Source organism: Arthrobacter sp. LAR12-1-1.1 (genome assembly GCF_040676555.1).
In the GTDB taxonomy this organism is placed as follows: domain Bacteria; phylum Actinomycetota; class Actinomycetes; order Actinomycetales; family Micrococcaceae; genus Arthrobacter.
On the sequence record NZ_JBEGIG010000016.1, the window covers coordinates 1 to 42255 of the forward strand.

Annotated in this window: 34 protein-coding genes, 1 tRNA gene and 2 riboswitches; of the genes, 23 read left to right on the plus strand and 12 right to left on the minus strand. The window is 65.8% G+C overall.

Annotation, left to right across the window (positions count from 1 at the left end):
- The first annotated feature begins 195 nt into the window (after positions 1-195).
- Positions 196-702, plus strand: a complete 507-nt coding sequence (locus MRBLAR12_RS11865; RefSeq protein ID WP_364746229.1) for an SRPBCC domain-containing protein — start codon at positions 196-198, stop codon at positions 700-702.
- A gap of 74 nt (positions 703-776) precedes the next feature.
- Here the strand turns inward: MRBLAR12_RS11865 and MRBLAR12_RS11870 are convergent, their stop codons facing one another.
- The gene (locus tag MRBLAR12_RS11870; protein ID WP_229995512.1) at positions 777-1811 is read right to left on the minus strand and encodes a LacI family DNA-binding transcriptional regulator; all 1035 of its coding nucleotides are present in this window, start codon (positions 1809-1811) and stop codon (positions 777-779) included.
- 5 nt (positions 1812-1816) lie between these two features.
- Positions 1817-3595 (minus strand): glycoside hydrolase family 13 protein, encoded by a 1779-nt coding sequence (locus MRBLAR12_RS11875; protein ID WP_364746232.1) that lies wholly within the window; start codon positions 3593-3595, stop codon positions 1817-1819.
- 183 nt (positions 3596-3778) lie between these two features.
- On the opposite strand from MRBLAR12_RS11875, the gene MRBLAR12_RS11880 reads away from it, so the two are divergent.
- The gene (locus tag MRBLAR12_RS11880; protein WP_229995514.1) at positions 3779-5149 is read left to right on the plus strand and encodes an FAD-binding oxidoreductase; all 1371 of its coding nucleotides are present in this window, start codon (positions 3779-3781) and stop codon (positions 5147-5149) included.
- 47 nt (positions 5150-5196) lie between these two features.
- Here the strand turns inward: MRBLAR12_RS11880 and MRBLAR12_RS11885 are convergent, their stop codons facing one another.
- Both MRBLAR12_RS11885 and MRBLAR12_RS11890 read right to left on the minus strand, forming a co-directional pair.
- Positions 5197-6615 carry a DUF4032 domain-containing protein gene (locus MRBLAR12_RS11885; RefSeq protein ID WP_229995515.1) on the minus strand — a complete coding sequence of 473 codons (1419 nt, stop codon included), beginning with the start codon at positions 6613-6615 and terminating at the stop codon, positions 5197-5199.
- 179 nt (positions 6616-6794) lie between these two features.
- Positions 6795-7877 carry an ABC transporter ATP-binding protein gene (locus tag MRBLAR12_RS11890; RefSeq protein ID WP_090582840.1) on the minus strand — a complete coding sequence of 361 codons (1083 nt, stop codon included), beginning with the start codon at positions 7875-7877 and terminating at the stop codon, positions 6795-6797.
- 263 nt (positions 7878-8140) lie between these two features.
- On the opposite strand from MRBLAR12_RS11890, the gene MRBLAR12_RS11895 reads away from it, so the two are divergent.
- Positions 8141-8542 (plus strand): VOC family protein, encoded by a 402-nt coding sequence (locus MRBLAR12_RS11895; RefSeq protein WP_229995516.1) that lies wholly within the window; start codon positions 8141-8143, stop codon positions 8540-8542.
- Positions 8543-8575: 33 nt separating this feature from the next.
- Here MRBLAR12_RS11895 and otsB read toward each other — a convergent pair whose 3' ends face one another.
- Both otsB and MRBLAR12_RS11905 read right to left on the minus strand, forming a co-directional pair.
- A complete protein-coding gene (otsB, locus tag MRBLAR12_RS11900) occupies positions 8576-9406 on the minus strand; it encodes a trehalose-phosphatase (protein ID WP_229995517.1) in 831 nt (276 codons plus the stop codon).
- Positions 9396-10805: an alpha,alpha-trehalose-phosphate synthase (UDP-forming) gene (locus MRBLAR12_RS11905; RefSeq protein WP_229995523.1), complete on the minus strand. Its 1410-nt coding sequence runs from the start codon at positions 10803-10805 to the stop codon at positions 9396-9398. The genes otsB and MRBLAR12_RS11905 overlap by 11 nt, the downstream gene beginning before the upstream one ends.
- 292 nt (positions 10806-11097) lie before the next feature.
- On the opposite strand from MRBLAR12_RS11905, the gene MRBLAR12_RS11910 reads away from it, so the two are divergent.
- From MRBLAR12_RS11910 to MRBLAR12_RS11920, 3 genes are all read left to right on the plus strand, one after another.
- On the plus strand, positions 11098-11988 hold the full coding sequence (locus tag MRBLAR12_RS11910) for a DsbA family protein (RefSeq protein ID WP_229995518.1): 891 nt from the start codon (positions 11098-11100) through the stop codon (positions 11986-11988).
- Positions 11989-12207: 219 nt separating this feature from the next.
- Positions 12208-12284, plus strand: a tRNA-Thr gene (locus tag MRBLAR12_RS11915).
- 289 nt (positions 12285-12573) lie between these two features.
- Positions 12574-13704 carry a hypothetical protein gene (locus MRBLAR12_RS11920; RefSeq protein ID WP_364746237.1) on the plus strand — a complete coding sequence of 377 codons (1131 nt, stop codon included), beginning with the start codon at positions 12574-12576 and terminating at the stop codon, positions 13702-13704.
- 93 nt (positions 13705-13797) lie between these two features.
- Here MRBLAR12_RS11920 and MRBLAR12_RS11925 read toward each other — a convergent pair whose 3' ends face one another.
- Positions 13798-15342 carry a PucR family transcriptional regulator gene (locus tag MRBLAR12_RS11925; protein ID WP_229995520.1) on the minus strand — a complete coding sequence of 515 codons (1545 nt, stop codon included), beginning with the start codon at positions 15340-15342 and terminating at the stop codon, positions 13798-13800.
- Positions 15343-15553: 211 nt separating this feature from the next.
- Here MRBLAR12_RS11925 and speB point away from each other — a divergent pair, with 211 nt between their 5' ends.
- From speB to MRBLAR12_RS11965, 8 genes are all read left to right on the plus strand, one after another.
- Complete coding sequence (gene speB / locus MRBLAR12_RS11930) at positions 15554-16558, plus strand: agmatinase (RefSeq protein ID WP_229995521.1); 1005 nt, start codon at positions 15554-15556, stop codon at positions 16556-16558.
- A 179-nt stretch (positions 16559-16737) separates the two neighbouring features.
- Positions 16738-18210 (plus strand): purine-cytosine permease family protein, encoded by a 1473-nt coding sequence (locus MRBLAR12_RS11935; RefSeq protein WP_229995522.1) that lies wholly within the window; start codon positions 16738-16740, stop codon positions 18208-18210.
- Between the two features lie 133 nt (positions 18211-18343).
- The gene (locus MRBLAR12_RS11940) at positions 18344-19846 is read left to right on the plus strand and encodes an aldehyde dehydrogenase family protein (RefSeq protein WP_364746242.1); all 1503 of its coding nucleotides are present in this window, start codon (positions 18344-18346) and stop codon (positions 19844-19846) included.
- Between the two features lie 28 nt (positions 19847-19874).
- The gene (locus tag MRBLAR12_RS11945; RefSeq protein WP_364746245.1) at positions 19875-21170 is read left to right on the plus strand and encodes a D-arabinono-1,4-lactone oxidase; all 1296 of its coding nucleotides are present in this window, start codon (positions 19875-19877) and stop codon (positions 21168-21170) included.
- Positions 21171-21223: 53 nt separating this feature from the next.
- Positions 21224-21982, plus strand: a complete 759-nt coding sequence (locus MRBLAR12_RS11950; protein WP_229995857.1) for an SDR family NAD(P)-dependent oxidoreductase — start codon at positions 21224-21226, stop codon at positions 21980-21982.
- A 38-nt stretch (positions 21983-22020) separates the two neighbouring features.
- Positions 22021-22944 carry an NAD-dependent epimerase/dehydratase family protein gene (locus MRBLAR12_RS11955; RefSeq protein WP_364746248.1) on the plus strand — a complete coding sequence of 308 codons (924 nt, stop codon included), beginning with the start codon at positions 22021-22023 and terminating at the stop codon, positions 22942-22944.
- The gene (locus MRBLAR12_RS11960) at positions 22934-23818 is read left to right on the plus strand and encodes a polysaccharide deacetylase family protein (protein WP_364746251.1); all 885 of its coding nucleotides are present in this window, start codon (positions 22934-22936) and stop codon (positions 23816-23818) included. Before MRBLAR12_RS11955 ends, MRBLAR12_RS11960 begins: the two co-directional genes overlap by 11 nt.
- Before the next feature lie 269 nt (positions 23819-24087).
- A complete protein-coding gene (locus tag MRBLAR12_RS11965; RefSeq protein WP_364746280.1) occupies positions 24088-25497 on the plus strand; it encodes an APC family permease in 1410 nt (469 codons plus the stop codon).
- A gap of 124 nt (positions 25498-25621) precedes the next feature.
- Here the strand turns inward: MRBLAR12_RS11965 and MRBLAR12_RS11970 are convergent, their stop codons facing one another.
- Genes MRBLAR12_RS11970 through MRBLAR12_RS11980 form a run of 3 tightly spaced genes read right to left on the minus strand, consistent with a single transcriptional unit; the run spans position 25622 to position 29315 of the window.
- Positions 25622-27193, minus strand: a complete 1572-nt coding sequence (locus tag MRBLAR12_RS11970; protein ID WP_364746254.1) for an APC family permease — start codon at positions 27191-27193, stop codon at positions 25622-25624.
- On the minus strand, positions 27190-28233 hold the full coding sequence (locus MRBLAR12_RS11975) for an agmatine deiminase family protein (protein ID WP_364746257.1): 1044 nt from the start codon (positions 28231-28233) through the stop codon (positions 27190-27192). The genes MRBLAR12_RS11970 and MRBLAR12_RS11975 overlap by 4 nt, the downstream gene beginning before the upstream one ends.
- On the minus strand, positions 28230-29315 hold the full coding sequence (locus tag MRBLAR12_RS11980) for a nitrilase-related carbon-nitrogen hydrolase (protein WP_364746260.1): 1086 nt from the start codon (positions 29313-29315) through the stop codon (positions 28230-28232). Before MRBLAR12_RS11980 ends, MRBLAR12_RS11975 begins: the two co-directional genes overlap by 4 nt.
- A gap of 222 nt (positions 29316-29537) precedes the next feature.
- On the opposite strand from MRBLAR12_RS11980, the gene MRBLAR12_RS11985 reads away from it, so the two are divergent.
- The 3 genes from MRBLAR12_RS11985 (at position 29538) to MRBLAR12_RS11995 (ending at position 31369) form a co-directional block, all read left to right on the plus strand.
- Positions 29538-30032, plus strand: coding sequence for a GyrI-like domain-containing protein (locus MRBLAR12_RS11985; RefSeq protein ID WP_364746263.1), 495 nt, complete (start codon positions 29538-29540; stop codon positions 30030-30032).
- Between the two features lie 181 nt (positions 30033-30213).
- Entirely contained in the window at positions 30214-30516 is a 303-nt protein-coding gene (locus MRBLAR12_RS11990; protein WP_018775830.1) for a DUF4193 domain-containing protein, read from the plus strand.
- A gap of 307 nt (positions 30517-30823) precedes the next feature.
- Positions 30824-31369: an AMIN-like domain-containing (lipo)protein gene (locus MRBLAR12_RS11995; protein WP_414645506.1), complete on the plus strand. Its 546-nt coding sequence runs from the start codon at positions 30824-30826 to the stop codon at positions 31367-31369.
- A 378-nt stretch (positions 31370-31747) separates the two neighbouring features.
- On the opposite strand, the gene MRBLAR12_RS12000 is transcribed toward MRBLAR12_RS11995, so the two are convergent.
- On the minus strand, positions 31748-32914 hold the full coding sequence (locus MRBLAR12_RS12000; RefSeq protein ID WP_229996045.1) for a cytochrome P450: 1167 nt from the start codon (positions 32912-32914) through the stop codon (positions 31748-31750).
- 624 nt (positions 32915-33538) lie between these two features.
- On the opposite strand from MRBLAR12_RS12000, the gene MRBLAR12_RS12005 reads away from it, so the two are divergent.
- A complete protein-coding gene (locus tag MRBLAR12_RS12005; RefSeq protein ID WP_229996044.1) occupies positions 33539-34018 on the plus strand; it encodes a Dps family protein in 480 nt (159 codons plus the stop codon).
- An 81-nt stretch (positions 34019-34099) separates the two neighbouring features.
- Here the strand turns inward: MRBLAR12_RS12005 and MRBLAR12_RS12010 are convergent, their stop codons facing one another.
- The gene (locus MRBLAR12_RS12010) at positions 34100-35674 is read right to left on the minus strand and encodes an MFS transporter (RefSeq protein WP_229996043.1); all 1575 of its coding nucleotides are present in this window, start codon (positions 35672-35674) and stop codon (positions 34100-34102) included.
- Between the two features lie 68 nt (positions 35675-35742).
- On the opposite strand from MRBLAR12_RS12010, the gene MRBLAR12_RS12015 reads away from it, so the two are divergent.
- The 5 genes from MRBLAR12_RS12015 to MRBLAR12_RS12035 form a co-directional block, all read left to right on the plus strand.
- Positions 35743-36282 carry a TetR/AcrR family transcriptional regulator gene (locus MRBLAR12_RS12015; protein WP_364746287.1) on the plus strand — a complete coding sequence of 180 codons (540 nt, stop codon included), beginning with the start codon at positions 35743-35745 and terminating at the stop codon, positions 36280-36282.
- Between the two features lie 279 nt (positions 36283-36561).
- Positions 36562-36660, plus strand: a riboswitch (glycine riboswitch).
- A gap of 1 nt (position 36661) precedes the next feature.
- Positions 36662-36777: riboswitch (glycine riboswitch) on the plus strand.
- 39 nt (positions 36778-36816) lie between these two features.
- Entirely contained in the window at positions 36817-39696 is a 2880-nt protein-coding gene (gcvP, locus tag MRBLAR12_RS12020; protein ID WP_364746268.1) for an aminomethyl-transferring glycine dehydrogenase, read from the plus strand.
- A gap of 12 nt (positions 39697-39708) precedes the next feature.
- Positions 39709-40857: a glycine cleavage system aminomethyltransferase GcvT gene (gcvT, locus tag MRBLAR12_RS12025; protein WP_364746271.1), complete on the plus strand. Its 1149-nt coding sequence runs from the start codon at positions 39709-39711 to the stop codon at positions 40855-40857.
- Between the two features lie 252 nt (positions 40858-41109).
- The gene (gene gcvH, locus MRBLAR12_RS12030) at positions 41110-41493 is read left to right on the plus strand and encodes a glycine cleavage system protein GcvH (RefSeq protein WP_364746274.1); all 384 of its coding nucleotides are present in this window, start codon (positions 41110-41112) and stop codon (positions 41491-41493) included.
- Positions 41490-42255, plus strand: a 766-nt coding sequence (locus MRBLAR12_RS12035) for a serine hydroxymethyltransferase (protein ID WP_364746277.1), incomplete at its 3' end; no start/stop codon positions are given. The genes gcvH and MRBLAR12_RS12035, both read left to right, overlap by 4 nt.

Below are 42255 nucleotides of genomic sequence, written 5' to 3' on the forward strand. Positions count from 1 at the left end.
AAGACCCACAGCGCCGATGGTACTGCACCCGGGAGGGTGTGGGAGAGTAGGTCACCGCCGGAACACCATTCACGGTCGAGGACCCCCAACCACACGTTGGGGGTCCTCCCGCATTTAACCCCCACAAACCATGAAATTGCCACCAGCCATTCCGTGAAAGCCGGGGAACGGCCCTCACGGGTAGAGTTGTTGCCCATGGATAACCTCTTCAGCCATGCTCCGGCGGGCGCACCGGAACCTGCCGCAGCGGACGAGCTCGATCCCGTCGTATTCACGGTGGTGGTGCCTGGCGCCGTCGCCAGGGCCTTTGTCGGGTTCACCGAGCACACGCACTTGTGGTGGCCGCTTGAGGACCACAGCGTCTACGGCGCCGGATCATATGTGGAGTTCGAGGAGAACCTGATCATGGAGACCGCAGACGATGGCAGCACGGCCGTTTGGGGTTCGATTGACGACTGGCAGCCGCCGCTGTCCTTCCATGCCAGCTGGCACCCTGGCACCACTGCCATGTGGTCCACCGAACTCCGGGTGGCATTCAGGGCGGTAGGCGAGGGAACAGAGCTCCGCCTGGTTCACAGCGGGTGGGAAGGCGCCGAGGATCCAGCCGCCACCCGCGCGGACTACCTGGCAGGCTGGCCCGGTGTCCTGGACCGCTTCGTTCGGTTCATGGGCGGCACCGGCGCGAGCAGCCCGGACGCCTGAGCAGCCCGGGGATCTGACATCCCCCTATACGCCGGCGCACACAACGGCGGCCGACCGGCGCAGCCCGGGCGTTCCTAGCCCCGCAGACGTCCTTGGTCCACGGGCGGAACAGCGGTGCTGTTGCGGATGACAAAGTGCGTGGGGTATTCGGTGTGCGCGGCCGCCGTGTCGCCGGCGCCGTCGAACCTCTCCAGCAAGCGCCGTACGGCCAGGGCGCCCTGACCCCGCGCGTCCTGATCGAACGTGGTCAGCCCGAAGACCTCACCCAGCTCATGGCCGTCGATGCCGATGACTGAGAGGTCCTGCGGCACCCGCAGTCCGAAGTCCCGGGCAGCGAGGATTACGCCGATCGCCATCTCGTCGGAGGCGGCAAAGACGGCCGTGGGGCGTTCCGGTGAGCTGCCGAGCAGCTTACGGGCATTGGCATAGGCGCCTTGGATCGTGAAATCGGCGGAGACCTGCCACTCCGGCCGGACCGCCAGCCCGGCGTCCCGCATGGCTTTCTTGAAGCCTGCCTGGCGTGTCCCGGGAAGGCGGAAGTCCTGCTCATAGGCGGCATCGCCGGTCATGTGGGCGATTTTGCTGTGGCCAAGCTGGATAAGGTGGCGCGCTGCGGCCTCCGCGATGCCGGAGTCATCGATGCGGATGGTCGACGCTCCGGGCAGCGGGCCGCCGATCCCCACGATCGGACGGTGAATGGCCAGCAGCTGGTCGATCTCCGCCTCGGAGAGCTCCAGGGACACGGCGATCACGGCGTCCACGCGTTTACGCAGCAGGAAGTCGTTCAGCACACTGTGGCGGCGCTCCCGGCCCTCACTGACGTTGTACAGCGTGAGGTCGTAGCCGGCGTCCAGCAGGGTCGCCGAGACACCCTCGACCACCGAGGAAAAAAACCACCGGTGGATCGAAGGGACAACCAGGCCGACATTGTGGTTCCGCCCGGAGGCGAGGCTGGAGGCCTGGTACGAGGCGACGAAGCCGAGTTCGGCGGCGGCGGTCCGGGCACGCTCCCGGCTGCGCGGGGAGACATTGCCCTTGCCACTCAAGGCGCGCGAAACGGTAGCGATGGAGAGGCCGGCCCGTTCCGCGACGTCCTTGATGCCGGGCATGCTTATTAGCCCTCCGTGTCCTCGATATAGATTTCCAGCCAAACAGTTTCACCTGAGCTTAACGGATCGCCGGCGCTGGCCACGTCCCCGGCGTCGTAGCTGGCCCCCGGGGGCGTCGAACTGCGCAGCAGCACCCGCCCGGCGGGCAGTTCCAGGGGCTCGGACCCCACATTCAGCAGCACCAGCGTGGAGCCGTTGAGGAAGGCAAGGCTGGTGTCCGTGCAGAGGTCCTCGTACCAGGACAGTGAGCCGCGGCCAAGGTCCAGCCGGCGGCGCAGCTCCAGCATCCTCTTGTAATGGCTCAGGTGCGATGACGGCGAATCGGCCTGCACATCCCGCGCCAGCCGCGCGAAACTCTCCGGCTGAGGCAGCCATGGGTCCTGCCCGTGGCCGAATCCGGCGTTGAGTTCCCCGGCCCGCCAGGGCAGCGGGATGCGGCAGCCGTCGCGGCCCAGCCGCGCACCCCCGGTGCGGGCGAAAGTGGGATCCTGGCGCCGGGTGTCCGGGATGTCGATTCCGTCCGGGAGGCCGAGCTCTTCACCCTGGTAGAGGTAAGCCCCACCGGGCAGCCCCAGCATGAACATGGACGCCGCAGCCGCCCGGGACCGTCCGAGGTCCTCGTCCGGCTGCGGATCCCAGGTGCCGATTCCGTCACCGTCGCGCGGCGCCTGCCCGTTGTATCCGAAGCGGGTGGCGTGGCGGACGACGTCGTGGTTGGAGAGCACCCAGGTGCTCGGAGCGGCGACGGCGTCCAGCGACGTCAGTGACTCGGTGATGACGTGGCGCATCCGGTGCACGTCCAGGCCAGCGTGGAGGTAGGGGAAGTTGAAGGCCTGGTGCATTTCGTCCGGGCGCACCCAATCCGCGAGCCGGGGGAGCGGGTCAACGTTTGCCTCGGCGCAGAGGATCCGGTCGGGGCCGTAGTCGGCGAGAATCCGCCGCCACTGGCGGTAGATGTCATGGAGGGCAGGCTGGCCAAACATCGGTGCGTCGTGTCCGGGGAAGCCGTCGGAGCTGCTGCCGTCGGCGCGGCCGCCCCACTCCGGCAGGCCGGGGGCCTTCACGAGGGCGTGTGCCACGTCCACCCGGAAGCCGGAGACGCCGCGGTCCAGCCAGAAGCGCAGGACCCGCTCGAATTCTTCATGGACGGCGAGGTTGTCCCAGTTGAAGTCCGGCTGGGAGGAGTCGAAGAGGTGCAGGTACCACTGGCCCGGGGCGCCGTCCGGCTCGGTGATCCGCGTCCAGGCTGAGCCGCCAAAGTGGGACTGCCAGTTGTTCGGCGGGTCCTCGCCGAATGCCCCACGGCCATCGCGGAAGATGAACATGTCCCGCTCCGGACTGCCGGCGGGCGCGGTCAGGGCGGTCTGGAAGGCCGGGCGCTGGTCCGAGCAGTGGTTGGGCACGAGATCCACGATCATCCGCAGCCCCAGCCGGGTGGCCTCGGCCATCATGGCGGCGAAATCGTCCAGCGTGCCGAACAAGGGGTCGACGTCGCAGTAGTCACTGACGTCGTAGCCCGCGTCACGCTGCGGAGAGCGGTAGAACGGGGACAGCCAGACGGCATCGATGTCCAGTTCGGCAAGGCGCGGCAACTCGGCCGTAATACCGGCGAGATCGCCGATGCCGTCACCGTTCAGATCCCGGAACGAGCGCGGGTAAACCTGGTAGATGACGGCAGAGCGCCACCATCCGGGAATGTGGTCTGCGGCGTGCACCGGGGTCAGCGGACCGGTCAGGGGGCCGGCCAGCGCTGCGGGCGAGAAAAGAACTGAATCAACGGACATGACGGCAATCGTAAGGCTCCGTTGCCAAAAAGTGAAAACGCTTCCAGTCATTTTTCTTCCGGTAATTTCGACCGGTTATTGGACTATCCGACGCAGCTTTGGAAGCGCTTGCAACTGTGAGCCGCATCACCGACAATGCACAGCCTTAGACTGGGATTCGAATCCGACCGAACTGGAGACCGCATGCGCAGCATCATCGATGAGCTGACTTCTTCCCTTGGCGCGGCGAAAATTGCCGTGGACGCCGCCACCCTGGCCGCCTACGCCGTGGACCAGGCTCCCGTCTTGGATTATCAGCTGCCGCAGGCCGTGGTCCGGGCCGAATCGGTGGCCGACGTGCAGGCCACAGTGCGTGCCTGCGCCGCCCGCGGCGTCGCGCTCGTGGCGCGGGGGGCCGGCACCGGAGTCTCCGGGGGCGCCCACGCGAGCGAGGGCTGCGTGGTGCTCACGCTCGAGGGGATGAACCGCATCCTGGACCTCAACCCGGATGACGAGACCGCCGTCGTGGAGCCCGGCGTCATCAACGCTGACCTCAACGCCGCCGCGGCCGTGCACGGGCTGATGTTCGCCCCGGATCCTGCGAGCTTCAAGATGTCCACCGTCGGCGGCAATGTGGCCACAAATGCGGGCGGGCTGCGCTGCGCGAAGTACGGGGTGACCCGGGACTCGGTCCTGGCCCTCGACGTCGTGCTCGCGGATGGCTCCCTCATCCACACCGGCCACCAGACATTCAAGGGCGTCGCCGGTTACGACCTCACCGGGCTGTTCGTCGGCTCGGAGGGAACCCTGGGGATCGTGGTGGGGGTGACCGTGCGGCTGAAATACCTGCCGCGCGAAGTACACACCATCGCCGCCTTCTATCCGGACTTCCGCAGTGCCGCGGCCGGCGTCCTCGCCGTAGGCAGGGCCCGCGTGCAGCCGGCCATCATGGAACTGCTCGACGGCGGCTCGCTCGCCCAGCTCGACGACATCCACGGCTCGGACCTGGCCGCGCGCGGGGCGTCCCTGCTACTGATCCAGACGGACGGGTTCGGCGCGGCGGCGGAAGCCGCGGCCATCCGTCCGGTCCTGGCGGCGGGAGGAGCGGTGGTCACCATGGAGGCCAACGCGGAGGCAGAGCAGCTTGTCGAGCTGCGCCGCAACAGCCGCGGCACCGAGGTGGACGACGAATACCGGGTGGGCGAGGACGTGGCGGTGCCACGCTCGCGCCTGGTGGACTACGTGGCCGAGCTGGAGGCCATGGCGGCGGAGCACAACGTCCAGCTCAAAGTCGTGGCACATGCCGGCGACGGCAACCTGCACCCCACGTTCTGGATCGACCGGGCGGACAACACCGTGGACCCCGATGCCATGGCGCGCCTCGGCGCCGCCCTGGACAGGTCCATCGCCGTGGCGCTGGCCATGGGCGGCACCATCACGGGCGAACACGGGATCGGGCAGTACAAGCTGCGCTGGCTGGGCCTGGAGCAGAAAGAACCGGTGCGTGAACTGCAGCGCCGGATCAAGGAGCTGTTCGACCCGGCCGGGATCCTGAACCCCGGCAAGGCGATTTAGCTGAGGCGATTTAGCCCGGGCGTGCCACAACGCGCCCGGCGCGCGGCTTAGTCGTCGGAGTCGGGGTATTCGTCGATCGATTCGTCGGCGCCGTAGCGTGATTCCTCGGTCTCCACCTCGAGGATCTTGAGCAGCCCCGTGTCCGGGTTGAGCATGATGGCAGCCTCGTCCCGGCGGTGGCGGAGTTCGTTGTCAATGTACGACTGGACGGCCTCGGCCAGGGGGATGTGCCGGTTCTCCTTCTCGGAGATGTACCAGCGGTGCTCCAGGACCTCGTGCACGGCCTCGGCCGGCTCGAGCTTGCCGGAGAGGTCGCGGGGGATGGCCCGCACGATCGGTTCGAAGATCTGGCTGACCCAAAGGTGCGCGCTGTATTCCTCGTCCATGCCCGGGTTGTTATCCGCCCGGAACGAGTCCATATCGTTCAGGAGCCGGCGGGCCTGGTTCTCCTGGGCGTCCAGGCCCGTCAGGCGCAGCAGCCGGCGCTGGTGATGCCCGGCGTCGACGACCTTGGGCTGGAGCTGGATGGTGGAGCCGTTCTGCGTGGTCTTGATCGCGTATTCCTCGACGTCGAACCCGAGCTCGTTGAGCCGCCGGATGCGGGCGGCAACGCGCCAGCGTTCCCCGATCTCAAACGACTCCTTTTCCGTCAGCTCGGTCCACAGCCGCCGGTAGCTGTCCATGATCAGCTCGCTGGTGGCCACCGGGTCAACCTTCTCCTCGATCAGGCCGCCGTCGAGCAGGTCCATGAGTTCCCCGGCGATGTTGACGCGGGCGATTTCGAGGTCGTACTCGCGCTGTCCGGTGGACAAATCCGGGTACAGCTCACCGGTTTCGGCGTCTACGAGGTAGGCGGCGAAGGCACCGGCGTCGCGGCGGAACAAGGTGTTGGAGAGCGAGACGTCGCCCCAGTAGAAGCCGATCAGGTGCAGCCGGACCAGCAGCAGCGCCTGGGCGTCGATGAGGCGGGTCAGGGTGTCCTTGCGCAGCATCTGGGAGAAGAGCGCGCGGTAGGGCATGGAGAACTTCAGGTGCCGGGTGACCAGCACGGGGTTCAGTGGCCGGCCCTCCGGGGTGGTGCGCCCGGTAATGACGGCCACCGGCTCCACGCCGGGAACGTCCAGCCGGGCCAGCTTGCGGAGCATGTGGTACTCGTGGCGGGCCACGTGCTCCGAAGTTTCCTTGATGGCGATGACGGAGCCGCCGAGGTGGGCGAAGCGCACGATGTGCCGCGAGATGCCGCGGGGGAGCGCTGCCAAATACTCTGCCGGCCAGTCCTCGAGGGCAATGTGCCAGGGCAAGTCCAGGAGCTCGGGCTCGGTGGCGGCGGCCGTGATGCTCAGCGAACTGGACACCAGCGAGGCCTTTTGGTCATTGGCGCTCGCGGCTTCGTACCGGGGCAATTTTCCGATCTGACCGTAGTCAGTGGGCTCGTCGTGCCACTGGGCGCTGTTTTCCTCGGTCATGCGTGTTCCTCGGTCATGAATCAATTCTTCCGTATTTGCAGGGCCGCACCTAAAGCGGGGCAGTTAACGCCCGACGGCGGCCCTCCACAGGGGAGGACCGCCGTCGGTTGCCGGTGGGTGGGCCCACGCCGGTAGGGTTCCCTAGCCGAAGCGGAGCGAGGTTAGGGAACCGGTGGGGCTCAGTCGCCGAGGCGCAGGCCGGTCTTGGTGTCGAACAGGTGTACGTGGCCTGACTGCGGGCGGACCCAGATGGACTCGCCCTTCATCGGGGGGCGGCGGCCGTCGACGCGGGCCACGATGTCGTGGCTCTGGCCGTCCAGCGTGGTGTGGCCATAGACGTAGGCGTCGGCGCCGAGTTCTTCGACGACGTCGACCTCAACCTGGAGGCCTTCGCCCTGGGCAACAGTCTCAAGGTCTTCCGGGCGGGAACCGAGGGTCACGGTCTGGCCGTGGGCCTCTTCGAGGACGTCGCGCGGTACCGGGTAGACGGTCCCGCCGAACTGCACGCCGCCGTCGACGACGGGGAGTTCGAGCAGGTTCATGGCCGGGGAGCCGATGAAGCCGGCCACGAAGACGTTCTTCGGCTTGTCGTAGAGGTTGCGCGGGGTGTCGACCTGCATCAGCAGGCCGTCCTTCAGCACGGCGACGCGGTCACCCATGGTCATGGCCTCGACCTGGTCGTGGGTCACGTAGACCGTGGTGACGCCGAGTCGGCGGGTCAGGGACGCGATCTGGGTGCGGGTCTGCACGCGCAGCTTGGCGTCAAGGTTGGACAGCGGCTCATCCATGAGGAAGACCTGCGGGTTACGCACAATGGCGCGGCCCATGGCGACGCGCTGGCGCTGGCCGCCGGAGAGGGCCTTCGGCTTGCGGTCCAGGTACGGTTCGAGGTCGAGCAGCTTGGCGGCCTCACGGACACGCTCGGCACGCTCTTCCTTGCTGACGCCGGCGATCTTCAGCGCGAAGCCCATGTTGTCCGCCACGGTCATGTGCGGGTACAGGGCGTAGTTCTGGAACACCATGGCGATGTCGCGATCCTTCGGCGGAACGTCCGTGACATCACGGTCGCCGATGAGGATGCGGCCGGAGTTGACGTCCTCAAGACCTGCAAGCATGCGCAGGGAGGTCGACTTTCCGCAGCCGGAGGGTCCAACGAGGACCAGGAATTCGCCATCGGCGATATCAATGTTGAGCTTGTCAACAGCGGGCTTATCGGTGCCCGGGTACAGGCGTGTTGCGTTGTCAAAAGTAACTGTAGCCACAGTTATCAATCCCTTCACCGGCAGGTACGTGCCGGACGATCCGTAGTGAATGGTCATTTTATTTAGTTGTTAATTCAATTTTGGGTTTCTCACGCGCATACTCCTCGGCCGAAGCCGAGGAGTATCCAGTGACGCCGCACGGTAGCTGTGCGCCACATCACAACCAGAGTATGTCAGATATATGGCATTTGGACCAAAATGTTACGGATGTCACAGGTGATGTCCGTCATGTGGCGTCCGAAGTGGGTATGTATGCTGTGCGCATGACGGCACTGCAGATCTATGTCAGTTTCCCCGGCACGGCGCGTGAAGCACTTGGCTTCTACGCCGACGTTTTCGGCGGAGAGCTTGCCTTGTTCACGTACGAGGAGTTCAACCGCAGCGACGGCCCGCCGGATGCCATTGCCCACGGACAACTGAACGGCGCAGTCGCTTTGGCGGGGTCGGATGCGGCAGCGGGCGAGAAAAGCGTCCGGTTCGAAGGCCTCATGCTCTCGCTGCTGGGGACCGCCGAACCGGCAGTTCTCCACGAGTGGTTCGACAAGCTCGCCGTTGACGGCCGGGTGATCGACCCCCTTGCCCCGAAGCCCTGGGGCGCAACAGATGGCCAGGTCGTCGACCGTCACGGACTGCACTGGTTGATCGGCTACGAACCTGAGTCGTGACCGACGCCCAGTTGCCCGCTCAGTATGCCCGCTTTAGCTCCCAGATTCGACGGCCTTCTTCCGTTCACGCAGCAGTGCCTCGAGCAGTTCGCAGATGTGGACCGGCGCCTCCACGCGGAACTCGGCCTGGGTGAAATCGAGCCCCACTTTCACACCGAGATCGCCCGGGACCAGGCTGGCCAAGGCGTCCTCGTCGGTGGTGTCGTCTCCGGCGAAAGCCACAGCCGTGGCTCCGGCAACCTGCCGCAGGAACGCAATGCCCTCGCCCTTGGAGGCATTCACCACTGAGGTCTCCAGGACGCGGTTGCCCGTCTTGAGGAAGACGCCGCTGCGGTCCTGCAGGACCGATCGCGCCGCGGCGACGGCGTCCTCGGCGACGTCGTCGGCCGCGAGCCGCGTGTGCAGGACGACGCCGGCCGGTTTATCCTCCAGAAGGGTTCCGGGGGCCTGTTCCACGATCCCTTCGAGTTCCTTGCGGACCTCGGCCAGGATTTCGCGCTGGGCATCGTCGAGCATGAGCTGCGAGGAGCCGGGCCCCATCCAGACCTCTGCGCCGTGGCTGCCGATCAGCAGCGTCTCCTCCGGCGGGGAGGCGACGGCCCGCAGGCTGTCCAGCGCGCGGCCGGAGATGAGCGCCGTCGTGGTCCGGGGAAGGTGTGCCAGTGCCGCGAAGGCGGCCGCGGAGCGTGGGAGCGCGCGGGCGTCCCCCGCATGATCCACGAGCGGTGCCATGGTGCCGTCGAAGTCCATCGCCACGAGCAGGTGCTCGGTGCCGGCGATGCGGCGAAGCGCCGCCAGCAGTTCAGGGGAGAGCGAGAGCGGGGCCGTGCCTGGATCGTTGGTATCGGTGGCGTCAGGAGTCATCGCGTACAACCTTTTCAGCGAGGGCGGTCAGAAAGTCGGAGGACCAGAGGTCGACGTCGTGGTCCAGGATCTGCTTGCGCATCGCGCGCATCCGGCGTCCGGCCTCGGCGGGCTGCATGTTGACCGCCCGCATGATCGTGTCCTTGAGCCCGTCGATGTCGTGCGGGTTCATCAGGAGCGCCTGTTTGAGCTGGTCCGCGGCGCCGGCGAATTCGCTGAGCACCAGGGCGCCGTCGTTGTTCGTCCGGGCCGTGACGTATTCCTTGGCGACCAGGTTCATGCCGTCGCGCAGGGCGGTGACGAGCATGACGTCGGCGGCCAGGTAGAGCGCAACCATTTCCTCGATGGGGTAGCTGTGGTGCAGGTAGCGGACGGCGGTGTTTTGCATCGTGTCATAGGTGCCGTTGATGTGGCCCACCGTGCCCTCGACCTCTTCGCGGAGCAAGCGGTACTGTTCTACGCGTTCCCGGCTGGGGCTGGCCACCTGGATCAGCGAGGCGTCCTCGACGGTGACCTTGCCGTCCTGCAGCAGTTCCTCGTAGGCCTTGAGCCGGTGCCGGATGCCCTTGGTGTAGTCGAGTCGGTCGACGCCGAGCAAGATGGTCTTGGGATTGCCGAGGTCCCGGCGGATCTGCTGCGCGCGCTCGATGACTTCCGGACTCTTCGCCAGCTCGCTGATCTGCTTGACGTCAATGGAGATAGGGAATGCCTGGGCCCTCGCGATGTGGGTGGTTTCGCCGTCGGTGCCCCTGACGTGGACCTGTTGCTGCTTGACGCTGGCGCCCAGGAAGCGCCGGGCGGAGCGCATGAAATTTCCGGCATCGCTGCTGCGCTGGAAGCCCACCAGGTCAGCGCCCAGCAGTCCGTCGATGATCGCCCGGCGCCACGGGAGCTGGGCGAAGATCTCCGGCGGAGGGAACGGGATGTGGTTGAAGAACCCGATCGTCAGGTCCGGCCGGGCCTCCCGGAGCAGCTTCGGAACCAGCTGGAGCTGGTAGTCCTGCACCCAGACGGTGGCGCCGTCGGCCGCATGGCGGATGACGGCGTCGGCGAACCTCCGGTTGACCTTCCGGTAGGAGTCCCACCAGGTGCGGTGGAACTCCGGCGGGGCGATCACGTCGTGGTAGAGCGGCCACAAGGTGGCGTTGGAAAAGCCCTCGTAGAAAAGCTCGATGTCGTCCGTGCTCAGCTGGACTGGGATCAGGTCAATGCCGCCGTGGCTGAAAGGCTCGACGCTCTCATCGGGCGCGCCATGCCAGCCCACCCAGGCGCCGTCGGTCTTGGTCATCATCGGGGCCAGCGCTGTCACGAGTCCGCCGGGGGAGCGGCGCCAACCGTCCTCACAGCCGGTCTCGTCGGCTGAACATCGGTCAACGGGCAGCCGGTTGGACACCACCATGAAGTCGAACTGATCCCCTGCCCCGGCGCCGGTTGCCGCGCCGTCGGTGGCCGTCCGAGCCGCTTCAGTGGTGTCGTGCCCGCCGTGGCCGGCGCTGTCCGTTGCTTCCATTGGTGCCCCCTGGGGTCCGCTCGTGGCTCTCCATCAACCCTAGCCGCACGGAATCTTCCGGGCTATTCGTCCGTTGGGCAGGCGGGAGGAAACTTGAAAGCGCAAGTTCTCGGGTTTCTCCCCTAAAATGATGAAGTTGCCACTGAGTGGACCGTCCCTGGCCGAACGACCCGAGGAACCAATGAGCCCCGCAAACGAACCCCGACAGTCTAAGGCAGAGCGCACTGCCGCGGCGCGTGACAAAGCCCGTGAAATCCGCGAGGCGCAGCTGAAAAAAGAGAAGCGCAACAAGCTGCTGATTGGGTGGGGCATTGTTGCCGCCGTCGTCGCCATCATCGTGATCGTGGCGCTGGTTGTCACTTCCAACATCAAGAACAACGCCCCGGTGGCCGACGAGGGGCCCACGCCGGCCAACGGCAACGTCCACGGCGGCGTCACCCTGCTGGCGAACACTGAGGTTGCAAAGACCGATCCCGCAACCGTGAAGCTGTCCGACCTGCCACCAGCGCCGGCCACCCCGCCGTCTCCGGTCACGGCACCGGGCGCCGAGGCTGAGGCCGGCAAACCGGTCAAGGTGGTCCTCTACATCGACTTCATCTGCCCCGTCTGCAAGAGCTTCGAGGCGCAGTACAACGAGACGCTCACCAACCTGCGCAACGAAGGCAAGATCTCGGTGGAATACCGCCCGCTCGGTTTCCTGGACAGCCGGTCCACCACCAACTATTCTTCGCGCGCGGCCAACGCCGCAGCCTGCGTGGTCAACGAATCCCCGGAGAAGTACTCGGACTTCGTCGACCTGCTGTTCGCCAAGCAGCCGGCAGAAGGCGGTGCGGGACTCTCCGATACCGAGCTGAAGAAGCTGGCCGCCGACGTCGGGGCCAACAGCATTGAGACGTGCGTGGATGACAAGACGTACCGCCCGTGGGTCAAGCACACCACGCAGGAGGCCTCGGTGATCGGAGTGACCGGCACGCCCACCGTGTTCGTCGAAGGCAAGCAGTGGGGCCAGGGCGACAGCGCCCAGACTCCGTTCGATCAGTTCCTGCAGGCCGCGGTCGACGCCAAGAAGTAGCCCGCCACGGCACCTGCCGTTGAAAGCCCGCAAGTGAGGGCCCGGCCCCGGATGAATGCGGGGCCGGGCCTTTCTGTTGCCCTTCGCTTCGCGGCAGGGGCGTTGCGCGTTTTTCTCACCGGGCGTCGGTGGGCTAATCTTGTCTAGCGTCCTGACATCCGCCCAATTCTTGGTCTGGTGTTTTGGAATCCAGTGCTTGGAGTCCAGGGGCGCAGGAATGCCTCCTTAGCTCAGTTGGCCAGAGCACCGCTCTTGTAAAGCGGGGGTCGTCGGTTCGAATCCGACAGGGGGCCCCACGAAGAACCGCGCCGTTACTGGGATCAGCCCGGTGGCGGCGCGGTTTCGTTTAGGCCTCAGCAACGGCATCCCCTCCAAGCCCCTTCGACACTTGCGGTCTCGGGCGTTCCTTCGCCGCCTCCCTCTTGGCACCTGTGCTGCACGCGGCGCCGCTCGCGTGGGACCGGCAGGAAGGCCTTCATGAGGGTTCCTTCATGACCCTTTAATCGGCGCCTCATCGTTGTAGGCCATGCTGGTCACACCAGCCGGCTTGTGTCGGAAGAGCCCGCGAACGCTGAGGACGGCAACATGAACGGACCGAGCATGGCGGCGGACCCTCCCCACATCAGCTGGCCTTCCCCCGTCCCACTGTCCGCCGACGACGGTTCCGGCACAACCTGGCATATCCAGCGGGCGTGGCCCGATAGGACACCGGGAGACTACGTTCTAGAGGTCCGGACACCGGGACGGCCCGGCGTCCGGGGAGCCCATCTGCGTCACGGGCACCTCGAACTCATCCCGCCGGACGATCCGGGACTGCCCGCCCTGCGGGCGGAAGCGCAGCAGGGGGAATTGATTTCGTATTGGCCGTACCACCAGGCTGTCGTCCGGGCGGAGGGCCGCTATATAAAGATCTTCGGGCCCGGGGGCGCCGTCGTACCGGCCGAGCGCTGCGCACAGATGGACGTCCTGCTGGACGCCGGCAACTTCAAAACGCCCAGAATCCTTCGTCAGAGTTCCCAGGCGGACGTCATCGTTTTCAGCACCATGCCGGGACCGACTCTGAACGAGCTGGGCCGGGTGGAGGCCGCCGTCTGCGATGAAGCGTTCGCCAAGGCATGGGAGAAATGGTCGCGCGCCTGGGTCGCGGAACTGAACGGCTCCCATGGCCCAGCAGCACGAGGCGTTCTCGACAGCCTTCCGCTCCGTTCAGCAGAGTGGGAAGCCACGAAGGTGTGTCGACGGGTGGACGACTGGTTGCGGCACAATGAAAACGTCCCCGAGTTGTCGTCTCAGCGCGCTGTCTTGCGCGCCGCTGCAGAGCAAGTGGCCATGAACCTGCTACGGACGGCACCGGATCCGGTGGTATGGGCCCACGGAGACCTGTACGACAAGCAAATCATCGTTCCTGACGGCGACATCCAGCCCGGACTGTTGGACTTCGACAGTACGGCCCGACACGAGGCCGCCCGGGATCTGGCCGGTCTGGACGCCCATCTGGAGCTTCATCTACGAAATAACCGCATGACGCCGGCACGGTACCTAACGGCTCACACGCAGGTGCTGGCCGTGGCCGAGGAACTGCGCGTCAGTCCAGTCCGGTTCGATGCGTACTCGGACGCCATCTGGCTCCGTCTGGCACTTTCTCCGTTACCCGGCCGCTTCTCCCTGGCCATCGCCGTCCTCGCGGAACGGGCCGCGCAGACAGGGGCCCACTAAACCTATCGATTGCTCCGTAGCCGTCCTTTTGGCACCTGATAAGGGCGGCTACGGAGCAATCGATGGGGATGACCGACGGCGGCGGCCCCGCCGTCAACGTCGTGGAGTGCTGACCTCAGCCGTCGGCAGACGCCGCGGATTGCCGTGGAGGTCCATGGCTTCATGGATCTGCAGGGCAAACCACAGTTGCGCCAGCGTGGAGGTTTCGGTCATATCAAGGCCGGTGAGCTCGCTGATCTTCCGGATGCGATAGATGATGGTCTGCCGGTGCGCGAACAGGGCCGCCGCCGTTTTCTGCCAGGACCGTTGCATGTCCAGGAACGTCTTCAGCGTGACGATGAGGTCCCCGTATTCTCCCTGTTCGTATTCGAAGATGGGTCCGAGGAGCCGCTGGACCAGTGCATTGCCTTCCTCAAAGCTGGTCAGTCCCAGCCACGAGGGTCCCTCGGCATACCGGACCAGCCGCTCGCCGGTGCTTGATGCCGTTCCAAGTGCCCACATCGATTCCTGAAGAGCTCTCTGCACTCCAGCGGCCGCGGAAGGCCGGCTGATCCCGATCCTGACGTCCACGGGGACGGTATGCCGCAGGAGATCATCGGTGCAGTCTGAGGCGACAGCCAAGTGCAATGTGTTGAAAGAGCGCTGGCACGCCGTCGGATAGCCGTGTCGCCAAAGATCAACGTGGATCCCCGCGAGGCGCTCACCGTCCTCGCTGGACATGGAGATGATGAGGAATTCCCGTGTCGAAATCCCGAACTCAGGCAGCCGGCTTTCAATGTCGGCGATGCCCAGGCGCCCGTCGAAGGCCTGCAAGAGGAACTCCGCACCCAGCCGGCGCTGGTTCTCGAGGGACAGCGCCGTCCGCGACAGCTCCAGTCCAAGGACTGTGGCCGCATGGAGCAGCACCACCGCATCCGGGTGAGGCTCGGATTTCGGCAGCACCACCAGAAGCGCATTGGCGTGAGTCGGAATATCCATCATGAGAAGGTGGCTGTCCCCGAAACGGTGCCACTGGAACTTCTTGCTGGCCACAGGTGACTTGCTGGTCAGCGGTTCAAGTTGCTGCCTTAGCTCCGGCGGCAGTGACTGGCCTCCGTGATGCCAGGCATGCAGGCACCGTCGATCAACCACGAAGAGGCTGGCGTCGAGCTCAGCTTCGATGCCCAGGATCAGGCTTTGCCAGTGGTTCTCCGATGGGCCCGCGAGACGCAGCAGGTCGTAGATACGGGCCGTCTGGCGCAGCCTGCGGGACTCCTCAAGCAGTGAAGATTCAGCGACCGAACGTGCGATTGCGATGAACGGAAGCGGGTAAGGGATGTTGATGACCGGCAGCGGCAGGCGGTCACAGGCCGCCAGGAACTGCGGAAGGAGCTCGGGGGCATGCATCTGCTCGCCGATCGCCAGGGCACTGGCACCTGCGTTCACCAGCGCCTCGGCCAGCTCAACCTGCCCCTCGGGATCGGCCGGAATGGAGAGCCCGTTGGTCATCATGAGCTCGCCGCCGGTGACCCATTCCCACAAGCGCGGCAGGTCGGAGGTGTGGGCCCAGGTGACCCGGTTGCCCAGGCCGGCCGGGCCCGCCAGCAGGGTCAGGCCCAGTTGGGGTTCGGCCAGCAGTTCGGCCACGGTGATCGCCATTCGCGGTTCCTGTTCATCAGTCCGGAGGCCGTCCCCAAGCCGCTTATACATATGTATAAGCCTCTCGGCTATTTGTAGTCAATCGACGCATATGCCACGTGACGCCGATCACTAATAGTTAAGGCATAGACCTCGACCGGCGCAGGACCTCAGCTCAGAGAAGAACATCTGCCAGGCCGGCTGAAACCAAAGCAACTGGAGGATCCCTGACATGACCACGCACAAGCCAATCGGCCCCGTCGACGCAACAAAAGTCCCCCGCTATGCGGGCCTGGGCACCTTCGCCCGGCTTCCTCAGATTGACCGCGTGCCGGACTATGACATTGCGATTGTCGGTGTCCCGTTCGACGGCGGTACCTCCTACCGCCCTGGCGCCCGCTTCGGTCCGGCCGCTGTCCGTGAAGCGTCGCGGCTGCTGCGCCCCGGCTACCACCCGGAGCTCGACGTCGAGCCCGTGTACGAAGCCCAGGTTGTGGACGCCGGCGACATCGCCTGCACCCCCTACGACATCGCCCGCGCCGTCCGCGAGATCGAGGAGCAGGCCCTCCCGCTCCTCGGCGACGCCGGCTCCGGCAAGAGGCTCATCTCCATCGGTGGCGACCACACCATCGCGCTTCCGATGCTGCGGGCGTTGAACAAGGTCCACGGCCCGGTGGCCCTGCTCCACTTCGACGCGCACCTGGACACGTGGGACACCTATTTCGACCAGCCGGTCACGCACGGAACCATCTTCCGCCGGGCATTCGAGGAAGGCCTTCTTGTCGAGGACAAGTCGATGCACGTGGGCATCCGCGGCCCGGTTTATGACCGCAACGACTTCCTCCGCGACCATGAGTTCGGCTTCCAGATCATCCGCTGCTCGGACCTGGACGTCATCGGCGTTCCGGCCGCGATCCAGCGCGTCAAGGAGCGGCTGGGCGACACCCCGGTGTATGTCTCCATCGACATCGATGTCCTGGACCCGTCCTACGCACCGGGCACCGGCACCCCGGAAATGGGCGGGCTCCACTCCCGCGAACTGCTGGCGCTGCTCCGCGGACTGGACGGCATCAACATTGTGGGCGCCGACGTCGTCGAGGTCGCTCCGGCCTACGACCACGCAGACATCACCACAGTCGCCGCCGCGACCCTCGTCTTCGACCTCCTCGCCCTGATGGTGAACCGCAGCAAGGCCACCGCCAACGTCGCCCAAGAACTGCAAACCGCCACCGTTTGAGCCACGAGGGCTGGGCATCGCGCCTGATTTGTACATATGTATGAACAGGTTTACGGCGTCTATTCAATCGCCGGATTTCCACTGTGACAAAAGTCACGAATGATTGATACATCAGATCCCGTGCTCGACGAAGCGCCGGGACAGAACAAAGAGGTTCCCATGAACTCCTGGAACGCATCATGAGCACGCACCCCACTCACACCGTCGCGGGCGAGGTGCCCCGGCTCGAGGACAAGACCATTCAGCCCATCCCCGCCGATGAACGCCACGGAAAAGCGCGGGATCTTTTCACCATCTGGTTCGGTTCCAACATCATGATCATGACCATCGTGACGGGGGGACTCGCGACCACGGTGTTCGGGCTCAGCTTTGTGCCCGCCATCGTCGGAATCATCATTGGAAACCTTGTCGGTGGCATCTTCATGGCCCTGCATTCGGCCCAAGGCCCGCAGCTGGGCGTGGCGCAGATGATTCAGACCCGCGGTCAATTCGGTTCGTACGGGGCGCTACTGATCGTTGTCATCGTGGTGATCATGTACGTTGGGTTTTTTGCGGCGAACCTCGTCTTTGGCGGTCAAGCACTGGCCGCAGTCAACCCGGGCATCAGTGTTGACGCAGGCATCATTGTCATTGGCGTCGTGAGCGTCGTTGCCACCATCTTCGGCTACCGGCTCATCCACGCCTATGCACGCTTCTTGAGCATCGTGGCCGGTCTGGCGCTGGTGCTGGCCTTCACCTGGATCCTGGTCGTCCACGGATTGCCGGCCAGCTTCCTGGACCAGGGAAACTTCAACTGGGTGGGCTTCATGGCCACCATCTCCGTCTCCGCCCTCTGGCAGCTCGCCTACGCTCCCTACGTCTCGGACTATTCCCGCTACATGCCTCAGGGGACCGGCTCGGCCCCGGCGTTCTGGGCATCCTACTCAGGCTGCGTCCTGGGAACACTTTTCCCGATGGTCTTGGGTGCCCTGGTGGGAACGCTCGCCCTGGCACTGATCAACGATGGCAGCAGCGTCGAAATAGTCGGGAGCCTGGGATCCATGCTCGGGCCATGGACCATGGTGATCATCGGAATTTTCTGCCTCGGCGTTGCGGCGTCGAACGCCATGAACCTCTACTGCGGGGTCCTGTGCACCCTCACCATTGGGCAGACGTTCAGGCCAACCTGGTTGCCCCACGCCAAGACCCGGACCATTGCGGCGATCATCCTCTTCACGCTCGCCCTCATGATCTCGCTGTTCGCACGCGACAATTTCATCTTCTTCTACACGAACTTCCTCTCCTTCCTGATGTACGTCCTGGTTCCGTGGACGGCCATCAACCTGGTCGACTACTACCTTCTGCGGCACGGCGACTACAGGGTTGAAGACTTCTTCAAGCGCGACGGTGGAGTGTATGGAAGGTTCAACTGGATTGCGATCGGAGCCTATGTTGCCGGCGCCCTGATCCAGGTTCCGTTCTCGGCAACAGCGATGTTCACGGGCCCTGTCGCCGCAGCGATGAATGGCGTGGACCTCTCCTGGATTGTTGGCCTGGTGGTCGTTGCACCCTTGTACTACTTTGCGGCACGCGTGTTCCGGAAGACGCCGGATGTCGCCCCCTTTCAGTCGCCCGTATTCGCAGCTGACCTGATTGAAGCGCCCCGGGCCTAGCGCCCTCCCCGGACATACCGCCCTCCCCGGACATACCGCCCTCCCCGGACATACCGCCCTCCCCGGGCATACCGCCCGGCCCCCACACAAACTCCCGACGCCGAGACCGGCGCAGAAAGCAAGGCTAAGTACCATGACACTCACTGACCTCGAGCAGTTCACAGTCCGACGCTCTTCCGCGGAGCAAAGCTGCGCCAGCGTTTTGCCTCCGGCGGGGCACTTCATCGGTGGAGCGTTTGTTCCCGGTTCCTCGACTCGGCTGATCGACGTCGTAGATCCCACCACAGAGCAGGTCATTGCATCGGTGCAGGCCGGCACAGCCTCGGATGTGGACGTTGCGGTTGAGGCGGCCGTGGCGGCCCAGAAGTCCTGGGGGGCCACGACCCCGAAGGAACGGTCAGAGGTGCTCTCCCTGATCGCCAACATCATTGAAGCCAACCGTGAAGCATTCGAAATCATCGAGTCCGCCAACACCGGCAAACCGCGAGCGGTCGCGGAGGACGATGTCTCAAGCACCATCGACACCTTCCGATTCATGGCCGGGGCTTCCCGCACGCTGACGTCCATGGCAGGTGGCGATTACGCCACCGGGCACACGTCGGTCATCCTCAGGGAACCCGTCGGCGTCGTCGGCGTCATCACCCCGTGGAACTACCCGCTGCTGATGGCTGCTTGGAAGATCGCGCCCATCCTGGCCGCCGGAAACAGCATCGTCCTCAAGCCCTCGGAGCAGACTCCGCTCTCGACGCTAAAGCTGGTAGAACTGGTCGCTGGACGCATCCCCGATGGAATTCTCAACATCGTGACGGGACAAGGCCGAACCGTTGGACAGCGGCTCGCCGAACACCCCGATGTGGCCCTTGTTGCGTTGACGGGGAGCGTCGTCAGCGGACAGGCGGTTGCGGAGACCGCGGGCAGGTCCGTCAAGCGCGTCCATCTGGAACTCGGCGGCAAGGCCCCTGTTGTGGTCTTCCCCGACGCCGATCTCCGCGCGGCCGCCGCCGGCGTGCGAAACGCCGGCTTCTGGAATGCCGGCCAGGACTGTGGCGCCGCCTGCCGCGTGCTCGTCCACGAATCCGTGGCTGAGGAGTTCACTGAGCACTTGGTACGGGAAGTCGGCACGCTCGTCGTCGGCGCCCCGGGCGCAGGGGACGACGTCGAAATCGGTCCCATGATTTCGCGCCCGCACTTCGACCGCGTGAAGGAAGCGCTCGCGGAGGCAAAGGCTGCCGGTCTCCAGGTGGCCATCGGGGGCTCTGCCCTGGAAGGCCCCGGCTACTTCATTGAACCCACGGTGATCAGCGACGTACCGGCAGGGGCGCATATTGCTACCCACGAAATCTTCGGTCCCGTCGTCACCGTCGAGTCCTTCAGCTCCACTGAAGAGGCCATTACTCGGGCCAACGAGAGCCCCTACGGCCTTTCCGCCTCGGTATGGACGCGGGATTCGAGCCTCTCGCTCAGCGTTCCGAAGAAACTCGATTTCGGCACCGTCTGGGTCAATTCCCACCTGGTGCTGGCCTGCGAGGTTCCGTGGGGCGGATTCAAGGGATCCGGCTACGGCCGCGACCTCTCGCTGTATGCCCTGGACGATTACTCCCGGACAAAGCACGTCATGATCAACCACGGCGCATGAGCGTTAAGACCAGGATCGGAGCTCAGCTATGACCACCATGAATCATCCCCACTCGGCGTCGTCGGCGCGCGCCGCAACCCCGTCCGCTCCCTTCGGAACAGATGTAACGTGGACCAACTGGGGCGGCAACCAGAGCGCCACGCCGGCCTTCACCGTCCGGCCGCGGAACGAACAGGAAGCGCTCGACGCCGTCCGGTTCGCCATCCGCGAAGGCCTGCCCGTGCGCGCAGTCGGCTCAGGGCATTCGTCCTCACCGCTGGTCCAGACGGGCGGCGTCCTGATGGACATGTCCGCACTCTCGGCCATCACCGGAACCGACCTCATGCGGCGCCGTGCGCGGGCCCTGGCCGGCACAACCATCAACGCCTTCGGCGATCCGCTGTGGGAGCAGGGGCTGGCACTGGGCAACCAGGGCGACATCGACAAGCAGCAGATCGCCGGGGCACTCGCGACCAGCACCCACGGCTCCGGAAAAAACCTGGGCAGCTTCTCATCAGCCCTGCGTTGGGTCAGGCTGATCAACGGCTACGGCGAAATCGTCGAAATCGGTGAAGGCCAGCTCCGCGAACTCAGGGCCGCCCAGGTCGCCTTGGGGACGCTCGGGATTTTCCTCGAGGTAGAACTGGCGGTCGAGGACCGCTATTACCTGCAGGAGGAGATTACCTATCCCACGTGGGCGGAGACCGCGGCAACCTGGCAGGCCGACATCGACGGGAACCGGCACTACTCCTTCCTCTGGTGCCCGGACGACGATTCATGCGAGCTCCTGGACCTGCCCGGTTCGCCTGGCCAGGGCATGGCGAACCGCAGCTACACCAAGCGGTACAACATCGCCCAGGTCAAGGACGAGCGTGAAATTTCCCGCACGGAGGGTGCCCGGCTGGACCGGTCGTACCGCATCTACCCGGGCGGATTCACCACACCGTTCCATGAGCTCGAGTACTTCGTTCCCAGCGAACACGGCTTGGAGGCCGTCGAGGCTGTCCAGGACCTGATCCGCACCAAGCACTCCGACCAGAAGTACCCCGTTGAGGTCCGCTGGGTGAAAGCCGACGAAGGTTACATGTCCCAGTTCCAAGGGCGCGACACCACCGTCATTACCCTGACCACCGAACCGGGGACCGACTACTGGCCCTTCTTCCGGGATGCGGATGCGGTGCTGCAGGAATTCGAGCCACGGGCACACTGGGGCAAGATCCATTTCATGACGCGGAGCCGCTTGGAGCGTCTCTACCCGGAGTTGGACACCTTCATCCAGATACGCCGGGAGTTCGACCCCCGCGGCATGTTCCTTAACGACCACACCCGTGCGCTCGTTGGCTAAATCAGCCTTCTAGGCTGCGCCTGCCGTGCCACAACCAATGGGGAAGAGAAGACATGAGCCATTTTCAGGACAAGGCCTACCTTGTCACCGGAGCCAGCTCCGGCATCGGTCTCGCGACCACTCGGGCGCTTCTGGCGCAGGGGGCAAAGGTTGCGGCAGTTGGGCTCCCGGACCGTCTGCTTGAAGACGCAAAACGCCAACTCTCGGGCGCTGTGATCTTCCTTGAGGCCGACGTCTCTGAGTCCCAACAGGTCGATAGCGCCTTCGCCCAGGCGGAAGCTGAACTCGGACCACTGAGCGGAGCGTTCAACTCCGCAGGAATCTCCAGTGTTGCGCCCATCGCCGAAACGTCCGACGAGCTGTGGCAGAGACTGGTCCGGGTGAACTTGACCGGCACATTCCACTTCGCCAGGGCAGCGGCGCGAACGCTCTCAGCCAACGGCGGTGGATCGCTCGTCTGCACCGCCAGCGAGCTATCACTCGTCGGCCAGGCTGGCTACACCGCATACACCGCGACCAAGGGCGGTGTCCTGTCGATGATGCGGTCACTGGCCGCCGAACTCGCACCTGCCGGCGTCCGGGTCAACGCCCTGTCGCCGGGGACGACAGATACTCCGATGCTTGCGGCCGAGTTCGCGAACGAAGAAGAACGCGCCAGGGACGAAGCGTCCGTACCGCTTGGCCGATTCGCCCTGGCCGAGGAGATTGCTGCGGCGGCGCTGTGGCTGTTGGGCCCTGAATCCTCATATGTCACGGGAACAAACCTTGTTGTCGACGGTGGTCGAACCACGACGTTCCCGCTCGGACATTGAATCCCACACCTAACTCTCGTACTGAAAGGCAAAATCACATGAGCTCTGTCCTGGTCACAGGTGGTGCCGGATTCACGGGACGCCACATAGTCAACGAACTTGCCGACGCCGGCCATCAAACGGTCAGCTACAACCGGGACTTCCTCGAGGCGCCACGCCCCGACGTCGTGTCCGTTCAGGGCGAGCTGTTCGATATCCCCCGCCTCCTCGAGGTATTCAAGGAACACGACGTGGACACCATCGTCCACACCGCAGCCATCTCCCACCCGACTTATTCCCTGAGCTTTCCCCTGGCAACCTTTGCTGCCAACGTCGAGGGAACGGTAGCGGTTTTCGAGGCGGCTCGACTCCACGGCGTCAAACGGATCATCTTCTTCTCGTCCGAGTGCGTGTACGGAAAGACCTCAGCACCTGTGGTTCTCGAATCGGAGCCCGTAAATCCGACGACGCCGTACGCCGTGACGAAGGTTACCGGGGAATGGCTCGGACAGGTCTACGGCGAAAGGTATGGAATCGACGTCATCTCCCTGCGCATCGGCCAGGTCTACGGACCCGGCAACCGCATGGATGAGGTCATGCGGGACATTATGCGCGGCGTGGTCCGCGACGGTTCGTTCTCACAGGACCACGGGGCCGACCACCGGTACAACCTGGTCTACGTCCGCGACGTCGCTCTTGCCGTACTTGCGGCAGTCCAGGCACCGGAAACGGCCTCGGCCAGGCCTCTGGCGTACAACATCTCCGGCAGCGAGTACTGGACCCTCAGCGACGTAGTCAAAGAAGTTCGAATCGCATTCCCGGACGCCACCGTGGAGATCGGGCCAGGGACGGATCCAACCCTGGACTTGCAGGGCCATTTCAGCATCGCTTCCGCGGCCAGGGATCTAGGCTACGAATCGGCCTGGCCCCTGCAGCGGGCCCTCGGCGATTACGCAGACTGGCTCTCGGGCCATGACTTCTGACGTCGATAAGAGCGGCTGGAGGCAGGGGGCGGCATGCGTTGCGGCGTTGACGTTCGACGTCGACGCCGAGTCCCCCATCCTGGCCGCCGGCCGCCGCTACGCCGACAATGCGATGGCGATGACTCACCAGGCGTTCGGACCCAAGGTGGGCGTTCCTCGGATTCTCCAAATGTTGAAGGATGTACAGCAGCCGGCGACGTTCTTCATTCCAGGAGTCACCGCGGAACGATATCCCCACATGGTTGAACAAGTCCTGGAATCGGGACACGAGATCGCGCACCACTCGCACACTCACCGCACCGCGGTGAACATGAGTTTCGACGACGAACGCGCCGACTTCGATCTGGCGCTTGCCGCACTCGGGCGCTTCGGCATTTCGCCAAAAGGGCATCGCGCCGCACTGTGGCAGCCCTCGTGGCAGACGCCGTCGCTGGTGGCTGAGTACGGGCTGACATACGATTCCAGCCTGATGGATGCGGACGTCCCGTATCTCATTGAAACCCCGGCGGGGACAGTTGCGGAGCTCCCCCCACATTGGAGCCTGGACGACTGGGAGCAGTATGCCTTCCTTCCGGAACCCAAGATCGGCGAAATCATCCAGTCGCCACTGGTGGTCGCTGATATGTGGATTCACGAGATCGACGCAATGCGACGTCATGGCGCGCTCTTCATGCTCACGTGCCACCCGTTCCTCACGGGACGGGCAGGACGGCTGGAGGCCCTGCGGACCGTGATCGAAACGGCGCTGGAACGAGGCGACGTCCGCTTCTCGACATGCGAAGCGCTCGCGGACGCGGCCCTCGGTGACCCTGCATTGATCGCCGAGCCCCTCAACCCTGTCACAGCGTCCGCGGAGCTGTACCCGGACTACTGAACGCCGGACTGCTGAACGCCGGACTACTGAGCCGCGGACTGCTGAGCCCGGCGGCACGGCGAACATTGGTGACCCCAAAACACAACAGGCCAAGGGCGAAGCCCTTGGCCGCGCTTCAGCCACGCCCGCAGCTCGTTGTGAAGCTTCACCCCCAAGACCGTCCCAGCGAAAGAAGGCTCATAGCAATGAACTCCCCGTCCCAGCTGTTGTCGGATGCACCTGGTCCACCACAGACCCCTAATCCTGAATCCCTCCAACTCAAACGGGAGATGGGGTTCTGGTCCTCCTTCTCCTTGGCGTTTGCCTTCATGTCGCCAATCATCGGCTTATACGGAGTATTTGGCTTGGCTCTGATGGCCGCAGGGCCGGCCTTCTGGTGGGGTCTGTTGGTTGTCCTCTTGGGCCAGGCCCTGGTAGCGGCTGTACTTGCCGAGCTCGCTTCGCGTTGGCCTGTTGCCGGCGGGGTCTGCCTTTGGTCCAGGTCCCTTCTCGGGCACACCTACAGCTGGTACGCAGGATGGGCCTACATCTGGACCCTCATCATCACAGTTGCCGCTGTAGCCTTCGGTGGAGGCACATTTCTGGCCTCACTGTTCGGCATCGAACAGCCTGACACCACAACGAAAATCATGCTGGGCGCCGTCATCTTGTTGGTCAGTACGATTGCCAACTCCGCCGGCAGGAAATGGCTGAGTCTGCTGGTGACTGTGAGCATCGTGTGCGAGGTCATCGCCAGCCTGGGGGTCGGGTTGGTACTGATCATCTTCCATCGCCGAAATTCCCTCAGCACGATTCTGGACTCCTTCGGATCCGCGCCTGACACCACCGCGTATGTCTTTGGGCCTTTCATGGCGGCCGTGGCAATTATCGGATGGTCGTTTGTGGGATTTGAGAGTGCGGGCGCCATAGCCGAGGAAGTCCGGTCACCCGAACGCAGAGTGCCGCGGGCTGTCCTGACGTCCCTGGTCACGGTGGCATCTGTCATCACGTTTTCGTGCCTGGCCCTGCTCCTCGCAATCCCGGATATTGGTGCCGCCATGTCGGGGGCAGACCCGGACCCGATTACCACAACCCTCACTGCCAATCTTGGCGAGGGAATCACCAAACCGCTCCTGGTGACCATCGTCCTGGGATTTATCGCAGGGACAGTGGCGCTGCAGGCAGCTGTCTCACGATCAATTTTCGCATTCGCCCGGCTGGACGCCCTGCCTGCGGCCAAGGTTCTGAGGCGCCTCAGCAAGACCGACCGGCTGCCCATCAACGCACTCATAGTCTCTGCGGTCGCTTCAATGATTATTCTTGCCCTGTCGGCATCACAGGTGTACGGCGCCCTCATTGCGTTCGCGACGGCCGGCTTCTACGTGGCATTCATCTTTCCAGTGCTGGCCGCCCTGGTGGTTCGGCTGAAAGGAGCGTGGAAGGCCGGACCCTTCAGCCTGGGAGTTTTTGGAACAGTAGTGAACGTGGCCGCGCTGCTGTGGTTGGGCTTTGAGATCGTCAATATCGCTTGGCCGCGACAGCCAGAAGCGCCCTGGTACCAAAACTACGCAGTAATTGTGGTTTTCGTGATCCTTGGCCTGGCGGGATTCGTGGTCGAGAAGCGCCTGCGTCGACGCAATAGCGGCACTTTGGTGGCGGAGGCAGAGCCAGAGCCGGAACTGTTGAAAGTCGGCCCGTGAGCGCCGCCCAGCAAGAAGTTTGCCTTTAGTCCCAATCAATAAGTGCAAGGCCCCACCGACAGCAAACGCACGGCTTTGCCCCGCGGCAGGGGCAAAGCCGTGCGCCGTCCATTGCCGCTGGCGGCTACTCGGGAACCACCAGGGCGGGGGTGTCCTTCCGGATGGTCTCGCCCCGGAAGAAGCCCGGATGCAGCTTCGCGGTCACCAGCATCACCACGGCGCCGAGGGCGAGGATGCCGATGCCCAGGATGAACACCAGGCCCACGCCGAAGACCTCGGAGCCGCTGCCGAACTCCGGCGCCCAGCTGTCCACGGCGGTCTGGAAGAAGACCACGGTGAGGACCAGGCCGCCCAGGACCGGGAACAGCAGCCGCATGAAGAAGTTACGGACGCTGGAGAACAGGCTGTGCCGGAAGTACCACGTGCAGGCGAACGCCGTCAGGGCGTAGTAGAAGCAGATCATCAGGCCAAGGGCCATGATGGTGTCGTTGAGGACGTTTTCGCTGACCACCTTCATAACGGCGTAGAAGCCGCCGGACAGCAGGCCCGCAACCACCGTGGCGTAGCCGGGGGATCCGAAGCGCTTGCTGACGGACGCGAAGCGCGGCGGCAGTGCCCCGTAGTGCCCCATCGCCAGCAGGCTCCGGGCGGGGGAGGCCATGGTGGACTGGAGGGAGGACGCGGTGCCGGAGAGCACGGCCAGGGACATCAGGATGGCCAGCGGACCCATGACAGGGGAGGCCAGTGCGGCAAAGACATTCGCCTGGTTGTCCGGGTTGTTCAAACCAATGCTGTCGGCACCGGTGCCGGCCACCATCATGGTGGCCACGATCACGGCGAGGTAGAGGGCCAGGACGGCCACCGCCGTCGTCGTTCCTGCCCGCCCGGCGGTGCCCCTGCCTCCCTTGGTTTCCTCGTTCACAGTGAGGCAGACGTCCCAGCCCCAGTAGACGAAGACGGCCAGTGACATGCCGGCGGTGAACTGCTCGAAGCTCTCGATTTTCGCCGGGTTGAACCAGTCCCAGCTGAACGCGATCGCGGTGCCCGAGTCACCCGAGGCTGCGTGGCTGAGCGCCATGATGATGAAGACGGCCAGGACCAGCACCTGGAAGCCGACCATGCTGTACTGCACGAGCTTGGTGGCGTGGAGGCCGCGGTAGCTGACCCAGACGGCGAGTGCCACGAACACCAGGCAGGTCACAATGTTCACGGCCGTGTTCGAGGTCAGGTCCGCGAGTTCGGGGTTGTTGAACACCTGGGCCAGGAAGAGATAGAAGAAGTCCACCGCGACGCCGGCCAGGTTGGACAGGACGATGATGTTGGCGGCCAGCAGGCCCCAACCGCCCATCCAGCCGACAAACGGGCCGAATGCCTTCGTGGCCCACGTGAAGGTGGTGCCGCTGTCCGGGGAGTCGGCGTTGAGCTCGCGGTAGGCGAACGCCACCAGGATCATGGGGATGAACGCGACGATGAAGATTGCCGGCAGCTGCACGCCCACGGCGCCGACGGCCGGTCCCAGCGAACTGGTCAGGCTGTAGGCGGGCGCCACGGAGGAGATGCCCAGGACGACGACGGCGAGCAGGCCAAGCTGTCCGCCCTTGAGCCCCTTGCCCGTGATGCCGTGCTTCGAGCCGGCGGGATCGACTGCGCCGTGGGCGGTGGTGGTGCCGTCTTCGCGGCCGATTGTCTGACTCATGGCTGACCTGTCTTGTGGGAGGCGGACGGTTGCTGTTGGGTGATGCAGTGGATGCCGCCGCCGCGGGCGAAGAGCTGGCGGGCGTCGATGCCCACCACTTTGCGGCCGGGGTAGGCGTCGCCGAGGATGCGCAAGGCTTTTTCATCCATCGGGTCGCCGAACGTGCAGGCAATGACGCCGCCATTGACCACCAGATGGTTGATGTAGCTGTAGTCGACGAAGCCGTCCTCGTCGGTCAGGGATTCCGGGGCGGGGACCTCGATGATGTTCCATTCGCGGCCGGCCGCGTCGCGGGTGGTGGCGAGGTGGCTGATGATGTCGCGGCTGACCTCGAAGTCGGGGTGTGCCGGGTTCTGCTGGGAGTGGACCAGCAAGGTGCCCGGAGACGGGATGGCCGCGACGATGTCGACGTGGCCGCGCGTGCCGAACCGTTCCGAATCCCGGGTCAGCCCGCGGGGAAGCCAGATCACGTGGCTGGTGCCCAGGGTCCGGGCCAGTTCGGCTTCGACGGCGGCCTTGCTGAGCCCCGGGTTCCGGCCCGGATCCAGTTGCACCGTCTCGGTGACGAGGACCGTTCCTTCGCCGTCGACGTGGATGCCGCCGCCCTCGTTCACCAGGGGCGAGACGAGGTGGCTGGCCCCCGAGCGTGCCGCGACGGCAGCTGCCACGAGCGAGTCCTTGTCCCAGGCCGCCCAGCCCTGGCCGCCCCAGCCGTTGAACACCCAGTCCACGGCGCCGAGCCGGCCGCCGTCGTCCAGGACGAACGTGGGGCCGATGTCCCGCATCCAGGCGTCGTTCAAGGCGGCGGTGACCACCTCGATGTCCGGGTGGAGGTAGCGGGCGGCGGTCTCCACATCCGCCGGCGCCACCAGCATGGTGACCGGTTCGAATTCCACAACGGCGTTCGCGACGGCGGCCCAGACGGAGCGGGCGGCGTGGGCTTCTGCCTCTGTTTCGCCCAGGGTGTAGCCGCCGGTGGGGAACGCCATCCAGACACGGTCCTGGGGTGCCGTTTCGGACGGCATCCGCCAGGCGCTCATGCCGTGACCTTCTGCGCAGTGGCCTCATACGCGGTGGCCTCATACGCAGTGGGCTCATAGGCGTCGAGGCCGAGCGGGGCATCGGCGCGTACCGGTTCGGTCAGCCGCGCGTAGGTGTCCGGGCGGCGCGTGGCCAGGAAGGGAAAGAGCGTGAGCCAGTCACGGCGCTGGTCGAGGTCGAGGTCCGCCACTATCACCGCGGATTCGTCCCGTGGTGCCTGCGCGAGGATCCGGCCGTAGGGATCGGAGATGAAGGAGGAGCCGTAGAAGTTCAGGGTGCCTTCGCTGCCGCAGCGGTTGGGGACCACCATGAACAGCCCGTTGGCAATGCCGTTGCCCACAATGACCTGTTGCCACAACGGCTGGGTGTCGAAGTCCGGGTGGTCCGGCTCGGAGCCGATGGCGGTGGGGTAGACCAGGAGTTCTGCCCCGCCGAGGGAGTAAATCCGCGCCAACTCCGGGAACCATTCGTCCCAGCAGGTGGGCATGCCCAACCGTGCGCCGCCGAGCTCGGCGGGGGAATGGACCTCGTAAGCATCGTCGCCGTCCGGGCCCTGGCGGAAGAATTTGTCCTCGTAGTAGCCGGCTGTGACGGGGATGTGCAGCTTGTGCGTGCGTGCCAGCAGTTCGCCTTCGGGGGAGACCAGGATGGCAGTGTTCAGGCCCAGGCCGTCGTCGGAACCGTCCGGGTTCTCCGCCTTCTGGTACAGCGAAGCGTGGACGCAGATTCCGTGCCGGCGGGCCGCGTCCGCCGCGAACCGGAACGTGGGGCCGGTGAACAGGTCCTCGGCGATGTCCGAGGGCCGCGGGCGCGGGGCCCCGGCCCGGGTGGTGTCGTTTTCGGGAAGCGTATCCGCGGGGTACCGGGACAGTGTGAGCTCGGGCAGGAAGACGACGGCGGCTCCCAACCGGGCGGCCCGCCCGATGCCTTCGTCCAGTTCCGCGTGCAGGGCCGCGGCGTCAGGATGCCAGCGGTGCTGTACGACGCCGACCCGCAGTGCTGGCCGGCTGGACGATGCACTTCGGGACGACGTGGTGCGGGCGAGGGAGGGCGGGGTGTCGAGGGACGTGATTTCGATCATGGCTACTCCAGTGAGACGGGCGTCACATAAATGAACGTTGTTCATTTAGTATTTAGGCGATGGTCGCGCCGGGCAAGACCTAATATGAATAAAGTTCATTTATTTATTCGCGGCAGTACGTGCGCCGAGTCCGGACGTGCGGGCGAACACGCCGCAGGCCGCTCCGTGGGCGCGGGCCGTAAGGCCCTAGACCGCGGATTGGGCGCGGCAGAGTCTGGGCGTATGACTCCAACGAACCCCGGGGCGGCTCCGGACATCAAGCCCGCCCAACTCAAGGAACAGCCGACTGCAGTGGTGCGTGAGACTGTCCCGATGAATGCGCTGCGCGACTTTTTCGGCCGTGCCTTCGGCGCCGTCATGGGTGCGGTGCAGGATCAGCATGTCCAATTGGCCGGACCCCCGTTCGCGCTGTACCGGGGCAAACCGACCGACGTCGTCGACGTGGAGGCGGGGTTCCCCCTCGCCGCACCTTTCACGAACCCAAGCGGCGCGGACACTGAGGTCATCGCCGGGGCACTCCCCGCAGGCCGGGCCTACGAGGCGATGCACATCGGGCCCTACGAATCACTGCAGCAGACCTACGGCGCGATCATGGCGCGGATGCGGCAGGACGGTGCGAGCCCCGGGGAAGCCATGTGGGAGTACTACCTCACCGATCCCGGTGCCGAGCCCGACCCGGCGAAGTGGCAGACGCTGGTGGTCTGGCCGGTCGCCTGAACTGCCCACCGCGGGCCGCGGACGCGGGGCGTCCCGGGGCCGCCGACCCGGGCTTCCGCGCCCCGTCCGACTCATTGTGTCTGATTGGCCACACTATTCCTCAACTCCATGCATAATGTCCTAAACTGCTTCACTGAGGTGCCTGAAATGGCGCTGCGCAGCAACGAAAGTGAACCCCGATATGGCTACCGATTACGACGCCCCACGTAAGACAGAAGAAGAGTCTCCCGCTGAGTCGCTGGAGGCCCTGCAGGCGTCCCGCGGCGGCGGCGCGCAGACTGCTGTGATCGACGTCGACGAGAACGACACCGCTGAAGGCATCGATCTTCCGGGTGCGGACCTGTCCGGCGAAGAGCTGACGGTCATTGTTGTTCCGGAGCAGTCCGATGAATTCACCTGCTCCTCCTGCTTCCTGGTCCGGCACAGGTCCCAGGTGGCCCTTGAAAAGAACGGCATGAAGTACTGCCGCGACTGCGAAGGCTAAGAATCTTTCAGCAACACCAAGACCGCACGAAGCGCCGGACCCTCGGGGGTGCCGGCGCTTCGCCGTTCCTGGCGTGGCCCGCGGCTGCCGGCGTTATCTGTTCGTGAAGGAACCTGGCGGGATGTGTCCGTGCAATCCGTCCGTGACCAGCAACGGGCCACTTTAACGGTTGGGCGCCGAAACGGATGAGGACCTCGCCCGCCGGTTCGGGGCCGCCTACGCTGGAAGCGTCTGACCTGCGCTGACTGTTTGGCCAGCTCAAGGGCTCGGGCAGCACCAGGGGGTGGCGGGGTTGAAGAGGACCCAGTTGAAGAAGATTCACGCTTTGCTCGCGGCAGTGCTGATGGCCGCCGGTCTCGGGGTGCTTGCGCCGGCGCCGGCAGCCGCGGACCCGTACTGCGGCCTGGTCTGGGGTTCGCTGGTCAAAACGGATCCGGCCATGAGCCAGGCCAAGGTGGTGAATGTGCGGACCGGTCAGCATTACTGTTTTGACCGGTTGGTCATCGACCTCAACGGCCCCGTGGCCGGCTACACCGTCCGCTACGTGCCCGAGGTGGTGCAGGACGGGTCCGGCCTGCCGATCCCGCTGCGGGGCCAGGCCTTCATCCAGCTCACGGTCAATGCGCCCGCATACGACGACGCCGGCAATCCCACCTACAACCCGGCGGACAAGGGTGAGCTGGCGGACGTGACCGGTTACCAGACGTTCCGGCAGGTGGCGTGGGCGGGCAGCTTCGAAGGGTATAGCAGCCTGGGCCTGGGGGTCCGCGCGCGGCTGCCGTTCCGGGTCCTGTCCCTGTCCGGGCCGGGCACCGGGTCACGGCTAGTGGTGGACGTGGCGCACTTCTGGTGATGGCCGGGGCGGCAGAGCAACGCGGCGCATTGCGCGATTTGCGAACTCAAGGCCTTGGTGGCATCACGGTGGATCAGGAGCATTTCGTGCGCTGCGCCCTTGCCGATGATGCAATTGTCCACCTCGCCAACCCGCGTACTTCTTCGACTGACAAGTCAGCTGGGCGTGCGATCAGCCCATTCCTGGGCAGTTCGACTCCTAGGCAGTTCGACGCGCGCGGAGCGAGGTGCCCCTAGGCGTCGAAATGGGCCGGAGGCACACCCTTCCGGTGGAAACGCTAGCGCCCCGCGTTGCCCTATCACTTACGGCTGTCATTCCGACGGCAAAGTCAATCAGTAGCAGCCACAACTGATAGGGCAACGGAGGCGGCGCTCGCCGTCAGGCAGCCAGCCAGGACACGGGAAGCTGTTTCACTCCGTAGACGATCGTGCTTTCCATCCGCTCCAGCTGCGCCCCGGGTCGCACGGCCAAGCCGGGCAGCCGGGAGAGCACGGCCTGCAGCGCGATCCTGGCCTCGAGCCGGGCCAGGGGAGCGCCGAGGCAGAAGTGGATGCCCTGGCCGAAGGCGAGGTGACGGTTCGGTGAGCGTCCGACGTCGAACACGTCAGGGTGCGGGAACTGCTCCGCGTCACGGTTCGCCGAGCCGATCCACGCCACGATCGGCGACCCCGCAGGGATCGGCAGGCCCCGCACGGTCGTGTCGACGGCGGAGATCCGGTACATGGACTGGACGGGGGAGCGGTAGCGCAGCACCTCTTCGATCGCCTGCGGGAGCAGGGCAGGCTCGGCGATGAGGCGTTCCGCCGTGCCCGGCGCTTCGGTGAAGCACAGCACCGCATTGCCGATCAGGTTCGTGGTGGTCTCGTTGCCGGCAACGAGCAGAAGGGCGCAGAATCCGAGCAGCTCGATGGCGCTGAGCTTCTGCCCGTCGATCTCGGCCGCGAGGAGCGCGCTGATGAGGTCATGGCCCGGCTGGCGCCGCCGCTGCTCGATCATGCCCATGAAGTACTCCGCCATTTCCCGGTGTGCGGCCATGTGGCCGGACTCGTCGGCGCCGGGGCGGGTCTGGCTCACGATCACGTCGGACCACTGCTTGAACCGGTCCCGGTCCGCGGCCGGGATGCCCATCAGCTCCGCGATGACGATGACCGGCAGCGGATAGGCCAGCTGGTCGATCAGGTCCGCGGAACCGGCAGCAACTACCGGGTCCAGCAACTCGTCGGTGAGTTCCGAGATGCGCGGGCCGAGCGCTTCCACTGACCGTGGCGTGAACGCCTGGGACACCAGGGAACGCAACTGGCGGTGCCTGGGCGGGTCCGTGTTGATCAGGCTGGCGGCGAAGAGCTGGCCCGTTTCGGAGGGGTTGTCCCCGCCGATCCGGGAAGAAAACGTGGCGTGCTCGGACAGGACCCGCTGCACGTCATCGTAGCGGAACACATGCCACACCCCGGTCTCCTGATCCTGGAAAACGGGTTCACTGTCCCGCATGGCTTCATAGCGGGGAAACGGGTTCAACGGCTGCTCCAGAGCGGGAAATGGCACCATGGCTGGCCTTCCTGACGAGGCGGACGGCCGTCGTTTCCTGGCAATGGACCAACTGCAAGGGACGAACTGCAACAGAGCAGGCGTCCAACGGGGCGGGCCGCGTGGCCCCGTCAGCTCCCACCCTAATACCGCGCAACAGCCTTGGCATGGGGATTCTGGCCCACGTCGGCCGCCCCTGCGGAACCGGCCCGTCACCACGGCGCCTAACGAAGCGGCCGGTCCTGCCGACGGTACGGAGGAGAACACCCCGGCTTTCCGCTAAACGTGGTCCGGACTGACGCCCCCTACGACGACGGCGCAGGCCTGTCGGCGTTGTTCGCAGGAAAGCATTGACCAGATGGTCCGCTGCGCCGAAGAGACCCGCAGGGAGGTCCTGCTGTCCCGCGAAGAGGGGGCAGACAGCGTCAAGAATCTCTCCCTCGCCCGTGCCTAACGGAACATAGGAACGGGGCAGTCTCAGCTTCCCGAAACGGTTAGTAAGCCGACTTAGTAAGCTGACCGAGAAATTCCTCCCCGAACCGTCGCGGCCCGTCGCTGCCCTGCGGTAGCGTCGGAAGCATCGGCCGCGGTGCCAGCAAATGGTGCGCGCGGCCCGCACGGTACCGGTTCTATTGAGGAGGATGCATGAAAGCGACACCTACACTGACGGCCAACCTGCAGGCGGTCCTAGTGGACCTGATCGAACTCCACGTTCAGGGCAAGCAGGCGCATTGGAACATCGTCGGGACTAACTTCCGGGACCTCCACCTCCAGCTGGACGAGATCGTCGACGCCGCCCGGGAGTTCGCGGACGATCTCGCCGAGCGCATGCGCGCCCTCCACGCCCTGCCGGACGGCCGCAGTTCCACGGTTTCCAAGTCCACCGCACTCGCCGAGTTCCCCGCGGGCCTGATCAACACGAAGGACGCCATCGAACGGATTGTCGCGGCCCTCGAGGCGGCCGTCGGCACGATGCGCAAAGTTCACGATGAAGTTGATGAGGAAGACCCCACCACCGCCGACCTCCTGCACGCCTTCATTGCCAAGCTTGAGCAGTATGCCTGGATGGTGAATGCCGAGACCATGCGGGCAAACGCCAGCGTGACCACTCCGGAGGACAAGTAGGGACCGGCTCCCACCGGTCCGACCCTAAACCAGCAGCGTCCGGCGCCGGATTTCTTCCGGCGCAGGACGCTGCTGTCCAAGCTATTTGGCCTTCGGCACCGTCCGCAGGACAATGGCGGCGAGGACGCAGGCCCCGGTCATCAGGACCAGCGCGATTGACGCCGTGACGTGGACGCCGGAGTCGAACGCCGTGCGCGCGGCAGCCGTCACTGCCTCCGCCAGGGGAGCCGGAAGCATGTGGGCGAGCTCCACCGCGCCGGCGAGGGTTTCACCCGCCTGGCTGGTGGCCTCTGCCGGGACGAGCCCGGACACCCCCTCGGGGAGCCGGAGGTTGCCCTGATAGGAAGCCGTCAGGATCGAGCCGAGGATCGCCGTGCCCAGCAGAGACCCCACTTCATAGCCGGTCTCGGAGATGGCGGCGGCGGCCCCCGACTTGTCGGCAGGCGCCGCACCCAGGATCAGGTCATTGGAAATCGTCTCCGCGGCGCCCACCCCCAGGCAGAGAACCAGCAGCGCGGCCAGGAGCAGAGACGGGCCATGGCTGTGGTCGCCGAACGCCACCAGGAAATAGCCCGCCGCGCTCAGCAGCAGCCCGCCGGCCACAACAAAGCCTGGCCGCACCTTGCGCACCAGCGGGACCACGAGCAGCCCCGCCACGACAGTGGCGATGAGGGCCGGGACCATGGCGACTCCGGAAGCCGAGGGGGACTGGCCCTCGACCAGCTGCAGGTGCTGTGCCAGGAACAGGATGAAGCCGTTGAAGGAGAACAGCGCCAGGACGTTGGCGATGATGGCCGTGCTGAAGATCCGGTTGCCAAAGAGGCTGACATCGAGCATCGGCGCCGTACCTTCCCCGCGGGCAAGTGCCCGCTGCCGCCGGATGAACACGTAGCCCATGAGCAGGCCGGCTCCAATGCTCGCGAAGGCCTCTGGTGCGGGCCCGTGGGTGGCGAGGGTTTTGATCCCGTAGACGACCGGCACCATGACCAGCAGGGACAGGACAATGCTGGGCACGTCCACGCGGCCGGGGTTCGGGTCGCGGGATTCCGGTATCAGCGCCGGACCGAGCACCAGGAGAGGAAGGATGATCGGCACTGCGACCAGCAGGACGGCGCCCCACCAGAAGTGTTCCACCAGCCAGCCGCCGGCAATCGGGCCGAGGGCGGCGCCGCCGGAGAAGCCGGCGGCCCAGATCGCCACGGCCAGCCTGCGCCGGTTGGGCTGCGGAAAGATATTGCGGATCAGGGAAAGAGTGGACGGCATGAGCATGGCGCCGAACAGGCCAAGCCCGGCACGGCCGGCGATCAGCCATTCGGCGCTCGGTGCGAACGCCGTCGCGGCCGAAACCGCGGCAAAACCCGCGCTGCCCACGAAGAGCAGGCGGCGCCGTCCGATCCTGTCGCCGAGGCTGCCCATAGCGACCAGCAGTCCGGCCAGGACCAAGGGATAGGCGTCGACGATCCAGAGCAGCTGGACGCCGGAAGCGGACAGGCTGGTGGCGATGGCCGGCAGGGCAAACGTCAGGGCGGTGTTGTCCACGGCCACGAGCAGGACGGGGAACATTAGCAGGGCCAGCGCCACCCAGTCGCGCCACGGTGCCCGGGGGCCGGTGGCCGCCGGGATGCTGGTGGCTGCGGTGATCGATGAAATGCTCATAGGACATAACTATACCGTCTGGACGGTACAGTTAAGAAATGAAGGGCTGGGCAGGCATGATGGGAGGCATGCCCAGGAAACCCGTCGCCCGCGAGGCCGTCCTCGATGCCTTCGAATCCCTGCTCATCGAAGTCGGTGAACGCGCCGCGACGCTGGACGCCGTCGCGCGCCGGGCCGGCGTCTCCAAGGGCGGCCTGCTCTACCACTTCCCGACCAAGGAGGCGATGATCGCGGTCCTGCTGGAACGGCTGGACCGGCATCTGGCTGCGGATGTTGCCGCCATGGCGGCGGCCCCCGAAGGGGCGGCGGCGTACTTCATTAGGTCCTCGGTGTGGGCGGACACGCCCATGGACCGGGTCTTCGTGGCGGCCACGCGGCTCGCCGAGGTGGCGCACGGGGAGACCCTCCGCCGCTTCGCCGCCGCCCAGGCGAGCTGGCTGGAACTGCTGGCGGCCGACGTCGGACCCGCCATGGCGAAGGCCGTCCTGTACATGGGGGACGGGCTGTACTTCAACGCCATGCTGGGCCGGGGCCCCGGCGGGCCGCTTCCGGAGGTCGAAGCGGACGTCGAGAGCCTGCTGGCCGCCGTCGAGAAGCTGCGCCGCTGACGCTCCCGCCCGCTCCCGCCCACCCCGCCCGCTCCCGCCCACCCCGCCCGCTCCCGCCCACCCCGCCGAACTCGCCGGAAGCGTGCGAGTTCGCCGCAAAGTTGCGGCGACCTGGCCGCTGTCCGGCGAACTCGTGTTGGCGGACGCACCCGGGGGCGGCTTGTCGCCCGTAACCTGGGTCGGCGGCTGGCAGGGAGTTTGCGGACGCGCGCCCGGCATAGGAGAATGGGAGCTGTGACTGTTGTCACCCACGATTAATCACCCAACTGAATACGCCTTTGATCTGCGGCGGGAGAGTCCTGCAAGTAGGTACAAGCAGGCGCCGTAGGAGCAAACCCTCCCCAGGAATCTCTCAGGCCCATGTACCGCCGCGGCAAGGCATCTCTGGAAAGTAGCAGGCGTGTCCCGGACATGCTGTGCTCACCGACGGTGCAAGCGGAGCCCCTGAAACGCAGGCTTCGCGGAAACTCTCAGGTCCAATACAGAGCGGGGAGGAACCCGAATCAATGTGGCGTACCCTGCGCCGCCTGAGTTATGGAGTTCCTTGTGACTGTTACCCCAGCCTCCACGTCCTTCGTTGACCGGCACATCGGCGCGCGCCGCCAGGCCGACGTCGACGCCATGCTGAAGGCTGTCGGCTACGACACCGTCGACGCCCTGGTGGACACCGCCGTTCCGAAGGACATCCGTCAGGACTCCGATCTCGCGCTCGCCGCCGCCCTCAGCGAGGTGGAAGTCCTCGCCGAGCTGCGCAAGCTGGCAGCGAAGAACAAGACCGCCGTGCAGATGATCGGGCAGGGCTACTACGACACGCTCACCCCGCCGGTGATCCGCCGCAACATCCTCGAAGCCCCGGCCTGGTACACCGCGTACACGCCGTACCAGCCGGAAATCTCCCAGGGCCGGCTCGAAGCCCTGCTGAACTTCCAGACCATGGTCCAGGACCTCGTCGGCCTGCCGATCGCCAACGCATCGCTGCTGGACGAAGCCACCGCCGTCGCCGAGGCCGTGCTGATGATGCGCCGCGCCAACAAGAACAAGACGGCGCACGACGGCAAGACCGTCCTCGACGCCGACTGCCTCCCGCAGACCATCGCGATCGTCAAGGGCCGCGCGGAAGCCCTCGGCTTCGAGGTCGAGGTCGCGGACCTCTCGAAGGGCCTGCCCGAGGGCGTCATCAACGGCGTCGTCCTGCAGCAGCCGGGCGTCTCCGGCCGCGTGTTGGACCACACCGCGGTGATCGCCGACGCCAAGGAACGCGGCGCGCTGGTCACTGTGGCCGCGGACCTCCTGGCCCTGACCCTGATCACCCCTCCGGGCGAGCAGGGTGCGGATATCGCCGTCGGCTCCGCCCAGCGCTTCGGCGTGCCGCTGTTCTTCGGCGGCCCGCACGCCGCCTACATGGCCGTGCAGAAGGGGCTGGAGCGCTCCATGCCCGGCCGCCTCGTGGGTGTCTCCAAAGACAACGCCGGCGTCCCCGCCTACCGCCTGGCCCTGCAGACCCGCGAGCAGCACATCCGCCGCGAGAAGGCCACGTCCAACATCTGCACCGCCCAGGCACTGCTGGCCATCGTGTCCTCGTTCTACGCCGTCTACCATGGCCCAGACGGGCTGAAGGCCATCGCCCAGTCGGTCCACGTCCACGCCAAGACCATCGCCGCCTCCCTGAAGGCCGCCGGGCTGGACGTGCTGCACACGTCATTCTTCGACACCATCACCGTCTCCGTGCCGGGCCGGGCGGCAGAGATCATCGCGGCCGCCGACGCCAAGGGCGTCAACCTGCGGGCCATCGACGCCGACACTGTCGGCATCTCCGCCGATGAGGCCACGACGGTGGCTATCGTCGCCGACGTCATCGCCGCGTTTGGCGCGTCGGTGACCGACACATCTGAGGGCTTCGGCCTGGACTCCGCCGTGGAGCGCACCTCCGACTACCTCCAGCACCCGGTGTTCAACACGCACCGTTCCGAAACCCAGTTGCTGCGCTACATCCGCCGCCTCTCGGACCGCGACCTCGCCCTGGACCGCACCATGATCCCGCTGGGCTCGTGCACCATGAAGCTGAACGCCACGGCCGAGATGGAAGCCATCTCCTGGCCGGAGTTCGCCTCCATCCACCCCTTCGCCCCGGACTCCCAGACCGAGGGCTGGCGCGAACTGATCGAGGACCTCGAAGCCCAGCTGACCGAGATCACGGGCTACGACCAGGTCTCCATCCAGCCCAACGCCGGATCCCAGGGCGAGCTCGCCGGCCTGCTGGCCATCCGCGGCTACCACCACTCCCGCGGAGACGAGCAGCGCAACGTCTGCCTCATCCCGGCCTCGGCCCACGGCACCAACGCCGCCTCCGCCGTGCTCGCCGGCATGAAGGTGGTCGTCGTGGCCACGGCTTCGGACGGCACGATCGACCACACGGACCTCGCCGCCAAGATCGAGGCCAACAAGGACGTCCTCTCGGCGATCATGATCACCTACCCGTCCACCCACGGGGTCTACGACGCCGACGTCCGCGAGGTCTGCGACTCCGTGCATGCGGCCGGTGGGCAGGTCTACATCGACGGCGCCAACCTCAACGCCCTCGTGGGGCTGGCCCAGCCGGGCATGTTCGGCGGCGACGTCTCGCACCTGAACCTGCACAAGACCTTCTGCATCCCGCACGGCGGCGGCGGACCCGGCGTCGGCCCGGTTGCTGCCAAGGCCCACCTGGCACCGTTCATGCCCGGCGATGCCAACAACGCCGACCCGGCCGACGGCACCCCGATCTCCGCCTCCCGCTACGGCTCGGCCGGTGTGCTGCCGATCTCCTGGGCGTACGTGAAGCTGATGGGCGGCCGGGGCCTCACCGAGGCCACCAAGTCGGCCCTGCTCGCGGCGAACTACATCGCGGCCCGCCTGAACGACTCCTTCCCGGTTCTCTACACCGGCGAAGGCGGCCTCGTGGCCCACGAGTGCATCCTGGACCTGCGCGAACTCACGGCCAAGACCGGCGTGACCGCCGAGGACGTCGCCAAGCGCCTGATCGACTACGGCTTCCACGCTCCCACGCTCGCGTTCCCGGTTGCCGGCACCCTGATGGTGGAGCCCACCGAATCCGAGGACCTTGGCGAGATCGACCGGTTCATCACCGCCATGGTTGCCATCCGCGCAGAGATCGACCAGGTGGCCCACGGCGACTTCACCGTGGAGCACAGCCCGCTGCGCAACGCCCCGCACACCGCCGCAGCCGTCATCAGCACCGACTGGACCCGCGAGTACCCGCGTGAGCAGGCCGTCTTCCCGGTCCACACGCTCAAGCAGGACAAGTACTTCCCGCCGGTCGGCCGGATCGACGGCGCCGCGGGGGACCGCAACCTGATCTGCTCGTGCCCGCCCCTCGAAGCCTTCGAGGACCACTCCGACGACTCCGCCAACTAAGGACAGCCACCGATGACTGAGAATTACACGGCACTTTACGAAGAGCACAAGGAGCTCGGCGCCTCCTTCACGGACTTCGGCGGCTGGCAGATGCCGCTGAAGTACAGCTCCGAACTCGCCGAGCACCACGCCGTCCGCAAGTCTGCGGGCCTGTTCGACCTCTCCCACATGGGTGAAGTCTGGGTCACCGGCCCGGACGCCGCAGCCTTCCTGGACTACGCCCTCGTGGGCAAGATCTCCGCGATGGCCATTGGCAAGGCCAAGTACTCGCTGATCTGCAACGAGGACGGCGGCATCATTGACGACCTCATCACCTACCGCCGCGGCGACGAGAAGTTCCTGGTGGTCCCCAACGCGGGCAACGCCAAGGTTGTGGCCGCGGCCCTGGCCGAGCGCGCTGCTTCCGGCAACGAGGGGGGCTTCGACGTCACCGTCGAGGACGCCTCCGCCGTGACCTCGCTGATCGCCGTGCAGGGCCCCAAAGCCCAGGAGATCCTGCTGCGCCTGGTTCCGGCCGCGCAGCACGAACTCGTCACGGGCCTGAAGTACTACGCCGCCGTCGACGTCCCCTTTATGTTCGGCGGCGCCAGCCAGGAGCTCCTCCTGGCCCGCACCGGCTACACCGGTGAGGACGGCTTCGAGATCTTCGTCGCGAACGACGACGCCGCCGCCCTCTGGCAGGCGCTGGTCGCCATCGCCGAGGAAGGCGAGCTGACCCCCGCCGGGCTCGCGTCCCGCGATTCGCTCCGCCTCGAGGCCGGCATGCCGCTTTACGGCAACGAGCTCTCCCTCGAAGGCGATCCGTTCGCCGCCGGCCTGGGCCCCGTCGTCGCGCTGTCCAAGGAAGGCGACTTCATCGGCAAGGCCGCCCTGGCCGCCAAGAAGGAAGCCGGCGCGGGTGCCACGACGGGCCGCAAGCTCGTGGGACTCAAGGGCCTCGGACGCCGGGCCGGCCGCGGCCACTACCCGGTCCTCAAGGACGGCAACGTGGTGGGCGAAGTCACCTCGGGCCAGCCCAGCCCGAGCCTCGGCTACCCGGTCGCGATGGCCTACGTCGATATCGAATTCACCGAGCCCGGCACCGCCCTGGACATCGATCTCCGCGGCAAGGCCGAGCCCTTCGAAGTGGTCGCACTGCCTTTCTACAAGCGCCAAAAGTAGCCCAACTGGGCCGGTTCCGGCCTGGGCGCCTCAGCGGTGCCCGGCTCCGGGCTTGCGTTGGCCCGTCGGACCCAACATCCTCTGCGTGCTCGGGCGCATTCGCGACCGAGCACGCGTGGGCCCACACCATCAGGGTTCCCTGGCCGAGCTTGCGAGGTTAGGGAGATGGCGGGGAGGATGGCGAGTCCCGCCGCGCAACCCGGCCACAATTTGATTTAGCACCAAGACCACTCCAAGACTTAGGAAAAACACATGGCAAAAGTTGCCCCCGAACTGCAGTACTCCGACGAGCACGAGTGGGTTGCGCGTGAGGCCGGGAACGTCGTGTCCATCGGTATCTCCGCCGTGGCCACGGATGCCCTGGGCGACATCGTCTACGTGGACCTGCCCGAGGTCGGCTCCGCAGTGACTGCCGGGGAGACCTGCGGCGAGGTTGAGTCGACCAAGTCCGTCTCAGACCTGTATTCCCCCGTCACCGGCGAAGTCACCGAAATCAACCCCGCCGTCGTCGATGATCCCGCGCTGATCAACAGCGACCCGTACGGTGCCGGCTGGCTCGTCAAGGTCGCCGCCGAATCGGACGGTCCGCTCCTGTCGGCTGAAGAGTACGCGTCCAAGAACGGCGGCGAACTGTGAGCGGCGCCGCTGCCGCCGGCACCGTGACCGTCGCGTTTGAGCAGGTCGTCTCCGCGTCGCTGGACGCGGACCTGTCCGCGCTGGATCCGGAGATCGCTGTAAGGATCGACGCCGAACTGACCCGCCAGCGGGACGGGCTGGAGATGATCGCCTCGGAGAACCACACCGCGGTGGCCGTGATGCAGGCGCAGGGTTCGGTGCTGACCAACAAGTACGCCGAGGGCTACCCGGGCAAGCGCTACTACGGCGGCTGCGAGCACGTCGACGTTGTGGAGCAGTTGGCGATCGACCGGGTCAAGGCCCTTTTCGGTGCGGAATTCGCGAACGTGCAGCCGCACTCCGGGGCGCAGGCCAACGCCTCGGTGATGCATGCGCTGATCCGTCCGGGGGACACCATCATGGGCCTGAACCTGGCGCACGGCGGGCACCTGACGCACGGCATGCGGATCAACTTCTCCGGCCGGCTCTACAACGTCATCCCGTACCAGGTCCGCGAACAGGACCACCGGATCGACATGGCCGAGGTCGAGCGCCTGGCTCTCGAGCACAAGCCGGCGCTGATCGTGGCGGGCTGGTCCGCGTACGCCCGCCAGCTCGACTTCGCCGAGTTCCGCCGGATCGCCGACTCGGTGGGCGCCTACCTGATGGTGGACATGGCGCACTTCGCCGGGCTGGTCGCGGCCGGGCTGCACCCGTCCCCGGTCCCGCACGCCCACGTCACCACCTCCACGACGCACAAGACCCTGGCCGGTCCGCGCGGCG

Coding starts and splice junctions, on each gene's coding strand:
- MRBLAR12_RS11895 (WP_229995516.1), top strand. CDS start 8,141: ATGACGGCACTGCAGATCTATGTCAGTTTCCCCGGCACGGCGCGTGAA.
- MRBLAR12_RS11950 (WP_229995857.1), top strand. CDS start 21,224: ATGAGCCATTTTCAGGACAAGGCCTACCTTGTCACCGGAGCCAGCTCC.
- MRBLAR12_RS11965 (WP_364746280.1), top strand. CDS start 24,088: ATGGGGTTCTGGTCCTCCTTCTCCTTGGCGTTTGCCTTCATGTCGCCA.
- MRBLAR12_RS11925 (WP_229995520.1), bottom strand. CDS start 15,342: ATGGCGATCACCGTGGCCGAACTGCTGGCCGAACCCCAACTGGGCCTG.
- otsB (WP_229995517.1), bottom strand. CDS start 9,406: ATGACTCCTGACGCCACCGATACCAACGATCCAGGCACGGCCCCGCTC.
- gcvT (WP_364746271.1), top strand. CDS start 39,709: ATGACTGAGAATTACACGGCACTTTACGAAGAGCACAAGGAGCTCGGC.
- MRBLAR12_RS11990 (WP_018775830.1), top strand. CDS start 30,214: ATGGCTACCGATTACGACGCCCCACGTAAGACAGAAGAAGAGTCTCCC.
- gcvH (WP_364746274.1), top strand. CDS start 41,110: ATGGCAAAAGTTGCCCCCGAACTGCAGTACTCCGACGAGCACGAGTGG.
- MRBLAR12_RS12005 (WP_229996044.1), top strand. CDS start 33,539: ATGAAAGCGACACCTACACTGACGGCCAACCTGCAGGCGGTCCTAGTG.
- MRBLAR12_RS11960 (WP_364746251.1), top strand. CDS start 22,934: ATGACTTCTGACGTCGATAAGAGCGGCTGGAGGCAGGGGGCGGCATGC.
- MRBLAR12_RS11940 (WP_364746242.1), top strand. CDS start 18,344: ATGACACTCACTGACCTCGAGCAGTTCACAGTCCGACGCTCTTCCGCG.
- MRBLAR12_RS11985 (WP_364746263.1), top strand. CDS start 29,538: ATGACTCCAACGAACCCCGGGGCGGCTCCGGACATCAAGCCCGCCCAA.
- MRBLAR12_RS11880 (WP_229995514.1), top strand. CDS start 3,779: ATGCGCAGCATCATCGATGAGCTGACTTCTTCCCTTGGCGCGGCGAAA.
- MRBLAR12_RS11875 (WP_364746232.1), bottom strand. CDS start 3,595: ATGTCCGTTGATTCAGTTCTTTTCTCGCCCGCAGCGCTGGCCGGCCCC.
- speB (WP_229995521.1), top strand. CDS start 15,554: ATGACCACGCACAAGCCAATCGGCCCCGTCGACGCAACAAAAGTCCCC.
- MRBLAR12_RS12010 (WP_229996043.1), bottom strand. CDS start 35,674: ATGAGCATTTCATCGATCACCGCAGCCACCAGCATCCCGGCGGCCACC.
- MRBLAR12_RS11865 (WP_364746229.1), top strand. CDS start 196: ATGGATAACCTCTTCAGCCATGCTCCGGCGGGCGCACCGGAACCTGCC.
- MRBLAR12_RS11955 (WP_364746248.1), top strand. CDS start 22,021: ATGAGCTCTGTCCTGGTCACAGGTGGTGCCGGATTCACGGGACGCCAC.
- MRBLAR12_RS11980 (WP_364746260.1), bottom strand. CDS start 29,315: ATGATCGAAATCACGTCCCTCGACACCCCGCCCTCCCTCGCCCGCACC.
- MRBLAR12_RS11945 (WP_364746245.1), top strand. CDS start 19,875: ATGACCACCATGAATCATCCCCACTCGGCGTCGTCGGCGCGCGCCGCA.
- MRBLAR12_RS11975 (WP_364746257.1), bottom strand. CDS start 28,233: ATGAGCGCCTGGCGGATGCCGTCCGAAACGGCACCCCAGGACCGTGTC.
- MRBLAR12_RS11870 (WP_229995512.1), bottom strand. CDS start 1,811: ATGCCCGGCATCAAGGACGTCGCGGAACGGGCCGGCCTCTCCATCGCT.
- MRBLAR12_RS11885 (WP_229995515.1), bottom strand. CDS start 6,615: ATGACCGAGGAAAACAGCGCCCAGTGGCACGACGAGCCCACTGACTAC.
- MRBLAR12_RS11910 (WP_229995518.1), top strand. CDS start 11,098: ATGAGCCCCGCAAACGAACCCCGACAGTCTAAGGCAGAGCGCACTGCC.
- MRBLAR12_RS12015 (WP_364746287.1), top strand. CDS start 35,743: ATGCCCAGGAAACCCGTCGCCCGCGAGGCCGTCCTCGATGCCTTCGAA.
- MRBLAR12_RS11920 (WP_364746237.1), top strand. CDS start 12,574: ATGAACGGACCGAGCATGGCGGCGGACCCTCCCCACATCAGCTGGCCT.
- MRBLAR12_RS11970 (WP_364746254.1), bottom strand. CDS start 27,193: ATGAGTCAGACAATCGGCCGCGAAGACGGCACCACCACCGCCCACGGC.
- MRBLAR12_RS11935 (WP_229995522.1), top strand. CDS start 16,738: ATGAGCACGCACCCCACTCACACCGTCGCGGGCGAGGTGCCCCGGCTC.
- gcvP (WP_364746268.1), top strand. CDS start 36,817: ATGGAGTTCCTTGTGACTGTTACCCCAGCCTCCACGTCCTTCGTTGAC.
- MRBLAR12_RS12000 (WP_229996045.1), bottom strand. CDS start 32,914: ATGGTGCCATTTCCCGCTCTGGAGCAGCCGTTGAACCCGTTTCCCCGC.
- MRBLAR12_RS11905 (WP_229995523.1), bottom strand. CDS start 10,805: ATGGTGGTGTCCAACCGGCTGCCCGTTGACCGATGTTCAGCCGACGAG.